At 33.1% G+C, this 41,906-nt stretch carries 49 protein-coding genes and 1 other RNA gene; 18 read left to right on the top strand and 32 right to left on the bottom strand.

Features of this window, described 5'->3' with window-relative positions; genetic code table 11:
* From tpiA to ACIQ2Z_RS06955, 6 genes are all read right to left on the bottom strand, one after another.
* Nucleotides 1–569, bottom strand: a 569-nt coding sequence (gene tpiA, locus ACIQ2Z_RS06980) for a triose-phosphate isomerase (RefSeq protein WP_396183428.1), incomplete at its 3' end; no start/stop codon positions are given.
* The gene (locus ACIQ2Z_RS06975) at nt 566–1,069 is read right to left on the bottom strand and encodes a TlpA family protein disulfide reductase (protein WP_396183427.1); all 504 of its coding nucleotides are present in this window, start codon (nt 1,067–1,069) and stop codon (nt 566–568) included. The genes ACIQ2Z_RS06975 and tpiA, both read right to left, overlap by 4 nt.
* Before the next feature lie 83 nt (nt 1,070–1,152).
* A complete protein-coding gene (locus ACIQ2Z_RS06970; protein ID WP_396183426.1) occupies nt 1,153–2,229 on the bottom strand; it encodes an ABC transporter permease in 1,077 nt (358 codons plus the stop codon).
* On the bottom strand, nt 2,226–2,429 hold the full coding sequence (locus ACIQ2Z_RS06965) for a hypothetical protein (RefSeq protein WP_396183425.1): 204 nt from the start codon (nt 2,427–2,429) through the stop codon (nt 2,226–2,228). Before ACIQ2Z_RS06965 ends, ACIQ2Z_RS06970 begins: the two co-directional genes overlap by 4 nt.
* A gap of 1 nt (nt 2,430) precedes the next feature.
* A complete protein-coding gene (locus tag ACIQ2Z_RS06960) occupies nt 2,431–3,537 on the bottom strand; it encodes a BT_3928 family protein (protein ID WP_396183424.1) in 1,107 nt (368 codons plus the stop codon).
* A gap of 4 nt (nt 3,538–3,541) precedes the next feature.
* Nucleotides 3,542–4,087: a DUF1599 domain-containing protein gene (locus tag ACIQ2Z_RS06955; RefSeq protein ID WP_396183423.1), complete on the bottom strand. Its 546-nt coding sequence runs from the start codon at nt 4,085–4,087 to the stop codon at nt 3,542–3,544.
* Nucleotides 4,088–4,172: 85 nt separating this feature from the next.
* Here ACIQ2Z_RS06955 and folP point away from each other — a divergent pair, with 85 nt between their 5' ends.
* Nucleotides 4,173–4,997, top strand: a complete 825-nt coding sequence (gene folP, locus ACIQ2Z_RS06950; protein ID WP_396183422.1) for a dihydropteroate synthase — start codon at nt 4,173–4,175, stop codon at nt 4,995–4,997.
* Between the two features lies 1 nt (nt 4,998).
* Entirely contained in the window at nt 4,999–5,715 is a 717-nt protein-coding gene (locus ACIQ2Z_RS06945; RefSeq protein WP_396183421.1) for a hypothetical protein, read from the top strand.
* A gap of 47 nt (nt 5,716–5,762) precedes the next feature.
* Here the strand turns inward: ACIQ2Z_RS06945 and rlmH are convergent, their stop codons facing one another.
* Complete coding sequence (rlmH, locus tag ACIQ2Z_RS06940) at nt 5,763–6,236, bottom strand: 23S rRNA (pseudouridine(1915)-N(3))-methyltransferase RlmH (protein WP_396183420.1); 474 nt, start codon at nt 6,234–6,236, stop codon at nt 5,763–5,765.
* A gap of 62 nt (nt 6,237–6,298) precedes the next feature.
* Between rlmH and ACIQ2Z_RS06935 the strand changes: the two genes are divergently transcribed.
* Entirely contained in the window at nt 6,299–7,087 is a 789-nt protein-coding gene (locus ACIQ2Z_RS06935) for a DUF3667 domain-containing protein (RefSeq protein WP_396183419.1), read from the top strand.
* Nucleotides 7,088–7,110: 23 nt separating this feature from the next.
* Nucleotides 7,111–7,478, top strand: an RNA gene (gene rnpB, locus ACIQ2Z_RS06930) — RNase P RNA component class A.
* Between the two features lie 17 nt (nt 7,479–7,495).
* On the opposite strand, the gene ACIQ2Z_RS06925 is transcribed toward rnpB, so the two are convergent.
* The 4 genes from ACIQ2Z_RS06925 to ACIQ2Z_RS06910 are packed head-to-tail and all read right to left on the bottom strand — an operon-like array spanning nt 7,496 to nt 10,238.
* Complete coding sequence (locus ACIQ2Z_RS06925; RefSeq protein ID WP_396183418.1) at nt 7,496–8,101, bottom strand: hypothetical protein; 606 nt, start codon at nt 8,099–8,101, stop codon at nt 7,496–7,498.
* The gene (locus tag ACIQ2Z_RS06920) at nt 8,091–8,675 is read right to left on the bottom strand and encodes an RsmD family RNA methyltransferase (RefSeq protein ID WP_396183417.1); all 585 of its coding nucleotides are present in this window, start codon (nt 8,673–8,675) and stop codon (nt 8,091–8,093) included. The genes ACIQ2Z_RS06925 and ACIQ2Z_RS06920 overlap by 11 nt, the downstream gene beginning before the upstream one ends.
* Entirely contained in the window at nt 8,672–9,493 is an 822-nt protein-coding gene (locus tag ACIQ2Z_RS06915; protein WP_396183416.1) for a DUF3822 family protein, read from the bottom strand. The genes ACIQ2Z_RS06920 and ACIQ2Z_RS06915 overlap by 4 nt, the downstream gene beginning before the upstream one ends.
* A complete protein-coding gene (locus ACIQ2Z_RS06910; RefSeq protein ID WP_396183415.1) occupies nt 9,477–10,238 on the bottom strand; it encodes a hypothetical protein in 762 nt (253 codons plus the stop codon). The genes ACIQ2Z_RS06915 and ACIQ2Z_RS06910 overlap by 17 nt, the downstream gene beginning before the upstream one ends.
* Nucleotides 10,239–10,355: 117 nt before the next feature.
* Between ACIQ2Z_RS06910 and ACIQ2Z_RS06905 the strand changes: the two genes are divergently transcribed.
* The 3 genes from ACIQ2Z_RS06905 to kdsB are packed head-to-tail and all read left to right on the top strand — an operon-like array spanning nt 10,356 to nt 13,111.
* The gene (locus ACIQ2Z_RS06905) at nt 10,356–11,777 is read left to right on the top strand and encodes an ATP-dependent RecD-like DNA helicase (protein WP_396183414.1); all 1,422 of its coding nucleotides are present in this window, start codon (nt 10,356–10,358) and stop codon (nt 11,775–11,777) included.
* A gap of 9 nt (nt 11,778–11,786) precedes the next feature.
* Nucleotides 11,787–12,347: a DUF4126 domain-containing protein gene (locus ACIQ2Z_RS06900; RefSeq protein WP_396183413.1), complete on the top strand. Its 561-nt coding sequence runs from the start codon at nt 11,787–11,789 to the stop codon at nt 12,345–12,347.
* A gap of 38 nt (nt 12,348–12,385) precedes the next feature.
* Nucleotides 12,386–13,111 carry a 3-deoxy-manno-octulosonate cytidylyltransferase gene (kdsB, locus tag ACIQ2Z_RS06895; RefSeq protein ID WP_396183412.1) on the top strand — a complete coding sequence of 242 codons (726 nt, stop codon included), beginning with the start codon at nt 12,386–12,388 and terminating at the stop codon, nt 13,109–13,111.
* A 670-nt stretch (nt 13,112–13,781) separates the two neighbouring features.
* Here kdsB and ACIQ2Z_RS06890 read toward each other — a convergent pair.
* The gene (locus ACIQ2Z_RS06890; protein WP_396183411.1) at nt 13,782–13,976 is read right to left on the bottom strand and encodes a hypothetical protein; all 195 of its coding nucleotides are present in this window, start codon (nt 13,974–13,976) and stop codon (nt 13,782–13,784) included.
* Nucleotides 13,977–14,144: 168 nt separating this feature from the next.
* Nucleotides 14,145–14,810 (bottom strand): spermidine synthase, encoded by a 666-nt coding sequence (locus ACIQ2Z_RS06885; protein ID WP_396183410.1) that lies wholly within the window; start codon nt 14,808–14,810, stop codon nt 14,145–14,147.
* 57 nt (nt 14,811–14,867) lie between these two features.
* On the opposite strand from ACIQ2Z_RS06885, the gene ACIQ2Z_RS06880 reads away from it, so the two are divergent.
* Nucleotides 14,868–15,419 (top strand): 1-acyl-sn-glycerol-3-phosphate acyltransferase, encoded by a 552-nt coding sequence (locus ACIQ2Z_RS06880; RefSeq protein WP_396183409.1) that lies wholly within the window; start codon nt 14,868–14,870, stop codon nt 15,417–15,419.
* Between the two features lie 4 nt (nt 15,420–15,423).
* On the opposite strand, the gene ACIQ2Z_RS06875 is transcribed toward ACIQ2Z_RS06880, so the two are convergent.
* A complete protein-coding gene (locus tag ACIQ2Z_RS06875) occupies nt 15,424–15,840 on the bottom strand; it encodes a helix-turn-helix domain-containing protein (RefSeq protein ID WP_396183408.1) in 417 nt (138 codons plus the stop codon).
* A 305-nt stretch (nt 15,841–16,145) separates the two neighbouring features.
* Between ACIQ2Z_RS06875 and ACIQ2Z_RS06870 the strand changes: the two genes are divergently transcribed.
* The 6 genes from ACIQ2Z_RS06870 (at nt 16,146) to ACIQ2Z_RS06845 (ending at nt 19,598) form a co-directional block, all read left to right on the top strand.
* Nucleotides 16,146–17,300, top strand: coding sequence for a M14 metallopeptidase family protein (locus tag ACIQ2Z_RS06870; RefSeq protein ID WP_396183407.1), 1,155 nt, complete (start codon nt 16,146–16,148; stop codon nt 17,298–17,300).
* 79 nt (nt 17,301–17,379) lie between these two features.
* Nucleotides 17,380–17,859 carry an Lrp/AsnC family transcriptional regulator gene (locus tag ACIQ2Z_RS06865; protein ID WP_396183406.1) on the top strand — a complete coding sequence of 160 codons (480 nt, stop codon included), beginning with the start codon at nt 17,380–17,382 and terminating at the stop codon, nt 17,857–17,859.
* 73 nt (nt 17,860–17,932) lie between these two features.
* Nucleotides 17,933–18,268, top strand: a complete 336-nt coding sequence (locus tag ACIQ2Z_RS06860) for a hypothetical protein (RefSeq protein ID WP_396183405.1) — start codon at nt 17,933–17,935, stop codon at nt 18,266–18,268.
* 14 nt (nt 18,269–18,282) lie between these two features.
* On the top strand, nt 18,283–18,801 hold the full coding sequence (locus ACIQ2Z_RS06855) for a DinB family protein (protein WP_396183404.1): 519 nt from the start codon (nt 18,283–18,285) through the stop codon (nt 18,799–18,801).
* 110 nt (nt 18,802–18,911) lie between these two features.
* Complete coding sequence (locus tag ACIQ2Z_RS06850; RefSeq protein WP_396183403.1) at nt 18,912–19,160, top strand: DUF6364 family protein; 249 nt, start codon at nt 18,912–18,914, stop codon at nt 19,158–19,160.
* A 3-nt stretch (nt 19,161–19,163) separates the two neighbouring features.
* Entirely contained in the window at nt 19,164–19,598 is a 435-nt protein-coding gene (locus ACIQ2Z_RS06845) for a type II toxin-antitoxin system VapC family toxin (RefSeq protein ID WP_396183402.1), read from the top strand.
* Nucleotides 19,599–19,653: 55 nt separating this feature from the next.
* On the opposite strand, the gene ACIQ2Z_RS06840 is transcribed toward ACIQ2Z_RS06845, so the two are convergent.
* From ACIQ2Z_RS06840 to aroB, 4 genes are all read right to left on the bottom strand, one after another.
* Complete coding sequence (locus ACIQ2Z_RS06840) at nt 19,654–20,100, bottom strand: DNA primase (RefSeq protein ID WP_396183401.1); 447 nt, start codon at nt 20,098–20,100, stop codon at nt 19,654–19,656.
* A gap of 11 nt (nt 20,101–20,111) precedes the next feature.
* Complete coding sequence (locus tag ACIQ2Z_RS06835) at nt 20,112–21,086, bottom strand: deoxyhypusine synthase family protein (protein WP_396183400.1); 975 nt, start codon at nt 21,084–21,086, stop codon at nt 20,112–20,114.
* A gap of 90 nt (nt 21,087–21,176) precedes the next feature.
* Entirely contained in the window at nt 21,177–22,577 is a 1,401-nt protein-coding gene (locus ACIQ2Z_RS06830; RefSeq protein WP_396183399.1) for an arginine decarboxylase, read from the bottom strand.
* 292 nt (nt 22,578–22,869) lie between these two features.
* The gene (gene aroB, locus ACIQ2Z_RS06825; protein WP_396183398.1) at nt 22,870–23,937 is read right to left on the bottom strand and encodes a 3-dehydroquinate synthase; all 1,068 of its coding nucleotides are present in this window, start codon (nt 23,935–23,937) and stop codon (nt 22,870–22,872) included.
* A gap of 130 nt (nt 23,938–24,067) precedes the next feature.
* On the opposite strand from aroB, the gene ACIQ2Z_RS06820 reads away from it, so the two are divergent.
* Entirely contained in the window at nt 24,068–25,243 is a 1,176-nt protein-coding gene (locus ACIQ2Z_RS06820) for a proline dehydrogenase family protein (RefSeq protein WP_396183397.1), read from the top strand.
* Between the two features lie 57 nt (nt 25,244–25,300).
* Here ACIQ2Z_RS06820 and ACIQ2Z_RS06815 read toward each other — a convergent pair whose 3' ends face one another.
* Nucleotides 25,301–26,719, bottom strand: coding sequence for an alkaline phosphatase (locus tag ACIQ2Z_RS06815; RefSeq protein WP_396183396.1), 1,419 nt, complete (start codon nt 26,717–26,719; stop codon nt 25,301–25,303).
* Between the two features lie 159 nt (nt 26,720–26,878).
* Nucleotides 26,879–28,099 (bottom strand): diaminopimelate decarboxylase, encoded by a 1,221-nt coding sequence (lysA, locus tag ACIQ2Z_RS06810; RefSeq protein ID WP_396183395.1) that lies wholly within the window; start codon nt 28,097–28,099, stop codon nt 26,879–26,881.
* 254 nt (nt 28,100–28,353) lie between these two features.
* Here lysA and sucC point away from each other — a divergent pair, with 254 nt between their 5' ends.
* A complete protein-coding gene (gene sucC / locus ACIQ2Z_RS06805) occupies nt 28,354–29,550 on the top strand; it encodes an ADP-forming succinate--CoA ligase subunit beta (RefSeq protein WP_396183394.1) in 1,197 nt (398 codons plus the stop codon).
* Nucleotides 29,551–29,642: 92 nt separating this feature from the next.
* On the opposite strand, the gene ACIQ2Z_RS06800 is transcribed toward sucC, so the two are convergent.
* From ACIQ2Z_RS06800 to ACIQ2Z_RS06790, 3 genes are all read right to left on the bottom strand, one after another.
* Nucleotides 29,643–30,293: an NAD(P)H-binding protein gene (locus ACIQ2Z_RS06800; RefSeq protein WP_396183393.1), complete on the bottom strand. Its 651-nt coding sequence runs from the start codon at nt 30,291–30,293 to the stop codon at nt 29,643–29,645.
* A gap of 3 nt (nt 30,294–30,296) precedes the next feature.
* Entirely contained in the window at nt 30,297–30,779 is a 483-nt protein-coding gene (locus ACIQ2Z_RS06795) for a DUF1456 family protein (protein WP_396183392.1), read from the bottom strand.
* Nucleotides 30,780–30,954: 175 nt separating this feature from the next.
* Nucleotides 30,955–31,752 (bottom strand): alpha/beta hydrolase, encoded by a 798-nt coding sequence (locus ACIQ2Z_RS06790; protein ID WP_396183391.1) that lies wholly within the window; start codon nt 31,750–31,752, stop codon nt 30,955–30,957.
* Between the two features lie 49 nt (nt 31,753–31,801).
* On the opposite strand from ACIQ2Z_RS06790, the gene ACIQ2Z_RS06785 reads away from it, so the two are divergent.
* Entirely contained in the window at nt 31,802–32,203 is a 402-nt protein-coding gene (locus ACIQ2Z_RS06785; protein WP_396183390.1) for a TerB family tellurite resistance protein, read from the top strand.
* Nucleotides 32,204–32,379: 176 nt separating this feature from the next.
* A complete protein-coding gene (locus ACIQ2Z_RS06780; RefSeq protein ID WP_396183389.1) occupies nt 32,380–32,814 on the top strand; it encodes an Hsp20/alpha crystallin family protein in 435 nt (144 codons plus the stop codon).
* A gap of 47 nt (nt 32,815–32,861) precedes the next feature.
* On the opposite strand, the gene ACIQ2Z_RS06775 is transcribed toward ACIQ2Z_RS06780, so the two are convergent.
* The 9 genes from ACIQ2Z_RS06775 to ACIQ2Z_RS06735 all read right to left on the bottom strand — a co-directional run.
* Nucleotides 32,862–33,305 (bottom strand): PaaI family thioesterase, encoded by a 444-nt coding sequence (locus ACIQ2Z_RS06775; RefSeq protein ID WP_396183388.1) that lies wholly within the window; start codon nt 33,303–33,305, stop codon nt 32,862–32,864.
* Between the two features lie 3 nt (nt 33,306–33,308).
* Nucleotides 33,309–34,439, bottom strand: a complete 1,131-nt coding sequence (locus ACIQ2Z_RS06770) for an ATP-binding protein (protein ID WP_396183387.1) — start codon at nt 34,437–34,439, stop codon at nt 33,309–33,311.
* Between the two features lie 69 nt (nt 34,440–34,508).
* Nucleotides 34,509–36,497, bottom strand: a complete 1,989-nt coding sequence (gene uvrB, locus ACIQ2Z_RS06765; protein ID WP_396183386.1) for an excinuclease ABC subunit UvrB — start codon at nt 36,495–36,497, stop codon at nt 34,509–34,511.
* A 41-nt stretch (nt 36,498–36,538) separates the two neighbouring features.
* Nucleotides 36,539–36,835, bottom strand: a complete 297-nt coding sequence (locus ACIQ2Z_RS06760; protein WP_396183385.1) for a type II toxin-antitoxin system RelE/ParE family toxin — start codon at nt 36,833–36,835, stop codon at nt 36,539–36,541.
* Nucleotides 36,820–37,050 carry a hypothetical protein gene (locus ACIQ2Z_RS06755; RefSeq protein ID WP_396183384.1) on the bottom strand — a complete coding sequence of 77 codons (231 nt, stop codon included), beginning with the start codon at nt 37,048–37,050 and terminating at the stop codon, nt 36,820–36,822. Before ACIQ2Z_RS06755 ends, ACIQ2Z_RS06760 begins: the two co-directional genes overlap by 16 nt.
* A gap of 42 nt (nt 37,051–37,092) precedes the next feature.
* Nucleotides 37,093–38,046, bottom strand: coding sequence for a 23S rRNA (adenine(1618)-N(6))-methyltransferase RlmF (gene rlmF / locus ACIQ2Z_RS06750; RefSeq protein WP_396183383.1), 954 nt, complete (start codon nt 38,044–38,046; stop codon nt 37,093–37,095).
* Nucleotides 38,047–38,099: 53 nt separating this feature from the next.
* Nucleotides 38,100–38,762, bottom strand: a complete 663-nt coding sequence (locus ACIQ2Z_RS06745; protein WP_396183382.1) for a thiamine diphosphokinase — start codon at nt 38,760–38,762, stop codon at nt 38,100–38,102.
* 12 nt (nt 38,763–38,774) lie between these two features.
* Nucleotides 38,775–39,596 (bottom strand): DUF4249 domain-containing protein, encoded by an 822-nt coding sequence (locus tag ACIQ2Z_RS06740; protein ID WP_396183381.1) that lies wholly within the window; start codon nt 39,594–39,596, stop codon nt 38,775–38,777.
* A gap of 3 nt (nt 39,597–39,599) precedes the next feature.
* Nucleotides 39,600–41,906 (bottom strand): carboxypeptidase-like regulatory domain-containing protein (locus ACIQ2Z_RS06735; RefSeq protein WP_396183380.1); only part of this gene is annotated, 2,307 nt, incomplete at its 5' end.

The raw sequence follows: 41,906 nt of genomic DNA, 5'->3' as shown, positions 1-41,906 counted from the left end.
ATAAAATCATGCATTTCCTGAGCTTGATCCGGTGAAGCGGTTTCTCCCGTTCCAATGGCCCAAACAGGTTCATACGCTAAAATAATATTTTTCCAGGCAGAAGCTTCTAAGTGAAATAATCCGTCTTTTAATTGGTTTTCCACTACATTAAAATGTTGTCCCGATTGCCGGTCTTTTAATTCTTCGCCAAAACAGAAAATAATTTCCATTTCGTGTTTTAAAGCAGTATCAACTTTGTTAGCAAGCAACGCATCAGTTTCGTGAAAATAAGCTCTTCTTTCTGAATGTCCTAAAATTACAATGTTTATTCCGACACTTTTTAGCATTGAAGCGGAGATTTCTCCCGTAAAAGCTCCGCCTTCTGCTTGGTGCATATTTTGTGCTGCCACTTCAATATTGGTAAATTCCAAGTGATCGGCTGCGGCTGATAAATTCACGAATGTTGGAGCAACTATGACTCTTTGCTCTAAATCAGTTGGAATTTTTTCTATTAATTCATTTAATAAGTCTTCAGTTTCTTCCGCCGTTTTATACATTTTCCAGTTACCGGCAACTATTTTTTGTCTCATTTTGTTAGGTTATTTAAAGTGGTAATCAGTTGTTCTTCGTCGGCTTCAATGGCACGGTACAAAGCGATTTTACCTGTTTTGTCCACGACAATGTATCTTGGAATCCAATCGATATCAACTGTTTTCACGAAACCGCCACCTTTCCAGTTGGAAACAATTAAGTAATGTTCGCCTCGAATATTGTATTTAGTGATACCTTTTTCCCAAGCTTCAGGTGTTTTGTCGTAGGATAGAAATAGATAGACGACATCAGTATATTTTTCTTGTAAGGCTTGCACTTTAGGCATTCCTTTGATGCAATCGGGACACCACGAAGCCCAAATATCAATAACAATGGTTTTTCCTTCGTATTTTTTTAGTATTTCCTGAAAAGTGATTTTGCTTCCGTCAAGAGTTTGCATACTTTCATTTAATGCATCTTCGGAAAATTCTTTTTTCTGAGCATTCGTGCAGGAAATTATTCCAAGGACAAGACAAATACTTGCAATTATTTTTTTCATAATAGTTTATTTTTTGTTTCACAAATTTACAATAACTGGCGGAATGAATTCCTAAAAAACTCCTAATTATAATCGCAATCGTTTTAGCTCAATCGGATTTTCGGATCTAAATACGCATAAACTAAATCCACCAAAATATTAATGATGATAAAGGTGGTGGCAATCACAATGACAGAACCCATGATTACTGGTAAATCTAAATTATTCAATGCTTCTACAATTTCTTTACCTAAGCCGTTCCAACCAAAAATATACTCTACAAAAACGGCTCCGGCTAACATAGAAGCAAACCATCCTGAAATGGCTGTCACGACAGGGTTCAAGGAGTTTTTTAAGGCATGATTTTTAATGATTTGGAAAGAGTTTAAACCTTTGGCTTTTGCCGTTCGAATATAATCTTGTCCGAATGTTTCCAACAATGAATTCCGCATTAATTGAATGACAACGCCTAAAGGACGAATTCCTAATACAATAGCCGGTAGAATACTATTTTTCCATTGAATGTAGCTTCCTTCCCCAAAATCGTCAACTTCATATAAACTTCCGGTCATGTTGAGTCCGGTATAGCTATGCCAAACAAATCCAAATAACCAAGCGAATAAAATGGCACTGAAAAAGGAAGGAATACTCATGCCTAAACTACTGACTAGAGCAATCATTCTGTCTAAAAGTGTGTCTTTGTACAAAGCAGAAACAATACCTAGAAAAACACCTACCACTATGGCAATAATAATGGCTAATAGAGCTAGAATAAACGTATTTGGCAATGTGTTTCCTATAACATCGCTAACTTTTTTACCGCTTTTTTGAAAACTTTCTCTTAAATAAGGTGTTTTCAAAACGATGTTAGTATTTCCAATAGTAATTAAATTGAATCCGTTGTATTTCCCTTCGGTTAAAAAAGTGTACGAATCTGATTTTGTACTATGAAAAGACAAAGGAGACAAATCATTTAAATAATAAAGATATTGATTAGAAATAGGTTTGTCGAAACCATATTTTTTCTTAACCAACGCGAGTTGCTCTGAATTTTCATTTTGATCAAGCATCATCCGGGCAGGGTCTCCAGGCAGGATCGTGAATAAAATAAAAATAACGGTGATTACTCCAAACAGGGTGAGCAATGCGTAGCCAATTTTATGGAGTAAATAACGAATCAATTTTTAGGGGTGTCTTTTTTTAAATTTTTTATTCTGGCAATTATTCCGCCTATTGAGATGAATAAGATAAGAATACCTAAAATGATTGTGACATATTTTGGCAGAAAATCACTTTTTTGATGAATAAATAATAGGTTTACACCAATAATAATCATGAAAATTGAAGCGATGCTATTGCCAATGGTAAAGGTGTTTTTCATCTTAATTCAACATAACTTTGTCAATATCATTGAAATGTTTTTTCTGAACAATCGTTCCTTTGTTTAAAACAACGATGCTTGGATTAGCTCTTTCAATGGTTTTTAAGGTGGTAGCATCACAAAAATAATAGTCAAACGTTAATTTATGCTTATCTTTTACAGACTTGATTAATGTTTCGTCTGAAGCGGTCATTCCAATTACTTTATATCTTTTTTTAAGAGCAGCTTGATGAAATTCTTCCAGTTTAGCTAAGCCATCATCATCCGCTTTTCCTAAATCATACGAAATCAGCATAATTAATTTAGGTTCTTTGAGCATGTCTTCCGTATAATCACTACCGTCTAATTCAATCGTGAAATCATGAATAGGAGGAACGTAACCTTGTTTGATTAATTTGTCTTTTCGATCGACAAATTCTGCTGTTTCAGGAACTTTGTTGGCCATCACATCAGCTTGAGAAAACTCAGTTTCAACGCCATTCACTTTGTAAATAAAAAGCATTTCATATTCTGACATGGTTGCTCCGGCGGGAATTTCCATTCCTTTTTGGATGTTATTTCCAACAGCAAAAGCCCGAAAATCTATAACCGGTAAATGCATCAGCACGTAATAAGCTAAAAACAAGCAAGCGGTATACGACATAAAAACGGTTGCATTTTGACCTAATTTTCCAAAAATCGGTTGAATGTATTTAAGATTAATTTTTAAAAATACAATTAATACCAATAAGACGATATCCTTTGTAAACGATTCCCATGGCGTAAGTTTAAGGGCATCACCAAAACAACCACAATCGGTTACTTTATTATAATAGGCTGAATAAAAGGTTAGAAAAGTGAAAAACACAATCATTAAAAAAAGGCTCCAAACTGTAAATTTAGGTTTGAATCCAATTAAAAGCATTACCCCTAAGACTATTTCAAAAATGACCACGACCACAGCAATTAATAAAGCAAGCGGAACCAAAAAAGGGATGTTTAAAACTCCTTCAGAAAAATATTCTTCAAGTTTAAATGAAAAACCTACCGGATCATTCAGTTTTATTAATCCTGAAATAATAAATAATAATCCAACAAGAAAACGGACAATGTGAGTGAGTACTTTCATGGTTTTATTTTTTGTGAAATCCTAAGTGAATTAAGGCAAAAACAGCATAATTAATCATGTCTTGATAATTAGCATCAATTCCTTCTGAAACTAACGTTTTACCTTTGTTATCTTCGATTTGTTTTACACGTAGCAATTTTTGCAAAATTAAATCGGTGAGGGAGCTCACACGCATTTCACGCCAAGCTTCTCCATAGTCATGGTTTTTGTTTTCCATGAGTGATTTTGTTTCTGCAATTTTCTCGTCATACAAACGAGTTGCCTCTTCTAAATTTAAATCAGGTTGATCCACGACCCCTTTTTCTAATTGAATTAAGGCCATAATAGAATAATTGATAATACCAATAAATTCACCGGTTTCATCTTCATCTACTTTACGAATTTCATTTTCCTGTAGACTGCGAATGCGTTGAGCTTTGATGAAAATTTGGTCAGTTAGGGAGGGCAAACGAAGAATTCTCCAGGCACTGCCATAGTCTTTCATTTTATTGCAATATAATTGTCGGCAAACAGCGATGACATTATCATATTGTTGTGAGGTACTATCCATTATTGAATTATATTTGTAAAGATTTTCAAAAATACAATTTTCAAAAGAAGTAGATGCTACTTTTTAATGCCTTTTTTCAAACGATATGTTAATAAACTGCCAAGGCAAACTGATTGATTTAGCCACACCCAAAGTGATGGGGATTTTAAATGTAACACCAAATTCATTTTATGACGGAGGAAAATATAAAAATGAATCTGAAATAGTAAAACAAGTAGAAACAATGTTGGTTGATGGAGCTGATTTTATTGACGTCGGAGCTTATTCCAGTAAACCCAATGCCGAATTTGTCTCCGAAGAAGAAGAAATAGCCCGTTTAATTCCGGTTTTAAAATTGGTTTTAAAAGAATTTCCAACAACTTTATTATCCGTTGATACCTTTAGAATTGAAGTGGCTAACGTTGCTGTCAAATCTGGTGCCAGTATCATTAACGATATTTCGGCTGGAGGTTTGGATGATAAAATGATGGAAACGATAGGAAAACTTCAAGTTCCATACATTATGATGCACATGAAGGGAACACCACAAACGATGACTCAACTAACACAATATGATGATATTGTAAAAGATATGTTATTTTATTTTTCTGAAAAAGTGGCTTTGGCAAGAAGTTTTGGCATAAATGATTTAATTATTGATCCCGGATTTGGTTTTGCTAAAACTGTTGAACAAAATTTTGAGATTATGCAGAAATTGGAACTATTTAAAGTGCTGGAATTGCCTATTTTAGCCGGTGTTTCCAGAAAGTCAATGATTTATAAACCGTTGGATTTAACTCCGGAAAAAGCGTTGAACGGAACAACAGCACTCAATATGATTGCCCTAACCAAAGGAGCTTCTATTTTGCGGGTTCATGATGTGAAAGAAGCTGTGGAATGTGTAAAATTATTTTCCTTAATGAGTTTATAATATGAAGAAAGTTATAGTACTATTCGTTTTACTCTCTTTTGTTTCCTGTCAAAAAGAAGTGCAATTAGTTCAGGCAGTCAGCACTATCGATACGATGGTTGTAGACCATTCTCCGGTTTATATTTTTTTTGAAAAAAAAGGGAAAGATACTGTTGCTGAAGTCAATCGTAAAAATACTATCGGAACGACGAATTGGATTTTTAATATTGACAAACGCCTACCTTTAAAGATAGTTATTCCTGAAATTAGTAAGTTGCAACAAAAGAGAGAAGGACCTCAAATGCATAAAAATGAGGATGCTAAAAATTATTATTCCTATATGGATAGCGTTCAGAAATCATTGGCCTTCATGTCTTTTACGGAAATAAAGTACACGTACAATTCCTATTTTTCATCAATTTATGTAAAAGATAATCCGGATTATCATATTCATTTTCAAACTTTCACGGTAAATTTTAAACCTAATAATAAAGTATCTGTTGATGGAAATGAAGTGGAGATGAAAGAATTGCTTGCTTTTTTAAAAGAATACGCTTCTTTTTCGAGTGAAGATAAACGCGTGTTGCTTTACTTAAATTTTGATGAACGATTAACTTTTGATCAGTACTTATCCAAAGTAATTGAATTGAAAATTTTAGAAAATGAATTGGTTTCTATTTCACCAACACATTTTATTTATGACAAAAAGAAATTACCGGATTGTGATTGTGCTTTGTAAATTGTAAAGAGTAATCATTCTTCTACAATTAAAATTATTTGACATCGTTATTGATGATGATAAGGCTCATTCTTCAAAATAGTAAAACCACGATATACCTGTTCAATAAAAAACAACCTCACCATTTGGTGTGAAAAAGTCATTTCAGACAATGAAATCTTTTGTTGAGCTTTCTGATAAACGGTTTCTGAAAATCCATAAGGACCACCAATGACGTAGACCAATGTTTTGATACCGGTATTCATTTTCTTTTGTAATTCATTGGCAAACCCAATACTAGTATATGATTTTCCGTTTTCATCCAATAGAATTAAAAAATCAGTAGGGGAGAGTTTGGCTAAAATCAGTTCACCTTCTTTTTCTTTTTGTTGTTCTTCTGAAAGATTTTTTACGTTTTTAATATCGGGAATTATATCCAATTCGAATTTGATATAAAAAGACAATCGCTTTTGATATTCTTCAATCAGTGCTTGAAGGTTTTTATGGTCAGTTTTGCCAATGGCAATGAGTTTGATATTCATTTGACTATATTTTTTCAAAAGTATAAAGTTATTTTTTTATTTTAGTTAAAAATATAAAAACAATGAATTGCAAAAACTGCCAAAATAGTATAGAAACAGCTAGTAAATTCTGTTCTAATTGTGGGGCTCAAGTTGTGACAAAAAAAATAACAATTAAAAATATACTTTATGATTTTTCTGAACGCTATTTGAGTTTTGATAATAAGTTTTTGGCAACATTTAAAACACTTTTTACCCATCCAGAATGGGTTATCAATGGTTATTTAAATGGACTTAGGGTTCGTTATGTAAATCCTATTACCTATTTGATAATTGCTATAACATTAAGTGGTTTCAATATTTTTTTGATGAAAAGAGGCTATTTAGGAGAGATTGATTATGGAGCTTTTTCAGGAAATCAAAAATCTCCTTTTGACATGAAAGAATTTATGAATTCTTTTTATGATTACAATAGTGTCCTAATTTTTTTTAGTATTCCTTATTTGGCATTATTGTCTAAAATAGTTTTTTATAATTTTAAGCAGTTTAATTATGCAGAACATAATTTAATTTATTTTTATACCTACTCTCAATCTTCCATCTTTGTTTTATTATTTATACCTTTTCTGATTATTTTTAATTTAGATTTTTACAGTTATTCAATTTTTACAATTGTTTTCATGTTAGTTTATCATGCTTATGCTTTGAAAAGGGTTTTTAGTCTATCTGGAAAGCAATTACTTTTAAAAACGTTTATTTTTATTCCCGTCGGAGTTATTTTCTATATAATTTTGAGTATTATTTTAATAATAATTTATTTTGTTTATCTCATTTCTACCGGAAAATTTAATCCGCAGGATTTTGCTCAATAATGAATTATTAAGTTTATTTTTGCATCGCAGACCGCCTTATCGTTTTATGTTGAACTTGTTTCAACACCTATGTTTAGGTTCTGAATCAAGTTCAGAATAAAGAGGAAAGTCCGGACACCAAAGAGTAGCATAACGGGTAACACCCGTCCGTTCGCTTCGGCGAATGAGGACTAGTGCAACAGAAAGTATGTACAGTTCGGCTGTAGTGAAACCAGGTAAACTCTATGCGGTGAAATGCCATGTATATCAACGTTCCGTCACGGCGGATAAGGGCTACTCGTCCGAGGTTGAAGGGTAGGCAGCTAGATTCAATGGGTAACTATTGAGCAAGATAAATGATAAGGGTTCGCTTTGGCGAATACAGAATCCGGCTTACAGGTCTGCTTTTTTTATAAAATTTAAGAGAAATTACTTTTCACAACCTCCGCTTTTCTTGAGTTGTTTCATGCCTTTCTTCAGGCATTTTTTCATAATGTTTTGTGCTGATTTTCCAAAGAGCACATCTTCACTATTGTTTTCAACAATTAATTGTCCCGTAGTCGTGTGAGAATAAACTAACTGTTCAGTTGATACTTCATAGACTTTAAATGTTATAGAGGCAGCTGTTTTTTCAGCATTTTTCATCGGTTTGATGTTTATGTTCCCAATTTCATTAGCACCAATGGAGCCGGTTATTTGAATGACATAATCAATTGTTTTAGTGGCTTTTAGGAGAGATAAACTTTCTTTTAAATTTTTAGAATTCAGGATTGGAACGTTGTAAATTGCTTTTCTTTTCCCGTAGCTTAGGTAAAGGGAATCTTGCAAGCAATTTTGTAATTCCTTTTCTGAATATTCTGAAAAATCAGTAAATGGTTTGCCGTCGATAGTGACGTAATTTACAAACCATTTGCCCTCTGCAAATGAAATATTGTGGAGACTTGTTTCGGACACTGATTGATAACCGGGAAAGTAACAAGAATTGAAAATAAGTAATGCACTTACTGCAAAAAAGATACGGAGTTTATTCTTCACTATCGTCGGTTTCATTGAGTGAATCATCTGCAGCATCTTCATATTCAAAAAAAGAAAATACAGAACCACCGTAATTTTTTTGAAATGAAAAGTGATCTAAATGGTCCAATTTGGTGTGTTTGGAATGTTCGATAACCAACATTCCATCAGTAGCTAAAAGCTCTTTTTCAAAAACAAGTGTATTGATTTTTTCGAAGTCGGCTTGTTCTAAATTATAAGGAGGATCGCTAAAAATGATATCAAATTCGCCTTTCGCTCGTTCTAAATACTGAAACACATCACTTTTAATCGCTGAAATGTCAAATTCAAATTCGGTTGCTGTTTTTTTGATAAAGGAAACACAGCCATAATCAGCATCTACAGCAATGATGGGTTCGCATCCTCTGGAGGCAAATTCATAACTGATATTTCCGGTTCCGGCAAATAAATCCAACACCTTTAATTCTGCAAAATTAAAATGATTGTTTAAAATGTTAAACAAGGCTTCTTTACTCATATCGGTTGTAGGTCTAACAGGAAGGTTTTTGGGAGGCGATAACCTGCGGCCTTTGTATTTTCCGGATATGATTCTCACGTGTTTAAAAGGATAAAATGGGTACGGTTTTCCTGAGTGGAAAAGGAGTTTGTTTTTTGCAGTTCAGAAACATCCAACAAAGAAGTATTTCTTACATATTGATATGCTTTTTGGTACAAGGCATCATTTTCTGAACATTCACCCAAAATAAATAATTTCATGGATTCCGGGTTCAAATGCAGTTGTTCTGCGGTAAATAATAAATAGTACAGAAAATCTTCTGCGATTTGGTATTCAAAGGAATTATATAACAAAAGCTTCTGATTTTGAATAACAATAATTTCAAAATGACTAGACGCCACATGAACAAACATATTCTGTCCCTCATCATTTTTAGATAAATCCAATAATTTAGACACTAAAATACTTGAAAAATGCTGGTATTCAAATGAGCCAAACTGATCAATCAAATAATTATTTATGTTAACATAGGGCACGTATACATTCACCATTTCGTGTTTTCCCATTTCATCAACAGCAAAATAATCGGTTTCAAAAACTTTAGTATTGTATTGCAGGTAACTTCCTTTGTATTCTTCATCAAAAAGTGGTTTTGGCACAAAAGTGCTCAAATTGTTTTCGTGAAGAACTACAATTTCATCGTATGATTTTGTTAAATCTGAAAAATCTAACATTGATTTCCACAAACTGTTTTCAATGGTAAAAATTTTAGGAAAATTTGAAAAGTCAATTTTTTCGAAGGAAATCAATTGACCGGATAAAGTGTCACGGCAACAAAAAGAAAGCCCATTCAGTGAGACCTGAATGGACAACTTTTTATAACTTTTTTGAATGACGCTATTATTCGTTATTTCCATATTTTTTAGGCCAGTTTCCTGACATACTTACTTCTTCTAATGAACCTAATAAAATGTATTCACCATTGATTCCATCAACAGAAACTACTTTCTTTTCTTTAGCTACTAAACTAGGATCTTGGTCTGATAATAAAGATGCTTTATTTAATTTTGCTTCAAAAACAGGTATTTTTAAATCATCACGTTCGATATACCCTGCTTTTAAAGTAATTTTAGTTTCAATATCACCTACTTTTACAGTATTAAGGTTTTTATATCTATCAGAACCTTTAAATAAAGAATCTTTGATACTTACTTTACCAAGTTGGTTAATGACAACAATATCTTTGAAATATCCTCCTGTTCCATTTGCATCTACAGATAAACCATATGCTCTGTTTTTTTCAACATCAATTACTGAGGTATCTTTTCTTTCTACAATAGTAAAATTTTCGTTTTCAATAAAAGTAATCAGAGAATCTAAATTGTCAGTATATTTTCCTTTCACTGTTTTATAAGCCAATTGGGCAGCTTTGATGTCAAGCATTTTATTCACAGCAGTTTGAAAACGTTTTTCTTTTAATTTGTCAAATTCAATAGGTGCTTGAATTGATTGATAAATTAAGTAACTAAATAATATGGTAACAATCCACAATACAATTGAAAGAATTGGTTTCAATGTTTTGTTTGTAGATTTGTTAATCAATTTAGCCAAGAAATAGATCGCTAAAGCAATTATGACGAAAATAACTAATAGTAAAATCATTTTATTTTATTTAATTTCAGTTTAAGGCAAATCTACAATTTTTTTTTTTTCTCAAAAGCATTTCCCATAAAATTCATCAGTATATTTGAATTTTTATTGCTTGTAATAAATCCACAAATGAATTCACCTCTGTTTTACAGTATTTTACAAAAATCATTCCCTTTTAATCCTACTTTAAAACAGACTATTTTTTTTAAAAAAATTGCTGATTTTGTTACAAATTCAACGAATGAAGAACTTTTTGTATTAAAAGGATATGCCGGAACGGGTAAAACAACCTTAATTTCAACATTAGTAGCCAACTTAATTACGGTCAATAAAAAATATGTCCTTTTAGCTCCTACGGGTCGTGCAGCAAAAGTTATTGCTAATTATTCCGGAAAACCAGCCTTTACAATTCATAAAAAAATATATTTTCCTAAAAAAAACAGTTCTGGGGGTGTTTTCTTCACGCGTCAAGTCAATAAACATAAAAATACCATTTTTATTGTTGATGAAAGTTCCATGATTTCAGATGTTAATACTGACTCGAAATCGGCCGAGAGTAATTCCTTATTAGATGATTTAATGAATTATGTGTATTCCGGAGAAAACTGTAAAATGATACTCTTAGGTGATACAGCCCAGCTTCCACCAATAAATTTAGAAGTTAGTCCAGCTTTGAATATCGAAACGTTATTGGCTTATTATAACAAAAACGTTGTTCATGTTGAATTAGACGAAGTGATGCGACAGGAAGAAAATTCGGGGATATTATACAATGCAACAGTATTGAGGGAAGTTTTAAAAGAACATTTTATAGAATCTTTTCGTTTTGAAGTTAAAGGTTATAAAGATATAGTTCGTTTAACAGATGGTTATGATATTCAAGATGCCATTAATACATCTTACAGCAAAGAAGGGATGGAGGAAACCGCTTTCATTGTGCGAACAAATAAAAGAGCAAATCAATACAATCAACAAATTAGAAATGCAATTTTATTTCGCGAAAGCGATTTATCTGCCGGTGATTATATGATGGTGGTGAAGAATAATTACTTTTGGCTGAAAGAGACAGACGAAGCCGGATTTATTGCCAATGGTGATATTGTGGAAGTATTGGAAATTTATAAAATTCAAGAATTATACGGATTTAAATTTGCCAAAGTAAAAATTAGAATGGTCGATTATCCCAATCAAAAACCATTTGAAACAATTTTGTTGTTGGATACCATTACAAGTGAATCACCTTCATTGACGTATGAAGAAGCTAATCGACTCTATCAAGAAGTATTGAAAGATTATGAAAATGAAGGCGCTTCATATAAAAAAGCACAAAAAGTAAAGGAAAATGAATACTTTAATGCATTACAAGTTAAGTTTTCCTATGCCATCACGTGTCACAAATCACAAGGAGGGCAATGGAATACTGTTTTTGTAGAGCAACCTTATTTACCGAATGGTGTGGACAGGGATTATATTCGTTGGTTATATACTGCAGTTACGCGAGCCAAAGAAAAATTATACCTAATTGGATTTAAAGTCGAAAATTTTGAATAATTTTGATAAATGATATCCATTGAAACCTTAATCAGTATTTGTCTTGGAGTAGGATTAGCAGCATCTGCTGGTTTTCGGGTTTTTGTACCTCTTTTTATACTGAGTTTGGCTTCTCACTTGCAATGGATTACTGTAGATGATTCTTGGAGTTGGATCGGACAAACCACTGCATTAATTGCATTTGGAATTGCTATGATTTTTGAAATTTTAGCCTATTATATTCCTTTTATTGATTCTGTTTTAGATACAATTGCCATTCCATTAGCTGCCATTGCAGGAACTGCTGTAATGGCCTCCACGTTGGTTGATTTGAGTCCTTTATTTACTTGGGGTTTGGCCATTATTGCAGGTGGAGGAACTGCTACAGTGATTAATTCAGCTACTGCAGCCACACGATTAACTTCAACCGCAACAACTGGAGGTATTGGCAACCCAATCGTTTCCACCGTTGAAACAGGAACAGCCGCAGTCATGTCTTTTGTATCTGTTTTTATACCAATTATAGGGTTTGTTTTGGTACTATTTATTTTCTTTGTAGGAATTAAATTATTCAAAAAAATTACATCTTAAAAAATCTTAAAACCTTAGTAACTCAGCCACTTTTTAATATGAAAATCATCGCCGTTATACCAGCTCGTTATGCTTCTACCCGTTTTCCTGCCAAATTAATTCAAGATTTAGGAGGTAAAACAGTCATCACTCGAACCTATGAAGCGGCTGTGAATACTAATTTGTTTGATGATGTTTTTGTGGTTACGGATTCAGAATTAATTTATAATGAAATTATTTCTGTGGGTGGAAAAGCAATTAGAAGTAATAAGAAGCATGAAAGTGGGAGCGACAGAATTGCTGAAGCAGTTGAGAATTTAGATGTTGATATTGTGGTTAATGTACAAGGTGATGAGCCATTTATCAGCAAAGAACCTTTGGCTGCTGTTTTAGAGGTTTTTAGAAATGATGCAAAACAAGAAATTGATTTAGCCTCCTTAATGAGTGAAATCATGGACTGGGAAGTGATTGAAAATCCAAATAATGTAAAAGTAATCGTGGATCAAAATGATTTAGCCCTTTATTTTTCAAGGGCAGTAATTCCTTATCCGAGAGAAAAAAATGTAGGTGTTCGCTATTTTCAACACATTGGAATTTATGCTTTTCGAAAGGAAGCGTTATTGGATTTTTACAAATTACCTATGAAGTCTTTGGAGGCTTCGGAAAAATTAGAACAACTTCGCTATTTAGAATACGGCAAAAAAATCAAAATGGTAGAAACAACATATGTTGGAATTGGAATTGATACCCCGGAAGATTTAGAAAAAGCCCGAAAAATGATTTAATCGTTATATAAATTGTAATACGCTTCTACATTGTCTAAAAATACACCGTTGAATCCGGCATAAATTATTTTTTGAGTGTAGGATTCTTCATTTCCATAGATTAGTTTTTGCCAATTAGCATCTCAAAACTTAACATAAATCTCGTTATCATAACCTTTGTATTTCTTATATAACCATTTTGGATTGCCAAATTTACAATCGGGTTTCCAATAATTTTGCCAATTTTCCGCTGCACCAATATTCATTTAGCAAATTACTAATCGTTTTCCTCCGTTTTTTTCTTTTTAAGCAATTCTAATTAGGCTTTGGTGCAAGGAAAGCTGTAATAGTATAAATCGATTAATACAAGGTCAATATTGGTATTTGCAACCGCTTCAATGAATTGTTTTTTTGTATCAAAATCATCCACATTTATTAAATATAAAAAATTTTGAACATCGCTCAGTTTAGTTATAATGTTAGCGTTTTCAAGGTTTATATTTTCCGGAATTAAAGGTTAATGGTAATTTTCTGCTGTTCTGATAAAGGGTAAAAATTGACAGTTTGATTGAGTTGAATCACTTTGTAAATATTGTTCTTGTTTTTTACAAATTCAGAAACAATTATTTTTTTGTCCTTCGGAAGTTTTTTAAGATTCTCAATTCGATAGTTGTTTGCCTTCCCTTTTTCATCATAAAAAAAGCTCTTCAATGGCAATTCCCTTGATAGCTTTCAAATAACTTGCTGAAAGGTTTTTATCGGGATTTGAATTTTCAAAAGCTAATTCAGATCCGTTTTGAAGAATAATGATAAAATCATTTTCTTGTTTTCGGGCATAATTAGAAATACCGATAACAAATTCCTGCATTTTCTTAACTGCTTTCACTGTGTTTTTATCTTTATCTTCACTATTAAATCCTATTGATAACCAAAATAGAAAGTAAAATCAAAAGGGTTATATAATATCGTTTTATAACATTTTTTCAATTTTCATAAATAAGTTTTTTTATTGACTCATTTTCAGAAAGGCAATAAACATATCAAAAGAAAGGAGTTAATTAATTTTCTCAACAATAACTAACTCATTATGCTCTTCCACGCGGGGTAATCTAGTTACTTTGAGTTGTAAAGATTCAAAAAAACGAATATAATTATCATTTCTTACTTCATCAATGTTTTTTAAAATCATGGTATTAAAAAGTATGAAACCACTAGGATTTAAAATTTCTCTCAACCTATTTTGAAAAAAAGCTTCAAATAAAAAACTAGGCATTATAGTATCTTGGAAAATATCGATTATAATTAAGTCAAAATTTAATTTTGTTTTTAATACAAACTCAAACGCTTCGTGGTGAATGAGGTTGAGGTTTTTGATTTTGTTAAGTTTAAAATGATAATTGGCAATTTCAATTACTTTTTCATCTAATTCAATTCCTGTTATTTTTCCTTTAAAACCAATTTCATCATTTAGCGTTTTTATTACACTTCCGCCTGCTACTCCAAGAACCAAAATGTGATTCATGGATTTGATATTGTCAAAACCAATAAATTTAAGCCCTTTTCTTAAAATTCTTTGTAAACTTCCATAGGAGTAATTTGTATTTTTGCTATCTAACACAATTTCTCCATTCACTAAGGTCACTTCTAAAGTCTTGCTGATTTCAGAAGTGGTTTTATAAAGATTGATAGGGTAAAAGTAGCTTATGATTTTTTTTAGCATGGAATAAATTTCAGTAAAAATAAGAGAAATATCGTATTTTTACTAAAATATTTTACAATGAAGAAAGCACTTTATAAATTTATTTTTTTTAAATTGATAGGTTGGAAAATATCCGGAACTTTGGAACCATCACTCAAAAAATGTGTCATGATTGTAGTGCCACATACGAGTTGGCATGATTTTTATCTTGGTATTTTTACTAGAGGTATTGTTGGTTTAGAAATGAATTTTGTTGGAAAAAAAGAATTGTTTCGATTTCCATTCGGATTTTATTTTCGATGGATGGGTGGAGCACCATTAGACAGAACCGGTGGATTGAATAGGGTGGAAGCTATTGCAAAAGTATTCAGTGAACGTGAAACCTTTAGATTAGCCATCGCTCCTGAAGGAACTAGAAAAAAAGTAATAGAATGGAAAACAGGATTTTATTACATTGCACTTCAAGCAAAAGTTCCAATAGTTCCAATAGCTTTTGACTATGGTAAAAAAGAAGTAAAAATAGGAAAACCCTTCTTTCCAACCGGGAATATTCTTTCCGATATACCTGAATTAGAAAAGGACTTTAAAGGAGTTCTGGGTAAGTTTCCCGGTCAAAGTTATGGTGTGTAAATAGTTATTCTTCTGAATAATTATAACTTTTAACGGTTCCGTTAGTATAAAAAATCATTACTTTTTCTATGGAAGTAGTTGATTTTGTGTTATTTTTTTGTTTTTCTTGATTAATCACGAATGGATTAACTTCTTTTAATTCTTCATTTTTTTGAGTATTTACTATTTCCGAGGTAGTATCGACTTTCGTTTCTGACCTAGGGAAATCGCCTTGATTCATTAAAAACCAATACAAATCCACTTCAGGAAAGCATTCTGTTATTTTGATAACAAATTCTAAACTCGGTTTGTTTCTGCCGGAGAGTAGGTGAGATAAACTTGAACGCTGTACGCCAATTTTGTCTGCAAAAGATGAGGCATTTAATTGGTAATAATCAAAAATCATTTCTAGTTTTTTTACAATTTCCTGCGTGTTTAACATAGTGAATGTGGTTGGTAAAATAGATTGTTACAAATGTAATCATTTAGTTTTAAAAAGTAATTGTTACAATTGTAATTTTACTCACAATAATTAACTTATACGGAATTTAAACTTTAATTAAAATATAATAAAATATTGGAAATCAAAATTTTAAAAAATGATTGTATTTCCGAGTAACATTTATCAATATAGTAGTACTATTGGATGTGATAAGTTGTTTACAAAGTTAAATTTGCAGTGTTTTTTTATCGTTTACAATTGTTATTCTAAAGATGTTTACTTTTGTAATAGTAAAAAACAGTATCATGGATTATCATTCGGTTTTCGAAAACCACAAAGAGCAAGATTTGTTAGGTCGTTATATTACCTTAAAGAATATTGAACCTCTTTTGGGTAAGCATTTGTTCAAAAACAAGATTGATGTTTTGGAAAAATCGGTTCTTGAAAAATCGATATATGGTTATCAAACCGGAACCGGAGAGTTTAAAATTTTGCTTTGGTCTCAAATGCATGGTAATGAAAGTACCACTACAAAAGCACTTTTCGATTTGTTTAATTATTTAGATTCGGATGTTGAAGAAGTGCAGAAATGGAAAGATAAATTTACATTTCTTTTTATTCCAATACTCAATCCTGATGGTGCTGAGTTGTATACCCGGGAAAATGCAAATAAAATTGATTTGAATCGTGATTTTATGAATCTTTCACAACCTGAAAGCCAATTGCTTTTCTCTCAATTTTCAAGTTTTAAGCCTGATTTTTGCTTTAATCTTCATGATCAGCGAACAATTTTTGCTGCCGGAAAAACAAATAATCCGGCAACTGTATCGTTTTTGGCTCCTTCTTTTAATAAAGAATGTGCAATTAATACAACCCGACAAAAAGCAATTAATCTTATTGTGGGAATTAATATGGAATTGCAAAAGCATATTCCAAATCAGGTTGGCCGATTTGATGATGTTTTTAATCGAAATTGTGTGGGAGATACTTTTCAACAATTAGGAGTTCCAACGGTGTTGTTAGAAGCAGGACATTTTCAAAATGATTATGAAAGAGAAAAAACCAGAAAATTTATTTTTATTAGTTTATTACGCGGTTTTTCTTTGCTTTACGAAAACGATATAGTTGACAACAAAATCGATGATTATTTGAAAATTCCGCAAAATAATATCTGTTTTTACGATATTGTTTATCGAAATGTCAAAATAAATTATGATAATTCAATTATTATAACGAATTTTGCAGCTCAATATAAAGAAGAAATTATTGAAAATCAATTATTTTTCAATGCATATATTTCATCTGTTGGAGATTTAAATGAAATTTACGGACATCTGGAATATGATGCACAAGGAGGTTTATTTCATGATGGAGTAGATTATTTTCCAAATATTGATCAAAAGGCAGATTTTATAATTGGAAAAAGCAAGATATTTGTTAATGGTTTGCTAATTAAATAATAAATTAGTTTATTAATTGAATAAATTGTATTTCATTTGCATCTTAATTTAATAATTAATTACTAATAGATAAAATGCCATGAGTAAGTTTCGTTTAGATGAAATAGATCACCAAATTCTTGATATGTTAATTGATAACACAAGAGTTCCATTTACGGATATTGCAAAAAAATTATTGATTTCTGCGGGAACTGTTCATGTTCGCGTTAAAAAAATGGAAGATGCAGGTATTATTATGGGATCTTCATTAACCTTGGATTATGAGAAATTAGGATATTCATTCATCGCTTATGTAGGTGTGTTTTTGAATAATACATCTCAAACAAAATTTGTTCTGGAGCGAATCAACGACATTCCATTTGTAACGGTTGCTCATGTTACGACCGGAAAGTTTAATATTTTTTGTAAAATTCGTGCGAAAGATACTAAACATGCCAAAGATGTTATTTTTATGGTAGACGATATTGAAGGCGTTTACAGAACAGAAACGATGATTTCCTTAGAAGAAAGCATTAACGATAAAAAACGTTTGATGCATACCATATTTCAAAACATGTAATTTTTGAATAGTATAAAAAACCCTCTCCTTTGAACGAGAGGTTTTTTTTTATGTAAATTATATTTCCGAAGTATTGGAAATAAATGATACGCTTTTTGTGCAAAAACAATTTGATTTAAATCAAACTTTTAATTTTGATGATTTATCAAAGTTCGGATTTAAAATTTTAGATGTAAAATCAATAGTAGAAAAAGGAGGAGGTTATTATAAAATTTTGGATGAAGTGAATTTATACTATAAAAATTGCGACAATTGCTGTATGCTTCTGCTTTCTAAACTAATTTTTAATAAAGAAAAAAATAAAGCTTACTTGAGAATGGGCTGCGGTTCTGGAGGTCGTTCAATAATTTTAGAGAAGAAATCAAATGAATGGAAAGTTATTAAAGAATTTGATTATTGGGTTAGTTAATTAATATATATAAAATGAAATCATCCTCCTTACAATCAACAGAATATGCAACTTTTTATAAACCTTACATTGAAGCTTTAGGAGAAGTTGAATTAATTAATGAATTGGAACTTTCATTCACTCCATTTATTGATTTTTTAAAAACCATTCCAACAGATAAGCAGGAATATCGTTATGTCGAAGGTAAATGGACAATCAAAGATATCGTGCAACATTTAATAGATGCAGAGCGAATATTTGCGTATCGAGCCTTGCGAATTGCCCGAAAAGACCAAACCCCTTTACCCGGGTTTGAAGAAAATGAGTATGTGGAAACTGCTTTTGCCAACAGTAGAACGATGGAAGATTTGATAGAAGAGTTTGCAACTGTTCGCCAAGCAACGCTTAGTCTATTTAAAACGTTTTCTGATGAACAACTTACCCAAATGGGAACAGCTTCCGAAAAACCGGTTTCAGTTCGTGCGATTGGATGTATTATTTTGGGTCATCAGAAACATCATGTGAACGTTATTTTAGAGAGATATTTGTACTGATTTTATTCTTTGTTAGTATTATTTAAAGTAGTATAACACGTGTGATTTTATTTAACTTGCACGTGTAAAATATTTTTTTAAATTTGTATATCTTTTTAATTGTTTACATCATGAACACAAAACTTACTTTAACGATTGAAGAGTCCGTAATTGCAAAAGCTAAAAAGTATGCAAAAGATAAAGACCGCAGTTTATCTGATATAATTGAAAATTATTTAAAAGTTTTAACAAATCAGCCCAATTCAAATCCCATTGAATTAACGCCGATGGTAAAATCATTAAAAGGTTCATTTAGTGCACCTAAAAATTTTGATTATAAAAAGGAATTAACAAAAGCTTTATCTGAAAAACATCTATAGGCAATGTCAAAAGTTTTACTGGATTCCGATGTTATTTTAGATTTCTTTTTTGATAGAGAACCGTTTTCGGAAAATGCTGCTCAGATTTTATCCTTGTGCGAATCAAAAGAAATTACAGGCTATATCACGCCTGTTATTCTCAGTAATGTTTATTATCTTTTGCGTCAATCGGCTACACACGAAAAGGTTATTGAAAAATTGAAAATGTTAGTTTCATTCACTGAAATACTGGTTATTAATAAAGAATCCATACTTCAGGCACTACATTCAGAATTCAAAGATTTTGAAGATGCATTGCAAAATTATGCAGCAGAAATAAATGACACAATCGATTGTATAGTTACAACAAACACAAAAGACTATAGAAAAAGTACGCTAGGTGTCTTAACTCCTGAAAACTATTTAAAAATGAGAGCGATTGCAAAAAAACATTTATAGATTGTATTCAAATTAAAATACAATAAAAAAGTAGCTCAATTGAGCTCCTTGTATTTTAGTCATCATCATCATCTTCGTCATCCTCATCAGAAGGTTCATGATCGTCATCATCGTCATCGTCATCGTCGTCAGAGCCACCGGAATCTTTTAATAAATCTACTTCCGCATCATCGTCAGATGGAGCATCGTCATCTTCTTCATCAACATCCACTTCATCGATATCATCATCTAAATCAAGACCTTTAACTGGTGCAATAGTTTCAACTTCTACATCTAAATCTTCATCTTCTTCAAAGTTTTCAATTCGTGTAGCTAGTTTTTTACTCACTTTAACTAGGTAAATAGTGTCTTCCGTGCGAACTTCAACGGCTTCAATTAATTCGTTTTGGGCATTTCTAAATCGAATAATATCAGAATCTTCATAGCCATCTTGAAATTTTTCCACAAGCATAGATAAGATATCGTTTGTCAGTTTGGCATAATCAACAATAATTCTTCTCATAAAAAAATCAATTATAAATCAAGTAAGTAAGCAAATATTAATGGAGCCACAATGGTAGCATCAGATTCTATAATAAATTTGGGTGTATGAATGTCTAATTTGCCCCAAGTTATTTTTTCGTTTGGAACAGCACCTGAATAGGATCCATAACTTGTGGTTGAATCGGAAATTTGGCAGAAATAACTCCAAAATGGAATATCATGCATTTCCATATCCTGATACAACATAGGAACTACACAGATTGGAAAATCTCCTGCAATTCCACCTCCTATTTGAAAGAAACCAACTCCTTTACCACCGGAATTTTTTGGATACCAATCAGCTAACCACATCATGTATTCAATACCGCTTTTCATGGTAGTAGGTTTGAACTCACCTTTGATGCAGTATGAGGCGAAAATGTTCCCCATCGTGCTGTCTTCCCATCCGGGAACTACAATTGGTAAATTTTTCTCAGCCGCAGCAACCATCCATGAATCTTTCGGATCAATTTCGTAGTATTGTTTTAATACGCCTGAATTAATCATTTGGTACATAAATTCATGTGGAAAATAACGTTCACTTTTTGAGTCGGCATTATTCCAAATATCAAATAGATGCGATTGTAATCTTCTGAAAGCTTCTTCTTCCGGAATACAGGTATCGGTAACTCTGTTATAATGATTCTCTAATAAATCCCATTCTTCCAGTGGACTCAAATCCCGATAGTTTGGCACTCTCTTGTATGAATTATGAGCAACAAGGTTCATGATATCTTCTTCTAAATTTGCCCCGGTACAAGAAATAATGTGCACTTTATCTTGGCGAATCATTTCCGCTAATGATTTTCCTAACTCGGCGGTACTCATTGCGCCGGCAAGTGTAATCATCATTTTTCCATTTTCAAGTAGATGTTGCTCGTATCCTTTGGCAGCATCAACCAATGCAGCGGCATTGAAATGAAGATAATTTTTCTCAATAAATTGACTGATAGGTCCTTTGCTCATTTATGATTTATATTATATTAACTGTTCTAAGTTGGCTCAAAGAAAAACTTTTTTTATGAAAAGACAAATACTTTTATAAAACAAAAAATATTATTTTTTTTCATAGCCTAAAATGGATAAAACTTGTTCTGCACTTTGTTGTTCTGAAAATACTTCCGTAGCCAAAATACCATTTTCATCTCTGTCAATCAAAATATGTTTGGGTTGCGGAATCAAACAGTGGTGTAATCCTCCAAAACCGCCAATAGTTTCCTGATAGGCACCTGTATTGAAAAATCCGATATATAATGGTTTTTCTTTGTTATATTTTGGTAAATAAACCGCATTCATGTTTTGTTCGGAATTGTAATAATCATCGCTGTCACAAGTTAACCCACCTAATAAAACTCTTTCGTAAGTGTCGTTCCATCGGTTGATAGCCAACATTACAAAACGTTTGTTGATTGCCCAAGTATCAGGTAAAGTGGTGATGAAAGAGGAATCAATCATGTTCCATTTTTCACGATCATTTTGTTGTTTTTGGTACAAAACCTGGTAAATTGCTCCACCACTTTCACCCACCGTAAACGAACCGAATTCGGTAAAAATATTAGGCACATCAACTTCCGCTTCTTCACATGAAATTTTAATTTGATTGATAATTTCATCAATCATATATTGGTAATCATATTCAAAAGCTAATGAATTTTTAATTGGAAATCCACCACCAATATTTAAACTGTCTAGTGTTGGACATTCTTTTTTTAAGGCTACATAAACTTTTAAACATTTCAACAACTCGTTCCAGTAATAAGCCGTATCACGAATACCAGTATTGATAAAAAAGTGGAGCATTTTAAGTTCTACCTTTTTATTTTCTTCAATTTGTTTTCTGTAGAAAGGAAGAATGTTTTTATAACCAATTCCTAAACGAGAAGTATAAAACTCAAATTTTGGTTCTTCTTCCGCAGCAATTCTGATTCCAATTTTGAATTTTCCATCAATTTTTTCCTGTAATAAATCTAATTCTTCATAATTATCAATGATTGGAATAGTTTTGTTGTGACCACCATTAATTAATTTAGCAATATTTTCGATGTATTGTTCTCTTTTAAAACCATTACAAATCACATAGGTGTTTTTGTTGATTTTGCCTTCTGCCATTAAATTTTCAACAATATTAATATCAAAGGCCGAGGAGGTTTCAATATGAATATTATTTTTAAAAGCTTCATTCATGATGAAACTAAAGTGAGAACTTTTTGTACAATAGCAATAATAATACTTGGCTTCATATTTATTTTTCTCCATGGCTTTTCTAAACCAACCTTTTGCTCGATTTATATTGCTAGAAATTTGAGGCAAATAAGTAAACTTTAAAGGAGTACCATATTGTTCAACAATTTTCATCAAATCGATATGATGAAATTGAAGGTTGTCTTTATTTAATGTAAATTCTTCTTGCGGAAAGTAGAACGTTTGATTGATTAGGTCGAAATATTTTGTATTCATTTAGGTTTCAATAATTTAGATTAAAAGAAAAGTAAAAAACTAAGAATCTAATTTTCAAACCCGAATATTTGCAAAAATAATTTGCAGTTTTTCATGAAAAAGGGAATTACAATCTGATGTGTCTAAACTTAGAGTGTTTTTTCTATTCAAAGATTTTTTTAAAAATCGTTGGAAAGCCCTATTAATACAGTAAGTATCTAGAAGAAACACATTTTTATTTTGACTATTTTTCATTAAGGCAAATGTAAAAAATATTATTAGCGAAATACAAACCTTTACTTAAAAAAAATAGTTAACATTTATAATCTTCAAAAGCATTAATAATCCACTCATTTTCAGTATATTGATTAATTTTTATTTTCCCAATTCCGTCTAATAAGGCAAATTGAATTTTTCCATATTCATTTTTTTTGTCATGTATCAATAAATCCATGATGGGTTGTAAGTCATTTTCTTCAAAATCGATAGGTTCAAAAATAGCTTGAATACCCGATTTAATTTGACTGTATTCTTCTTTTGAAATTAACTCTTTTTGCATTGATAAATAACTTTCTAAAATCATTCCCGCAGCAATTGCTTCACCGTGTAGAAGAGTCTTTTTTGTTGAACTTTCCAAAAAATAACTTTCAATGGCATGACCCAAAGTATGCCCGAAATTCAAGGCTTTTCGTATTCCGTTTTCCGTTGGATCTTGACTTACTATAGCGTTTTTGATTACAACAGAATGATAAATTAAGTTATCTAAATCTTCGGTGGTGAAATCGTTTAAATTTAAAAATTTCTCCCAATAGCATTTGTCAAAAATAAGCCCGTGTTTTAACATTTCTGCCAAACCGGAACGCATTTCGTTTTGAGGTAATGTCTCTAAATAAGTTGAATCTATCAAAACAGCTTTAGGCGAATTTATAACGCCAATTTGATTTTTTAGATTAGCTAAATCTACCCCATTTTTTCCTCCGATAGAGGCATCAACCATTGCCAATAAAGTGGTTGGTATATTAATGAAATCGATTCCTCTTTTAAATGTAGAAGCAATAAAACCGCCAATATCTGAAATTACTCCACCACCTAAATTTAAAAGCAGTGATTTTCTATCGCCACCTAATTCGGTCAAAGAATGCCATAATTGAACGCATGTATCGATGGTTTTATGACTTTCTCCCGATTCAATTTCGATCACTTCAATTTCTAAATATGTTGCTATATGAGCCAAAAAATGGGGTAAACAATTTACATAAGTATTCGAATCAACCAATACAAAAAGTTTAGAATAGTTTTTTTCTTCTAAATAAGCATTTAGAAAAACATACCCATTTTGATTGAAATTGATTGAATAACCAGTGGCTTGTATTTTTTGCATAGTAATAAAAGTAGTTAGTAAACGTATTTGTTCGATATTATCGAATTATAATTATTTGTACAAATTAAATCAAAAAAAACATAAAATTCTCAAACACTCCTTATCTTTGCTGAATTATTTTCAATAAATGATGGACAAAATCTTCGACAATACCCAAGTTGCTTTTTCTCTTAAAAGTGATTCAGAATTAGATAGAGCTTATTTTTTATTCAAACTCATTGACAACGAGCCGTTAGTGCGTATCGGAACAGCAGTGACAAATTTTGCGTTAAAGGCACATTTACCGGTGGAAGGCTTAATCAGAGCTTCTGTTTTTGATCATTTTTGTGGTGGTGTCAGTGAAGACGACTGTATGCCGGTCATGAAAAAAATGTTCACTAAAGGGGTTTGTTCAGTATTAGATTATTCTGTGGAAGGTAAAGAAGATGAGCATCAATTTGATGCAGCTATGAAAAAAACACTGAAAATCATAGAATTTGCAAAATTTAATGATGCAATTCCGTTTGCGGTTTTCAAACCAACCGGGTTTGGTCGACTTGACCTTTATACTAAACTAGGAAATAAAGACCCACTCAATTTTGAAGAGCATCAAGAATGGGATAGAGTAGTTGCTCGTTATGAAGCCGTTTGTAAATTGGCCTTTGAAAAAGACGTTGCTTTATTAATTGATGCAGAAGAAAGTTGGATGCAAGATGCAGCTGATGAATTGGTTACTAAAATGATGCAAAAATATAATAAAGAAAAGGCAATCATTTTTAATACTATTCAATTGTATAGATGGGATAGACTGGACTTTCTTAAGAAATTACATGAACAAGCAAAACTACAAGGTTTTTATATCGGAATGAAATTGGTTCGTGGGGCTTATATGGAAAAAGAGAATCAGCGGGCGGAGGAAAAAGGATATAAAACTCCAATTTGTGCTAGTAAAGAAGAATCAGATAAAATGTATGATGACACGGTGGCTTACATGCTAGACAATATCAATCAAATGGCTGTTTTTGCAGGTACACACAATGAGTTGAGTTCCTATAAATTGATGCAACTGATGGCAGAAAAAGGGCTGTCAAACAATGATTACAGAATTTGGTTTGGTCAATTGTATGGAATGAGTGACAACATAAGTTATAATTTAGCGGCAAATGGTTACAATGTTGCAAAATATTTACCATTTGGACCGGTTCGCGATGTGATGCCCTACTTAATTAGAAGAGCAGAAGAAAATACTTCCGTTGCCGGACAAACTAGTCGCGAATTGATGTTAATAAAAAAAGAACGAGAACGTCGAAAATTGCAGGACGATTAAAATATAAAAAGACACAAACCTAGTGATTTGTGTCTTTTTTTATGAATTAATTTAACCTTAAAATTTATTCTCCAATTCGGCTGCTTTCAACATAAAGTAATGCAAATCGGTATTTTTGATGAAAGGTTTTAATTCTTCACTACCCGGTCCGAACATTGCTAATTCGGTGTAATCAGCGGAGTGATCCATACTTATCCAACCCACAGAGGTTCTTGCTTTTTGCATTTCGGCAAAAGTCTTAAATGGCAAATTTTTATAATTATACAAACCCTCGTCGTCTTTTTTCAAACCTTCATAGTAACCTAAGATTGTTTTTGCTTCTTCATCTGTTAGTGCAAAGCCATTGGCAAATTCAATCCGCTCTTTAATTTGTGAAACAGTAGATTCGGGGGTGAATCCGTTTAAAATCCACTCGTTGGTATGTTTGTAGGTTTGCACCGAATCAAAATGATCGTTGACATTTTTGCCGTAAATCAATCCCGGATTCGCGTTTCCGTGATCGGTGGTGATAATCACAAGCGTTTCTTTGTCTTTTTCGGCAAAATCCATTGCCACTTTTATTGCTTCGTCAAAAGCTACTTGGTCGTACAACAGTCCTGCGATATCATTGGCGTGAGCAGCCCAATCCACTTTTCCTGCTTCAACTTGAAGTACAAATCCTTTCGGATGACTTTTCATTCGGTCGATTGCTTTCTGAGTCATCTCTGCCAAGGTAGGAATCGTGTTTCCAAGGTCTTTTATATTTTCGCGGTCGACGGAGTAGGGTAAACCATCTTCGAAAAACACCCCTAAAAGTGGTTTCTCGTTGGAAGAAGCAAGCATTTCTGTACGCGTTTTTGCTACTTGATATCCTTTGGAAGCAAAAGCAGCGAACATGTCTTTTTTATCTTTTCGTTTATCTTTGTCAAAGTATTGAGACCCACCACCCATCATCACATCAAAGTCTACTAATAAATAGGTTTCTGCAATTTCATCCTGACTATTTCTGCTTTTGCTGTTGGCACAAAAACCTGCTGGAGTGGCATGCGTAATTGGCACTGTGGTTACACAACCCGCCATCTTACCTGCTTTTTTAAATTTTTGCCAAACAGGAAGGTATTCTTCTCCATTCACGCCGATATTTAAGGCACCATTTTTTACTCGAAAACCACCACCCCAAGAAGAACTTGCGGCCGCTGAATCGGTAACAAGCGACGAGGCAGAAGCCATGTCCATTAACGCACGAGTGACTTTATTTTCACGGTATAAATTCAACCAATTCGAACCTGTTCCTGTTTTTCTGCTTAAATAAATATCAGCCATGTTCAGCGTTCCCGAACTCATTCCGTCACTTACTAAAAAGATGATATTTTTTGCTTTTTTGTTTTTATAAACAGGTTGGATGGTTTCAATTGCAGCCGTTGTATCAAAAGGATTAATGACCAAACTTCCGATGGTAAAAAGCGAACCGTTTTTAAAGAACTTTCTTCTGTTCATGATGGATGTATTTGCAACAAATATAGAAAATGTAGTGAGAAGACAAGTTAAATTAAGTTTACTATTCTGCGGATGGACTTATTCCAACGAAAAAATCCCGATTGCATCATGAAATCGGGATCTTCGTTGTAATCTGTTAATCGGGTATTTGTTTTTGTGTTAGTTAAGTACAGTTTCAAAGCTAACTAATTTCTGACCTTTTAAAATGTCTTCCATTGTTTCGCGTTCTCTGATTAAGTGGCCTTTTCCTTCGTACCAAAGTACTTCGGCAGGTTTGAATCGGGAGTTATAGTTAGAAGCCATTGAAAAACAATACGCTCCTGCATTTTTAAAACATAAAATATCACCTTCGGTTATTTCATTGATTCTACGGTTATTGGCAAACGTATCCGTTTCGCAGATGTAACCTACGATGGAGTAGAATCGCTCTTTACCTTTGGTGTTCGAAATATTTTCAATTTGGTGATACGAACCATACAGCATCGGACGAATCAAATGGTTGAATCCGCTGTCAATTCCCGCAAAAACGGTTGACGTAGTTTGTTTCACCACGTTTACTTTTGCTAAAAAATAGCCGGCTTCGCTCACTAGGAATTTACCCGGTTCAAAAGCTAATGTTAACGGTCTGCCGAACTCTTCTTCAAATTTATTGAATCGTTTAGATAGTTTTTTGCCCAATTCCTCCACATTTGTTTCGATATCATCTTTTTTGTAAGGGACTTTGAAACCGCTTCCAAAATCAATGAAGTCCAATGTTTTGAAATGTTTGGCTGTATCAAATAAGATTTCAGCGGCATATAAAAACACTTCAATATCTAAGATATCCGAACCTGTATGCATGTGAATGCCGTTGATATGCATGTTGGTGTTTTCAATAATACGAAGTAAGTGTGGCAATTGGTGAATGGAAATCCCAAATTTACTATCAATATGACCCACGGAAATATTAGAATTTCCTCCCGCCATTACATGCGGATTGATTCGGATACAAACCGGAATGGTTGGATGTTTCGTACCGAATTGTTCTAGTATAGACAAGTTATCAATATTGATTTGTACACCTAATTGTGCCACCATTTCAATTTCTTCCAAAGACACGCCATTTGGTGTGAAAATAATTCGGTTCGGTTCAAAACCGGCAGCCATGCCTAATTGCACTTCTTGGTAAGAAACAGTATCCAAACCAGCTCCCATGGAATGAAACAATCTTAAAATGGATATATTGGATAAAGCTTTTACAGCATAATTAATTCGAAGTCGTTCTACCTTTGCAAAGGAGTTCGTCAATCGGTTGTATTGCGATTGTATTTTTTCTGCATCGTATACATATAATGGTCTACCAAATTGTTCGGCTAAACCAAGTAAGTCTTTCGTGTTCATGGTTTTTATTTTTATGCAAATGTACGGGTACGTTAGTAGTAAAAAAAATGCGACTGATCATATTCACAAAAAATAACAATATGTGTTATTTGTAACACATAAAGCAGTATTGGTTATAATATCGAACTTTTGAAACGTACGAAAACGTAGGTAGTTCAAACTACAATCAAAATAAATAGTAAAAAAAGATTCGGCAGTTAGAATTTAGTTGTTATTTTTGTGGCACTTTTTAAACAGACAAACGCAACTTTATTATGAATATACACGAATACCAAGGGAAAGAAATTTTGGCCAGTTACGGCGTAAGAATTCAAAGAGGAATTGTGGCTAATAGTCCCGTTGAAGCGGTTGCTGCAGCGAAACAATTAACAGCTGAAACCGGAACAGGCTGGCATGTGATTAAAGCACAGGTGCATGCAGGTGGACGTGGAAAAGGCGGCGGAGTGAAGTTGGCTAAGAATTTACAACAAGTAGAAGAGTTAGCTGAACAAATTATCGGGATGCAATTGATTACACCTCAAACACCACCGGAAGGTAAAAAAGTACACAAAGTTTTAATCGCGGAAGATGTATATTATCCGGGTGAAAGTGAAACTTCAGAGTTTTATATGTCCGTTTTATTAAATCGTGCCAAAGGTCGCAACATGATTATGTATTCTACCGAAGGTGGAATGGATATTGAAGAAGTGGCTGAACACACGCCTCATTTAATTTTTACAGAAGAAGTAGATCCAACCATTGGCTTGCAGGCATTTCAAGCGAGACGTATCGCCTTTAATTTAGGACTTTCAGGCAATGCATTTAAAGAAATGGTTCAATTTGTACAGTCATTATACAATGCTTATGTAGGTTCTGATGCTTCGATGTTTGAAATCAATCCGGTTTTAAAAACGTCTGATAATAAAATCATGGCAGTTGATGCTAAAGTAAATATTGATGATAACGCATTATACCGTCAGCAAAAAATTGCTGATATGCGTGACATTCGTGAAGAGAATCCTATTGAAGTGGAGGCCAAAGAAGTAGGTTTAAACTATGTAGATTTAGATGGAACGGTAGGTTGTATGGTAAATGGAGCCGGATTGGCAATGGCTACCATGGACTTAATTAAGTACGCAGGTTACGAGCCGGCTAACTTTTTAGACGTAGGAGGAACGGCAGATGCGAAACGTGTGGAAACTGCTTTTAGAATTATTTTAAAAGATCCGAATGTAAAAGCAATTTTGATTAACATTTTTGGTGGAATTGTACGTTGTGACCGTGTGGCTCAAGGAGTAGTAGACGCTTACAAAAACATGGGCGATGCTATTAAAGTGCCAATTATTGTACGTTTACAAGGAACGAATGCTGAAATAGCCAAAGAATTGATTGACAATTCCGGTATGCCAATTTTATCAGCGGTACAGTTTCAAGAAGCGGCAGATCAAGTGAAAGCGGCGTTGAGCAAGTAATTTTGCAATTGATTTGATCAAAAAGTAGTATAAAAAAGCCCCCAGTTAGTTGAACTTTCTGGGGGCTTTTCTGTAGACGTTTGAAATGGTTTTTATAGCTCTTGCATTTGGTCTGATTCGAAAATTCTGAAACCTTTTGCATCATCTTGAGCCAGTTTAAATAGAGCCTTAGCTACTTTTTTACTTTCGATTGGTTTGTATTTTTTTAAATTACCTACTAATAAAAAGGAAAATGTGGTCATAAAGAAAGCTCCTATTTTTTCGGTCAATCTAAACTCGGTTCTTTTTCCAAGTAATAACGAAGGTCTTACGATTGTGACCGTTTGGAGATCAGCTATTTTTAAAAAAGCTTCAATTGTACCTTTTGTTTTTAAATAAAAATTCGTTGATTTTTCATCGGCTCCAATCGAAGAGATAAGCAGCAAATGGCTTACCTTATTTTTGGCTGCTAGTTGTGCAAATTGTTTGGGATAGGTGTAATCTACTTTTTTAAAAGCTTCTTGGCTGCCGGCTTTATTGATGGTTGTTCCAATGCAACAAAAAAAATCATCTCCTTGAACATAGTGCTCATAGCTTTCTGCATGGTCAAAGTCAATAATATGTTGTACAAGTTTTGGATGCTCAATTTTTGCATCCCTCTTTACAAAAACGATAACTTTGTTATAAGTAGGGCTATCTAAAAGTAAATGTAAAAGTTGCGAACCAACCAAGCCTGTGCTGCCTATCAAAAGGGCCGTTTTCATTGGTTAAGACTTTTTATTCTTCCCATTGTTGTATTTCACTTTTTCCACAATCTCAATTTTCTTCTCCGGCTTTTTCTCACGGGATTTCGGATTGGAAGCAGGTTTTTTCCTGAAAGCTGGTTTCTGACCCGCAGTAGATTTTACAAACGGTTTTCTGTCTTCCGGTTTCTTAGCTCTTGCTTCGGTGCGTTCGCCACTATTCACGATGTTCTTTTCTGTTGAATCTGCTTTGTGACTTTTTATCACTTCCCTTGGGTTCTTCGGGTTTTCTTTGGTTCCACGTAAGTGAATCACCAACCCATTTAAAAAGTTTCGCAACACCTGATCACCACATTCCATAAAATTCGGATGGTCTTCGTTTCGGAAAAATGCTCCTAATTCAGCTTTAGAAATGCGGAAATCAACCAATTGCATGATTTCTACGATTTGGTCGTCACGAAGTTGCAAAGCGACGCGGAGTTTTTTGAAGATATCGTTGTTGTTCATTTTTTTGAGGTGCTAAGGTTTTGAGGTACTGAGGTACTGAGGTACTAAGGTACTAAGGTACTAAGGTACTAAGGATTTGAAATTTCTTGTAAAGATACGAAGTAAAAACTATTTGAAACATATATTGATTTAAAACCCGCAACCCGTAACCCGAAACCCGCAACTCGAAATTTTTTTATTTCAATAGCCAAATAACAGCATTTCCAAATTGTCCACTCCACATTTTTTCATTGTGTTTGCCGTCTTTCACGATGACTTCTTTGGTTAGGTGTTTGCAATCGCAACGGTTGTCAGACATGATTTTGGTCATTCGTTGCATGTCGGCCACCATGTCCTCGCTTTCACTGTCGCCACACAAGAAATAGAGTTTGGCTTTTGATTTTTCGGCTTTTTTGGCGTATTCATAAATGTCAGCAGTAAACCAAAAAGAAGGGGAGAGGATGCCCGCATTTCCAAAAACTTCGGGATATTTTAAAACAGCGTAAAACGAAACTAATCCACCTAACGAACTGCCAAAAATTGTAGTATGTTTAGCTTTAGCTTTGGTTCTGTAGTTTGCATCCACATGCGGTTTTAAAGTTGACACAATAAAATCCAAATACGCATCGGCATTACCGCCGCCGTATTTTTCATTTTTGAAAGGCGTCAATTCTTCCATTCGTTTGTCATTTCCGTGTTCGATTCCGATTACTATGACTTGTGCTTTCAGACTATCCAAGGTTTCATCTACTTTCCATTCACCGGCATAGGATGTTTTGGCATCAAACAAATTTTGTGCATCGTGCATGTAAATAACCGGATATTTTTTTGTGGATGTTTCATAATCCAAAGGTAGATAAACCCAAATTTTCTTGGTGGTTTTCAATTGCGGGGCTTCTAGTTCAAAGGTAGTGTACCGTTCTTGAGCGACTGTTTGCTGACAGCCTACTAAAAATGCAATGAAAATAAGCTGAATAGAGAAAAACACCTTCATAATTTGAAAAATTGAATGGAAAAACTAAATTAGCCAAAAATAACCAATAATGATTACTTACAAAGAAAAACTCAGTTTGCTGGGAGATATGATTGAACTTTCGAAAGTAGATGGTCAGTTACACGATCGTGAATATGCATTCATCAAAATGGTATCAGAAGAACTAAACGTACGAACGGAAGATTTTGAGGAATTATTTACACTTCCCAATGAATTATTGGTTTTTAAATCGGAGTTCAAACGCATTGAGCATTTTTATCGTTTGGCGTTGTTATCGCATTGCGATCATCACCATCACGAACGGGAGCACGAATTTATGTACCAATTGGGACTAAAATTAGGACTTAATTCTTTTGCCATAAAACGGGTTTTAGGAGAAATGGATAAATCACTAAATCGTACGATTGATCCGGATTTGTTGCTTGGAATTTTTAAAGAGCAACATAATTAGACGATTTTTTTAACTGTAAAAAAGTCAGTTAACAAATTAACAGTCAGTAGTTTTAACTGTAAAAATGACTGTTTTTGTAAAGGAGAAATGTCATCATGACGGAATATTCACTTTGGTATATATTTTGTCAAATTATAATTGTATTAAAAAAGTTTTAATTTTAAAATTATACAATTATGACACTTGTAAAAACAAACAATCGTTTTGCGTTCCCATCATTAATTGATGAATTTTTAAAACCTGATTGGATGGGTGGAATGGAACGCTTTAATGTGAATGTTCCTGCGGTGAACATCAAAGAAACAGATACTACGTTTGTAGTTGAATTAGCTGCTCCCGGAAAGAAAAAAGAAGACTTCAACATTGAGTTAGACGACAATGTGTTGACTATTTCATCTGAAGCAAGCACTGAAAACGAAGAAAAAGACAAAGATGGCAAATACACTCGTAAAGAATTCAGCTATTCTTCTTTTAAACGTGCGTTTACATTACCTGAAATTGTTAATGAATTCGACATCAATGCTTCTTATGAAAACGGTGTTTTGCATATCACTTTACCTAAACGTGAAGAAGCTTTACCCAAACCCAAACGAATGATTGAAATTGGATAAATTAGGTTTAATTAGTACTGAAAATGCACTCAATTGAGTGCATTTTTTTATTGTTGATAGCCTAGTTTATCATCTAAAGGCAGCTGACTTTTCATGAAAGTGCCGCTCCCTCGGGCGACTTCCCGATTTTTATGGTCGTATAAAACAGCATCAGCAATATATAGGTTTTTAGATTTAAATGTTACTTTTCCAATTGCCTTGACACTTCCGGTCTTAACAGGACGAAGGATTTGAATGTTAAAAGTTGTGGTATAAATAAATGCATCTGTAATAATTGATTGCAAGGCAAAATAGGCAGCATCATCCAATAGTTTAAAATAAACCGAACCATGTAACGACTGACCTGCATGAAAGTATTTGGGCTCTATTTGTTGTGTAATTATCGCTTGCTCAAAAGTCACTTCAATTTGAGCTGAATCATAAAGTTCTTGATTGATCGAACCTGATACATACATGTTTTTCAGTTTGGTGTAATGTTCTTGAGTTTGCATCTTTTAAGTTATAAATTCAAAGAAATTATCTCTATTAATTACATGGAAGGTAAAATTTTCATAAATATTGCTAAAGCTTTTTGTCAGTTTTACTTTTTTATTTGCGTTCCATTTAATTTCGAAAGTTGCTAAAGTATTGTTCTTTTCAATAATTAAATCAATCTCTTTTTGATCGGTATTCCTCCAAAAATAAAAATTTGCATAAATTTGTTTGTATTCATTTTGTTTTCGCATTTCATTTATAACAAAATTTTCAAACAAATTGCCCGCGTCATTGCGTATTTCAATAGGTCTAAAATCATTTATCAAAGCATTTCTTATTCCTAAATCGTTAAAATATATTTTTTTAGATTTCTTTAATTCATTTCTTTGATTAGTGTGAAATGCATTTAATCTATAAATTACAAATGCTTGTTCAAGCATGCTTATATAACTCTCAACCGTTTGATTATCAATTTTTAAAGTTTTAGAAAGTTCATTATAATTTACTTCGCTTCCAATTTGCCAAGCTAATAGTTTTAGTAATTCTAGTATTTTTTCCGGTTTTTTTATTCCTTTAAAAAGAAAAATGTCTTTATATAAATAACTATCAGAAAGAAATTTAAGTAATCGTTCCTCTTGTCCACTATTTATAACAATTTCGGGATAATAGCCATATAAAATTCGCTGTGGAATTTGTCTTATTTCTGATAATAAATCTGTATGATTAACCATTTCTTGAAATGAAATTGGAAAAAGGTTAAATTCATATTTGCGACCGGTTAGCGGCTCGTTTAAAGTATTTTTTAGTTCAAAAGCACTAGAACCACTAGCAATTACTTGAATATCTTTGTGATAGTCAGCATAAAGTTTAAGGATGCTTCCAATATTTTCAATTTTCTGTGCTTCATCAATTACAACAAATTTTTTGTTTGCTGCAATTTGTGCTAATCTGTCACTAGTCGTGTTTTGCAATAATAAGTGAACATCTGCATTTTCACCATCAAGCCACAATACTTCATTGCTTTGTTCTGCTGTAAGCATTTTAATTAAGGTACTTTTTCCTACTTGTCTTGCTCCTAAAATAACAATGACTTTACCTTTGAAGCAATCTTTTTGTAAATCCCTTATTATTTGTCTTTTGATTTTACTCATAAAGCCTATATTTTAGAGTGTAATCGCAAAAATAGTACTTTTTTTTAGATTCTATTCTAAAAAATAGGGTTAAATTTTTTCTTGTAGGCTTTTTATTTCATCTCGAAACTTCGCAGCTTCAATAAAATTCAATTCTTTGGCTGCTTTTTCCATCATCTTTCGCAAGTCGCGGATTTTCTTTTCAATTTCTGGCTTGGATAGGTACAAGCTTTCGGGTTCAGCAGCTTTAAGGATTTTATCTTCATAGTATTGCGTAGAAACGGAATTGTTGCTCAACGCATTACCTAAACTTTTATTTAAAGCTTTTGGAGACAATCCGTGAAGCGTGTTGTAAGCAATTTGTTTCTCACGACGGTACGTAGTTTCATCCATTGTATTTTGCATGCTATTCGTGATTTTATCGGCATACAATATTGCTTTTCCGTTCACGTTTCTTGCGGCACGTCCCACTGTTTGCGTGAGGGAACGGTGACTTCTCAGAAAACCTTCTTTGTCGGCATCTAAAATGGCTACCAACGAAACTTCCGGTAAGTCCAATCCTTCACGTAATAAATTCACGCCAATCAAAACATCAAACAATCCTTTGCGTAAATCTTGCATTATTTCCACACGCTCCAAGGTATCCACATCCGAATGAATATACCGGCAACGAATAGAAACTTTGGTTAAGTATTTGGTTAGTTCTTCCGCCATACGTTTGGTTAAGGTGGTGACTAAAACACGTTCGTCTGCTTCGCAACGCAACTGAATTTCTTCGATTAAATCATCAATTTGATTTAAACTGGGGCGGACTTCAATAATCGGATCTAGTAATCCTGTCGGGCGAATCACCTGCTCTACATAGATTCCCTCACTTTTTTGCAATTCATAATCCGCCGGTGTTGCTGAAACATAAATCACTTGGTTTTGCAAGGCTTCAAATTCTTCAAATTTCAACGGACGGTTGTCCATTGCCGCAGGTAATCGGAAACCGTATTCGACTAAATTTTCTTTTCTGCTTCGGTCGCCGCCATACATAGCATGTACTTGTGAAATCGTAACGTGACTTTCATCCACAACCATTAAAAAGTCATCCGGAAAGTAATCCAATAGACAAAACGGACGTGTTCCCGGTTGTCTTCCATCTAAATAGCGGGAATAATTTTCAATTCCGGAACAATAGCCCAATTCCCGTATCATTTCTAAATCGAAATTGGTTCGTTCTTCCAGGCGTTTAGCTTCCAGATGTTTGCCTATTTCTTTGAAATAATCCACTTGTTTGACTAAATCTTGTTGGATTTCCCAAATGGCACCTTGCAGCACATCCGGAGAAGTCACAAACATATTGGCTGGATAGATGTTTAGCTTTGTATATTTTTCGAGGACTTTGGTGGTTTTGACATCAAAAGCTTCGATTTCTTCAATTTCGTCCCCAAAAAAATGTATGCGAAAAGGTTCATCAGCATAACTGGGAAATATCTCCACAATATCACCTTTGATGCGAAATGTTCCGGGAGTAAACTCTGCTTCAGTCCGCGAATAAAGACTTTGCACCAATCGATGTAATAATTTAGTACGAGAGATTATCTGATCTTTTTCAATGGAAATCACATTCTTTTGAAATTCCACCGGATTTCCGATACCGTACAAGCAGGAAACGGATGCAACAACCAATACGTCTCGACGTCCGGATAGTAGGGCAGAAGTGGTGCTTAAACGCAGTTTTTCCAATTCATCATTAATAGATAAATCTTTTTCAATAAACGTTCCTGTAACGGGAATGTACGCTTCCGGTTGGTAGTAATCGTAGTAGGAAACAAAGTATTGTACCGAATTCACGGGAAAAAACTGCTTAAATTCCGAATATAATTGTGCTGCTAATGTTTTGTTATGAGCTAAGACCAAGGTGGGTTTCTCCACTTTTTCAATAACGTTTGCAACTGTAAATGTCTTACCGGAACCCGTGACCCCCAATAATGTTTGGTACTTTTCGCCATTCAAAATGCCTTGAGCTAATTTTTCAATGGCTTGCGGTTGGTCGCCGGTGGGCTGGTATTCAGAGATAACTTGGAATTTCATTTTTTAAAGGTACTACGGTACGAAGGTTCTGAGGGGCTGAGTTAAAACTTTAATTTGTTTGGATTTTGTCTTGTATCCCAAACTGATAGAATAATAATTTTATCCTCTTTTAGTTCATAAAAAAGAATGTAGTTTTCAACGATAAAACCTCGAACACTTATTATATCAGTTTTCTTTCCTAAAAAAGGTTGTAGAATCAATAAATTTAATTCTGTTTGTATTTTTCTGTGAAGTTTTAAAGAATACGTTTTGCTATTATTTCTTAGGTTGAAAAAATCAAAAATTAATTTTAATTCTAATTTTGCCGTTGATGTCCAAACAATTACTCTTTTAACCATTTCTCCATTTCTTCATTTACAGCATCATTGGTAGAAAAATTCCCTTCAGCATATTCTTTTCGCGATTGATTGATGATTTCCTTTTGTTCTTCATTTAAAACAATAATGTTTTCTGTTTTAGATTCAATCAAAGTATTTAAGGCAGATAAAAACTTTTTATCGTTTATAAAATCGATTCTCAATTTCAAAATATTTTTCAATTCGGCTGTATTCATAATTCTTCTCTTTTTACAAAGTTACAAAAAAAACATACCGTTTTATTCGGTTGGAAATATCCAGCCTTCCCGCTGCTTTTCGCTTAAAAAAGTCCAAGCTACCAAACGACTGATTTTTTGACCTTGGCTCATTTCAATAGTTTTGACTACAGCAGCATCTACTTTGCTAAGTGTTTTGTAAATACTTTTTAAATGGTCTTTTTTGGAAACCAAAGTGGTGAACCAATAACATTGAAAAGGATATTTCACACTTTCGTAAATCATCTGGGTGATAAAAGCGAGTTCGCCTCCTTCGCACCATAATTCATTATTTTGTCCGCCAAAATTCACAACAGGATTGGTTGTTTTTTGCTGGGTTAAATTGGACACTTTTCGACTGGAACTTTTGGCAGCTTCTTCTTTGGAAGCATGAAAAGGCGGGTTGCAAATGGTGAATGCAAATTTGTCTTCCGGAAGGATGATATCTTTAAAAATAAAACGCGGATTCAATTGTTGCTGTAGGCTGATAACCTCGTTTAAATGGGGATTTTTTTCAATGATATCCACACAGTTTTCAATAGCGGACGAATTGATATCGGTGGCTACAAAACTCCAAGCATATAGAGCATTTCCTAAAATTGGGTAAATACAATTGGCACCAACGCCAATATCTAATCCCATAATTTGATTACCTATTGGAATTACTCCATTGTTGAATTCCGCTAACAAATCGGCAATGTAATGAATGGTGTCAGCTCTACCGGGAATGGGAGGACAGAGGTAATCGGCAGGCAAATCCCAATCAATGATTCCGTAATGTGTTTTTAAAAGTGCTTTGTTTAATGATTTTACTGCTTCAGGATTACTGAAATCAATAGTTTCAATTTCGTGTTCATTAATGAATATTAACGGTTTTAATTCCGGTGACTTTAGGTACAATGTTTCAAAATCATAGCGAGAACAATGATTATTACGTGGATGTAAAGTTGATTTTTCTATGTTGGGTTGATTTTTCAAAATTTTGATGAAATATAAACTAAAACTACAACTTTTTAATTAAATATAAGAATTTAATCCCAACACTCCATCAATAATAAATCACCTTTGCTGTGTTCAATTGTGATAAGCCCATCTTCTGTCACATGGTTACTACTTCCTGTTCGATAGCCAATAGTGAGTGAATCGTTTTGTAAAGGATAAAATAAGTTTACAGAGTGGATGCCATGAACAGCACCAATTGGAATTAAGGAAATAACGGTGTTTTTAGTATACCATTTTTGAAACTTTTGAGGTAATAAATGAATTTTTGAATGGTCGTCAAACAAAACAATTTTCAATTGATTTCTGAATTTAGCAATTGAAGTGATGTTTGTGATGGTATGATCAGCTCTTTTGCCGGTTGCCCAAACAACATTTACTGCCGGAAAATTGCGTTCAATTAAAAAATCAAACGCTTTTTCCAGATCGGTTTTATCTTGGTTTGGGGTATGAATTATTTCTAACGGATATTGAATTTCTTTGTAATAATTTGCATCAAAACCGCTGTCAAAATCACCTAATAAAACATCTACTTTGATTTCTAATTCAAGTACACGTTCGATAGCTGAATCTAAAACAACGACAAAGGGCGACCATTCCAAAAGTTGACCTAACAGTTCTTGACTACAAGCAGCCCCATTGGCAATAATTAAAGCAGGTTCTTGATCGTCTCTAACGATATGGTGTGATGACATTTATTTTTTTAATTATTCTATAACATAAGCTATTTTAGCTCTTTCACTCAAACGAAAATAACCTAATGCAAAGTTATTAAAATTGGTTTGATTGACAACATTGCCACGAATAGTAGAGGTTGGTGTACTAAATGGTCCACCACTTCCGCCTCCTGCTTGTGATAATAAAATATTCAGATAATTATAATGATTTTGAGTTATGCCATTTAAAGTAAATATTAACTCATCTCCCGATTTCAAATTTTCACTAAAATAAAGTCCGAACAATTCATTATTTTGAAAAAACCGATCTTCTAGAACACCAAATTCGGGAATTGCTTTATAGGGGTCATCAATTTGTTGAAAATAATAATTAGCTTCATTCGGAATGTCGTCATAAAAGAATCTTACTTCAATTTCATCACCTAAAATTCCACCTTCATTATTTTGCTCAATGCGTGTAATTTCCGGAGTTGTTAATAGTTTTTCTGTGGCAGTAAAGGTTTCACCGTTATACACAATAGTTAGGGTGTAGCTTTCGTTGATTACAGGTTCAAAATTGTTACAAACATATATACCGGGTTCGGTAATTTCTACAAAATTAAAAACGGTACCAGAACTATTGGTAATAAATACCGAAGCTCCGGAAACGTTTGGAATGGAACTTGAAAAATAATCAGTAGTTGTGGTTAATTTGATAAATTGTTCATTGCCAGTTGTGTTTTTATCCCAATTTATTGATGCCTCAACAACTAATTTTGGAGGAGCCGTATCTAAATCGACATCAATAACTTTTTCACATCCTATAAAAGTTATAACCAAAAATAATAGCGATATATAGTTAAATAATTTCATGGTTTAGAATTTAAAATTATAAGTAACACTCGGAATGAATCCAAAAATAGACAGGCGAATAGCTTCATTACTAGCTGTTTCTTTGTTTTGTTGAAAGGTTATAGATGCGGCATTCATTCGATTGTAAACATTATAAATACCAAAAACCCATTCACCTTGCCATTTTCTACCGGTATTTGAAGTTGGAGTCAGCGTTGCCGAAACATCTAAACGATGATAAGTGGGAAGGTTGTTTTCGTTTCGAAGACTATAACTGGGAACCGTAATTCCATTATATTCATATTGTCCATTTGGAAAAGTAACCGGTTGCCCGGTTTGCAGAGAAAAATTAGCACCAAATCGCCATTTTTCATCCAATTTATAATTTCCAACCACAGAAATATCATTTAATTTGTCATAACCTGTCCGGTACCATTGACCATTATTAATACCTGTTTCTTCCGGAGTTCTACCTTCAATTTGTTGCTCTGATCTCGACAATGTATAAGCTATCCATCCTGTAAATTGGCCATGATTTTTTCGAAAAAGTACTTCTAAACCATAAGCCCGAGCTTTTCCGCTTAAAACAACCCGTTCAATAGCTTCATTAGCAATTAAATTGGCACCATCAATGTAATCCACTCGGTCTTGTATGTTTTTATAATAGGTTTCAATTTCTAACGAATAATCATCATTTTTAAAATTTTGGAAATAACCTAAGGCAAATTGATCCAATAATTGTGGCTTCAAAAAGTTGTCACTTGGAACCCATACATCAAGTGGAGTAGGCGATTGCGTGTTAGAAATCAAATGCAAATATTGAGTCATTCTATTGTAACTGGCTTTTATAGATTGGTCATCATTAAAAGCATAAGAAATACCTAAACGGGGTTCCCAATTGTCAAAATTAGCAATCGTTTCATTTTTTTTATAAGAAATAGTCCCGGTTGGTGTTGCTGACTCATAGATTTGAAAAATAGGATTAAAAATTACAGCTTGATTATTTTCATATGTATTCAACGTTTGTTCACCAAGTCGATAGAACATACTGTAACGCAAACCGTAACTTACCGTAATTTTTTTTGATAATTCATGCTCAGCATCTACATAAAATGCCGATTCAAAAGCATATTTTTTAGCTAGTTGTTCCGGATTAATACTGGAGTTATCGTTTGAAGGTTCAATTCTTCCCGGATTAAAATCATAGTAGATTGAATTGTTTCCGTAGGTCAATTTTATTTTATTACTTAAATAATGTTTAAAATCATATTTAAAATTGTAGTTTTTGATTCCACTATCCCAATTAAAACCAATAATATCCAATTTAAGACCATAATAATAATCAGAATAAATGAAAGACATATTTGAGAATAATTTTTCATCAAATAAGTGATTCCATCTTAAGTTTAAAACAGAATTTCCGTATGTATTGACAAAACTTTTGTTTAAGTTAAAAACGTCCCTTCCAAAATAACCGGAAATAAAGACATTATTGTTCTCATTTAATTTGTAACTTAATTTAGTATTTAAATCATAAAAATAAGCAGAATTGTCATTGTTGAAAAGCGGTAAAAACAAATGAGCATACGAACCTCTTCCCGCAACTAAAAAAGAAGCTTTGTCTTTTACAATTGGTCCTTCAGCCAATAATCGACTTGAAATTAATCCAATTCCGCCCGTCATGTGAAAATCTTTACTGTTTCCTTCTTTTTGATAAATATCTAAAACTGATGATAAACGTCCGCCGAAACGGGCAGGAATTCCACCTTTATACAATTTTAAATCTTTGATAGCATCCGGATTGAAAACAGAAAAGAGCCCAAACAAGTGGGAAGAATTATAAATGGTAGCTTCATCTAATAATATCAAATTTTGGTCAGCACTTCCACCACGAACATTAAATCCGGATTGACCTTCGCCGGCATTCGTTACTCCAGGAAGTGTGAGCAATGATTTAATAATATCGACTTCTCCCAACAAAACCGGCATTTGTTTAATTTCTTGGATGGTTAGTTTGTTAACACTCATTTCAGGTTTTCTGATTTCAGCTTTAACTTTTCGGTCAGAAACAATTACCTCTTTCAATAATTCCTGCGATTCTTTCAAGGATATATTCTTTCGAATATTTTTTTCTAAAACAATTGTAGAAGTGATAGTTTCAAATCCAATATAACTTATTTCTAAAGTATAAGTTCCTTTGGGTAGGGAAATAGAATAAAATCCATATTCATTTGTTGTTGTTCCTGTTTTTAATTCAGTAATAATAATAGTAACACCAATTAAGGTTTCATTATTTTTTTGGTCGGTTATGGTTCCGCTTAAAGTGAATTT

It is taken from the genome of Flavobacterium sp., assembly GCF_044361015.1.
In the GTDB taxonomy this organism is placed as follows: domain Bacteria; phylum Bacteroidota; class Bacteroidia; order Flavobacteriales; family Flavobacteriaceae; genus Flavobacterium.
The sequence above is the reverse complement of the archived record's forward strand: the minus strand, read 5'-3'. Positions and strand labels throughout refer to the sequence as shown.

Bases quoted from the DNA above. Each gene is read 5' to 3' on its own strand.
- ACIQ2Z_RS06915 (WP_396183416.1), bottom strand. From the start codon at position 9,493: ATGGAAATAACGAATAATAGCGTCATTCAAAAAAGTTATAAAAAGTTG.
- ACIQ2Z_RS06905 (WP_396183414.1), top strand. From the start codon at position 10,356: ATGAATTCACCTCTGTTTTACAGTATTTTACAAAAATCATTCCCTTTT.
- ACIQ2Z_RS06800 (WP_396183393.1), bottom strand. From the start codon at position 30,293: ATGAAAACGGCCCTTTTGATAGGCAGCACAGGCTTGGTTGGTTCGCAA.
- ACIQ2Z_RS06845 (WP_396183402.1), top strand. From the start codon at position 19,164: ATGTCAAAAGTTTTACTGGATTCCGATGTTATTTTAGATTTCTTTTTT.
- ACIQ2Z_RS06900 (WP_396183413.1), top strand. From the start codon at position 11,787: ATGATATCCATTGAAACCTTAATCAGTATTTGTCTTGGAGTAGGATTA.
- ACIQ2Z_RS06790 (WP_396183391.1), bottom strand. From the start codon at position 31,752: ATGAAGGTGTTTTTCTCTATTCAGCTTATTTTCATTGCATTTTTAGTA.
- ACIQ2Z_RS06855 (WP_396183404.1), top strand. From the start codon at position 18,283: ATGAAATCATCCTCCTTACAATCAACAGAATATGCAACTTTTTATAAA.
- sucC (WP_396183394.1), top strand. From the start codon at position 28,354: ATGAATATACACGAATACCAAGGGAAAGAAATTTTGGCCAGTTACGGC.
- aroB (WP_396183398.1), bottom strand. From the start codon at position 23,937: ATGCAAAAAATACAAGCCACTGGTTATTCAATCAATTTCAATCAAAAT.
- ACIQ2Z_RS06755 (WP_396183384.1), bottom strand. From the start codon at position 37,050: ATGAATACAGCCGAATTGAAAAATATTTTGAAATTGAGAATCGATTTT.
- ACIQ2Z_RS06770 (WP_396183387.1), bottom strand. From the start codon at position 34,439: ATGAGTAAAATCAAAAGACAAATAATAAGGGATTTACAAAAAGATTGC.
- ACIQ2Z_RS06880 (WP_396183409.1), top strand. From the start codon at position 14,868: ATGAAGAAAGCACTTTATAAATTTATTTTTTTTAAATTGATAGGTTGG.
- uvrB (WP_396183386.1), bottom strand. From the start codon at position 36,497: ATGAAATTCCAAGTTATCTCTGAATACCAGCCCACCGGCGACCAACCG.
- lysA (WP_396183395.1), bottom strand. From the start codon at position 28,099: ATGAACACGAAAGACTTACTTGGTTTAGCCGAACAATTTGGTAGACCA.
- ACIQ2Z_RS06935 (WP_396183419.1), top strand. From the start codon at position 6,299: ATGAATTGCAAAAACTGCCAAAATAGTATAGAAACAGCTAGTAAATTC.
- ACIQ2Z_RS06960 (WP_396183424.1), bottom strand. From the start codon at position 3,537: ATGAAAGTACTCACTCACATTGTCCGTTTTCTTGTTGGATTATTATTT.
- ACIQ2Z_RS06875 (WP_396183408.1), bottom strand. From the start codon at position 15,840: ATGTTAAACACGCAGGAAATTGTAAAAAAACTAGAAATGATTTTTGAT.
- ACIQ2Z_RS06885 (WP_396183410.1), bottom strand. From the start codon at position 14,810: ATGCTAAAAAAAATCATAAGCTACTTTTACCCTATCAATCTTTATAAA.
- ACIQ2Z_RS06955 (WP_396183423.1), bottom strand. From the start codon at position 4,087: ATGGATAGTACCTCACAACAATATGATAATGTCATCGCTGTTTGCCGA.
- ACIQ2Z_RS06760 (WP_396183385.1), bottom strand. From the start codon at position 36,835: ATGGTTAAAAGAGTAATTGTTTGGACATCAACGGCAAAATTAGAATTA.
- ACIQ2Z_RS06815 (WP_396183396.1), bottom strand. From the start codon at position 26,719: ATGAACAGAAGAAAGTTCTTTAAAAACGGTTCGCTTTTTACCATCGGA.
- ACIQ2Z_RS06740 (WP_396183381.1), bottom strand. From the start codon at position 39,596: ATGAAATTATTTAACTATATATCGCTATTATTTTTGGTTATAACTTTT.
- ACIQ2Z_RS06840 (WP_396183401.1), bottom strand. From the start codon at position 20,100: ATGAGAAGAATTATTGTTGATTATGCCAAACTGACAAACGATATCTTA.
- ACIQ2Z_RS06835 (WP_396183400.1), bottom strand. From the start codon at position 21,086: ATGAGCAAAGGACCTATCAGTCAATTTATTGAGAAAAATTATCTTCAT.
- ACIQ2Z_RS06865 (WP_396183406.1), top strand. From the start codon at position 17,380: ATGAGTAAGTTTCGTTTAGATGAAATAGATCACCAAATTCTTGATATG.
- ACIQ2Z_RS06830 (WP_396183399.1), bottom strand. From the start codon at position 22,577: ATGAATACAAAATATTTCGACCTAATCAATCAAACGTTCTACTTTCCG.
- kdsB (WP_396183412.1), top strand. From the start codon at position 12,386: ATGAAAATCATCGCCGTTATACCAGCTCGTTATGCTTCTACCCGTTTT.
- ACIQ2Z_RS06965 (WP_396183425.1), bottom strand. From the start codon at position 2,429: ATGAAAAACACCTTTACCATTGGCAATAGCATCGCTTCAATTTTCATG.
- ACIQ2Z_RS06745 (WP_396183382.1), bottom strand. From the start codon at position 38,762: ATGTCATCACACCATATCGTTAGAGACGATCAAGAACCTGCTTTAATT.
- ACIQ2Z_RS06870 (WP_396183407.1), top strand. From the start codon at position 16,146: ATGGATTATCATTCGGTTTTCGAAAACCACAAAGAGCAAGATTTGTTA.
- ACIQ2Z_RS06795 (WP_396183392.1), bottom strand. From the start codon at position 30,779: ATGAACAACAACGATATCTTCAAAAAACTCCGCGTCGCTTTGCAACTT.
- folP (WP_396183422.1), top strand. From the start codon at position 4,173: ATGTTAATAAACTGCCAAGGCAAACTGATTGATTTAGCCACACCCAAA.
- ACIQ2Z_RS06820 (WP_396183397.1), top strand. From the start codon at position 24,068: ATGGACAAAATCTTCGACAATACCCAAGTTGCTTTTTCTCTTAAAAGT.
- ACIQ2Z_RS06975 (WP_396183427.1), bottom strand. From the start codon at position 1,069: ATGAAAAAAATAATTGCAAGTATTTGTCTTGTCCTTGGAATAATTTCC.
- ACIQ2Z_RS06775 (WP_396183388.1), bottom strand. From the start codon at position 33,305: ATGCAAACTCAAGAACATTACACCAAACTGAAAAACATGTATGTATCA.
- ACIQ2Z_RS06910 (WP_396183415.1), bottom strand. From the start codon at position 10,238: ATGATTTTACTATTAGTTATTTTCGTCATAATTGCTTTAGCGATCTAT.
- rlmH (WP_396183420.1), bottom strand. From the start codon at position 6,236: ATGAATATCAAACTCATTGCCATTGGCAAAACTGACCATAAAAACCTT.
- ACIQ2Z_RS06780 (WP_396183389.1), top strand. From the start codon at position 32,380: ATGACACTTGTAAAAACAAACAATCGTTTTGCGTTCCCATCATTAATT.
- ACIQ2Z_RS06850 (WP_396183403.1), top strand. From the start codon at position 18,912: ATGAACACAAAACTTACTTTAACGATTGAAGAGTCCGTAATTGCAAAA.
- ACIQ2Z_RS06945 (WP_396183421.1), top strand. From the start codon at position 4,999: ATGAAGAAAGTTATAGTACTATTCGTTTTACTCTCTTTTGTTTCCTGT.
- ACIQ2Z_RS06785 (WP_396183390.1), top strand. From the start codon at position 31,802: ATGATTACTTACAAAGAAAAACTCAGTTTGCTGGGAGATATGATTGAA.